The organism is Stenotrophomonas sp. NPDC078853, assembly GCF_044901215.1.
In the GTDB taxonomy this organism is placed as follows: domain Bacteria; phylum Pseudomonadota; class Gammaproteobacteria; order Xanthomonadales; family Xanthomonadaceae; genus Stenotrophomonas; species Stenotrophomonas lacuserhaii.
Map to the genome: position 1 here is coordinate 55027 of NZ_JBJDOQ010000015.1, position 56921 is coordinate 111947.

The 56921-nt window shown below is 65.4% G+C and carries 48 protein-coding genes, 1 tRNA gene and 3 pseudogenes (2 of these 52 only partly in view); 29 read left to right on the forward strand and 23 right to left on the reverse strand.

Annotation, left to right across the window (positions count from 1 at the left end):
* From rlmM to ACI2JH_RS15010, 3 genes are all read right to left on the reverse strand, one after another.
* On the reverse strand, positions 1-1030 hold the 5' portion of the coding sequence (rlmM, locus tag ACI2JH_RS15000; RefSeq protein ID WP_404736594.1) for a 23S rRNA (cytidine(2498)-2'-O)-methyltransferase RlmM. 53 nt of this gene lie to the left of the window's left edge; 1030 of the gene's 1083 nt are visible here — the first part of the coding sequence; its start codon is at positions 1028-1030; its stop codon lies beyond the left edge, outside the window.
* Positions 1014-1574 (reverse strand): nucleoside deaminase, encoded by a 561-nt coding sequence (locus ACI2JH_RS15005; RefSeq protein WP_101098294.1) that lies wholly within the window; start codon positions 1572-1574, stop codon positions 1014-1016. The genes rlmM and ACI2JH_RS15005 overlap by 17 nt, the downstream gene beginning before the upstream one ends.
* Positions 1575-1712: 138 nt before the next feature.
* Positions 1713-3461, reverse strand: a complete 1749-nt coding sequence (locus ACI2JH_RS15010) for a glutamine--tRNA ligase/YqeY domain fusion protein (RefSeq protein ID WP_349999531.1) — start codon at positions 3459-3461, stop codon at positions 1713-1715.
* Positions 3462-3591: 130 nt separating this feature from the next.
* Between ACI2JH_RS15010 and ACI2JH_RS15015 the strand changes: the two genes are divergently transcribed.
* Together ACI2JH_RS15015 and msrA are read left to right on the forward strand one after the other, a co-directional pair.
* On the forward strand, positions 3592-3855 hold the full coding sequence (locus ACI2JH_RS15015) for a DUF2007 domain-containing protein (protein WP_404736595.1): 264 nt from the start codon (positions 3592-3594) through the stop codon (positions 3853-3855).
* Between the two features lie 30 nt (positions 3856-3885).
* Entirely contained in the window at positions 3886-4548 is a 663-nt protein-coding gene (msrA, locus tag ACI2JH_RS15020; RefSeq protein WP_319278953.1) for a peptide-methionine (S)-S-oxide reductase MsrA, read from the forward strand.
* Between the two features lie 379 nt (positions 4549-4927).
* On the opposite strand, the gene ACI2JH_RS15025 is transcribed toward msrA, so the two are convergent.
* The 5 genes from ACI2JH_RS15025 to ahpC form a co-directional block, all read right to left on the reverse strand.
* Complete coding sequence (locus tag ACI2JH_RS15025; RefSeq protein ID WP_349999532.1) at positions 4928-5887, reverse strand: transaldolase; 960 nt, start codon at positions 5885-5887, stop codon at positions 4928-4930.
* Between the two features lie 54 nt (positions 5888-5941).
* A complete protein-coding gene (rnk, locus tag ACI2JH_RS15030; protein WP_182657059.1) occupies positions 5942-6346 on the reverse strand; it encodes a nucleoside diphosphate kinase regulator in 405 nt (134 codons plus the stop codon).
* Between the two features lie 130 nt (positions 6347-6476).
* Positions 6477-7442: a LysR substrate-binding domain-containing protein gene (locus tag ACI2JH_RS15035; RefSeq protein ID WP_223181797.1), complete on the reverse strand. Its 966-nt coding sequence runs from the start codon at positions 7440-7442 to the stop codon at positions 6477-6479.
* Positions 7443-7524: 82 nt separating this feature from the next.
* Positions 7525-9117 (reverse strand): alkyl hydroperoxide reductase subunit F, encoded by a 1593-nt coding sequence (gene ahpF, locus ACI2JH_RS15040; protein WP_404736596.1) that lies wholly within the window; start codon positions 9115-9117, stop codon positions 7525-7527.
* Between the two features lie 184 nt (positions 9118-9301).
* On the reverse strand, positions 9302-9865 hold the full coding sequence (gene ahpC / locus ACI2JH_RS15045; protein ID WP_101099619.1) for an alkyl hydroperoxide reductase subunit C: 564 nt from the start codon (positions 9863-9865) through the stop codon (positions 9302-9304).
* A 357-nt stretch (positions 9866-10222) separates the two neighbouring features.
* Between ahpC and prmC the strand changes: the two genes are divergently transcribed.
* Together prmC and pip are read left to right on the forward strand one after the other, a co-directional pair.
* Positions 10223-11056: a peptide chain release factor N(5)-glutamine methyltransferase gene (gene prmC / locus ACI2JH_RS15050; RefSeq protein WP_404736612.1), complete on the forward strand. Its 834-nt coding sequence runs from the start codon at positions 10223-10225 to the stop codon at positions 11054-11056.
* Positions 11057-11107: 51 nt separating this feature from the next.
* The gene (gene pip, locus ACI2JH_RS15055; protein WP_101099621.1) at positions 11108-12049 is read left to right on the forward strand and encodes a prolyl aminopeptidase; all 942 of its coding nucleotides are present in this window, start codon (positions 11108-11110) and stop codon (positions 12047-12049) included.
* A gap of 129 nt (positions 12050-12178) precedes the next feature.
* Here pip and ACI2JH_RS15060 read toward each other — a convergent pair whose 3' ends face one another.
* The 4 genes from ACI2JH_RS15060 to ACI2JH_RS15075 are packed head-to-tail and all read right to left on the reverse strand — an operon-like array spanning position 12179 to position 15111.
* Positions 12179-12973: an N-formylglutamate amidohydrolase gene (locus tag ACI2JH_RS15060; RefSeq protein ID WP_404736597.1), complete on the reverse strand. Its 795-nt coding sequence runs from the start codon at positions 12971-12973 to the stop codon at positions 12179-12181.
* A complete protein-coding gene (locus ACI2JH_RS15065) occupies positions 12966-13520 on the reverse strand; it encodes an NUDIX hydrolase (protein ID WP_404736598.1) in 555 nt (184 codons plus the stop codon). Before ACI2JH_RS15065 ends, ACI2JH_RS15060 begins: the two co-directional genes overlap by 8 nt.
* Complete coding sequence (locus ACI2JH_RS15070) at positions 13517-14533, reverse strand: 5'-3' exonuclease H3TH domain-containing protein (protein WP_372487469.1); 1017 nt, start codon at positions 14531-14533, stop codon at positions 13517-13519. Before ACI2JH_RS15070 ends, ACI2JH_RS15065 begins: the two co-directional genes overlap by 4 nt.
* The gene (locus ACI2JH_RS15075; protein WP_101099624.1) at positions 14530-15111 is read right to left on the reverse strand and encodes a nitroreductase; all 582 of its coding nucleotides are present in this window, start codon (positions 15109-15111) and stop codon (positions 14530-14532) included. Before ACI2JH_RS15075 ends, ACI2JH_RS15070 begins: the two co-directional genes overlap by 4 nt.
* 445 nt (positions 15112-15556) lie before the next feature.
* Here ACI2JH_RS15075 and ACI2JH_RS15080 point away from each other — a divergent pair, with 445 nt between their 5' ends.
* The 10 genes and pseudogenes from ACI2JH_RS15080 to ACI2JH_RS15125 all read left to right on the forward strand — a co-directional run bounded on the left by ACI2JH_RS15080 (position 15557) and on the right by ACI2JH_RS15125 (position 31681).
* Complete coding sequence (locus ACI2JH_RS15080; protein ID WP_404736599.1) at positions 15557-17872, forward strand: DUF1631 domain-containing protein; 2316 nt, start codon at positions 15557-15559, stop codon at positions 17870-17872.
* Between the two features lie 272 nt (positions 17873-18144).
* Positions 18145-22797, forward strand: a complete 4653-nt coding sequence (locus ACI2JH_RS15085; protein ID WP_404736600.1) for an RHS repeat-associated core domain-containing protein — start codon at positions 18145-18147, stop codon at positions 22795-22797.
* Between the two features lie 709 nt (positions 22798-23506).
* Positions 23507-25051 (forward strand): annotated as a pseudogene (locus tag ACI2JH_RS15090) (RHS repeat-associated core domain-containing protein); the annotation flags it as partial.
* Positions 25052-25171: 120 nt separating this feature from the next.
* Positions 25172-25498 (forward strand): annotated as a pseudogene (locus ACI2JH_RS15095) (hypothetical protein); the annotation flags it as partial.
* 17 nt (positions 25499-25515) lie between these two features.
* Positions 25516-25956 carry a hypothetical protein gene (locus tag ACI2JH_RS15100; protein WP_182657545.1) on the forward strand — a complete coding sequence of 147 codons (441 nt, stop codon included), beginning with the start codon at positions 25516-25518 and terminating at the stop codon, positions 25954-25956.
* 1034 nt (positions 25957-26990) lie between these two features.
* On the forward strand, positions 26991-27425 hold the full coding sequence (locus ACI2JH_RS15105) for a hypothetical protein (RefSeq protein WP_404736601.1): 435 nt from the start codon (positions 26991-26993) through the stop codon (positions 27423-27425).
* A gap of 235 nt (positions 27426-27660) precedes the next feature.
* The gene (locus tag ACI2JH_RS15110; protein WP_372487472.1) at positions 27661-27852 is read left to right on the forward strand and encodes a polymorphic toxin type 37 domain-containing protein; all 192 of its coding nucleotides are present in this window, start codon (positions 27661-27663) and stop codon (positions 27850-27852) included.
* Positions 27853-29146: 1294 nt separating this feature from the next.
* A complete protein-coding gene (locus tag ACI2JH_RS15115; RefSeq protein ID WP_404736602.1) occupies positions 29147-29605 on the forward strand; it encodes a hypothetical protein in 459 nt (152 codons plus the stop codon).
* A 453-nt stretch (positions 29606-30058) separates the two neighbouring features.
* The gene (locus ACI2JH_RS15120) at positions 30059-30505 is read left to right on the forward strand and encodes a hypothetical protein (protein WP_404736603.1); all 447 of its coding nucleotides are present in this window, start codon (positions 30059-30061) and stop codon (positions 30503-30505) included.
* Between the two features lie 90 nt (positions 30506-30595).
* Positions 30596-31681, forward strand: a complete 1086-nt coding sequence (locus ACI2JH_RS15125; protein WP_101099630.1) for an NAD(P) transhydrogenase subunit alpha — start codon at positions 30596-30598, stop codon at positions 31679-31681.
* Between the two features lie 246 nt (positions 31682-31927).
* Here ACI2JH_RS15125 and ACI2JH_RS15130 read toward each other — a convergent pair whose 3' ends face one another.
* The 3 genes from ACI2JH_RS15130 to ACI2JH_RS15140 are packed head-to-tail and all read right to left on the reverse strand — an operon-like array spanning position 31928 to position 33268.
* Positions 31928-32362, reverse strand: coding sequence for a DUF3106 domain-containing protein (locus ACI2JH_RS15130; RefSeq protein ID WP_319274348.1), 435 nt, complete (start codon positions 32360-32362; stop codon positions 31928-31930).
* Between the two features lie 4 nt (positions 32363-32366).
* Entirely contained in the window at positions 32367-32693 is a 327-nt protein-coding gene (locus ACI2JH_RS15135) for a hypothetical protein (RefSeq protein ID WP_346591021.1), read from the reverse strand.
* Positions 32690-33268: an RNA polymerase sigma factor gene (locus ACI2JH_RS15140; protein WP_404736604.1), complete on the reverse strand. Its 579-nt coding sequence runs from the start codon at positions 33266-33268 to the stop codon at positions 32690-32692. The genes ACI2JH_RS15135 and ACI2JH_RS15140 overlap by 4 nt, the downstream gene beginning before the upstream one ends.
* Before the next feature lie 96 nt (positions 33269-33364).
* Here ACI2JH_RS15140 and ACI2JH_RS15145 point away from each other — a divergent pair, with 96 nt between their 5' ends.
* Positions 33365-33685 carry an NAD(P) transhydrogenase subunit alpha gene (locus tag ACI2JH_RS15145; protein WP_042613078.1) on the forward strand — a complete coding sequence of 107 codons (321 nt, stop codon included), beginning with the start codon at positions 33365-33367 and terminating at the stop codon, positions 33683-33685.
* Complete coding sequence (locus ACI2JH_RS15150) at positions 33682-35142, forward strand: NAD(P)(+) transhydrogenase (Re/Si-specific) subunit beta (RefSeq protein ID WP_404736605.1); 1461 nt, start codon at positions 33682-33684, stop codon at positions 35140-35142. The genes ACI2JH_RS15145 and ACI2JH_RS15150 overlap by 4 nt, the downstream gene beginning before the upstream one ends.
* A 220-nt stretch (positions 35143-35362) precedes the next feature.
* On the opposite strand, the gene ACI2JH_RS15155 is transcribed toward ACI2JH_RS15150, so the two are convergent.
* Positions 35363-35794 (reverse strand): hypothetical protein, encoded by a 432-nt coding sequence (locus ACI2JH_RS15155; protein ID WP_404736606.1) that lies wholly within the window; start codon positions 35792-35794, stop codon positions 35363-35365.
* 121 nt (positions 35795-35915) lie between these two features.
* On the opposite strand from ACI2JH_RS15155, the gene sufT reads away from it, so the two are divergent.
* From sufT to ACI2JH_RS15180, 5 genes and pseudogenes are all read left to right on the forward strand, one after another.
* Entirely contained in the window at positions 35916-36467 is a 552-nt protein-coding gene (gene sufT, locus ACI2JH_RS15160) for a putative Fe-S cluster assembly protein SufT (protein ID WP_042613066.1), read from the forward strand.
* Between the two features lie 66 nt (positions 36468-36533).
* Entirely contained in the window at positions 36534-37628 is a 1095-nt protein-coding gene (locus ACI2JH_RS15165) for a branched-chain amino acid aminotransferase (protein WP_101099636.1), read from the forward strand.
* Positions 37629-38074: 446 nt separating this feature from the next.
* Positions 38075-39826 (forward strand): S8 family peptidase, encoded by a 1752-nt coding sequence (locus tag ACI2JH_RS15170; protein ID WP_182657533.1) that lies wholly within the window; start codon positions 38075-38077, stop codon positions 39824-39826.
* Between the two features lie 299 nt (positions 39827-40125).
* Positions 40126-41889, forward strand: a complete 1764-nt coding sequence (locus tag ACI2JH_RS15175; RefSeq protein ID WP_404736607.1) for a S8 family peptidase — start codon at positions 40126-40128, stop codon at positions 41887-41889.
* 167 nt (positions 41890-42056) lie between these two features.
* Positions 42057-43415 (forward strand): annotated as a pseudogene (locus ACI2JH_RS15180) (S8 family peptidase); the annotation flags it as partial.
* Between the two features lie 67 nt (positions 43416-43482).
* Here the strand turns inward: ACI2JH_RS15180 and ACI2JH_RS15185 are convergent.
* The 3 genes from ACI2JH_RS15185 to wrbA form a co-directional block, all read right to left on the reverse strand.
* Positions 43483-43968: an asparaginase domain-containing protein gene (locus ACI2JH_RS15185; protein WP_101099654.1), complete on the reverse strand. Its 486-nt coding sequence runs from the start codon at positions 43966-43968 to the stop codon at positions 43483-43485.
* A gap of 76 nt (positions 43969-44044) precedes the next feature.
* Entirely contained in the window at positions 44045-44383 is a 339-nt protein-coding gene (locus tag ACI2JH_RS15190; RefSeq protein WP_182657530.1) for a DUF2069 domain-containing protein, read from the reverse strand.
* The gene (wrbA, locus tag ACI2JH_RS15195) at positions 44383-44973 is read right to left on the reverse strand and encodes an NAD(P)H:quinone oxidoreductase (protein ID WP_101099655.1); all 591 of its coding nucleotides are present in this window, start codon (positions 44971-44973) and stop codon (positions 44383-44385) included. Before wrbA ends, ACI2JH_RS15190 begins: the two co-directional genes overlap by 1 nt.
* Before the next feature lie 77 nt (positions 44974-45050).
* Here wrbA and ACI2JH_RS15200 point away from each other — a divergent pair, with 77 nt between their 5' ends.
* Together ACI2JH_RS15200 and ACI2JH_RS15205 are read left to right on the forward strand one after the other, a co-directional pair.
* Positions 45051-46325: a YihY family inner membrane protein gene (locus ACI2JH_RS15200; RefSeq protein WP_101099641.1), complete on the forward strand. Its 1275-nt coding sequence runs from the start codon at positions 45051-45053 to the stop codon at positions 46323-46325.
* Complete coding sequence (locus tag ACI2JH_RS15205; RefSeq protein ID WP_182657528.1) at positions 46322-46912, forward strand: TlpA disulfide reductase family protein; 591 nt, start codon at positions 46322-46324, stop codon at positions 46910-46912. The genes ACI2JH_RS15200 and ACI2JH_RS15205 overlap by 4 nt, the downstream gene beginning before the upstream one ends.
* A gap of 72 nt (positions 46913-46984) precedes the next feature.
* Here ACI2JH_RS15205 and ppk2 read toward each other — a convergent pair whose 3' ends face one another.
* From ppk2 to hemA, 4 genes are read right to left on the reverse strand one after another with little or no spacing between them, the layout of a single operon-like run.
* Positions 46985-47764 (reverse strand): polyphosphate kinase 2, encoded by a 780-nt coding sequence (gene ppk2 / locus ACI2JH_RS15210; protein WP_404736608.1) that lies wholly within the window; start codon positions 47762-47764, stop codon positions 46985-46987.
* Between the two features lie 46 nt (positions 47765-47810).
* The gene (locus ACI2JH_RS15215) at positions 47811-49514 is read right to left on the reverse strand and encodes a tetratricopeptide repeat protein (protein WP_404736609.1); all 1704 of its coding nucleotides are present in this window, start codon (positions 49512-49514) and stop codon (positions 47811-47813) included.
* 3 nt (positions 49515-49517) lie between these two features.
* Positions 49518-50603 (reverse strand): peptide chain release factor 1, encoded by a 1086-nt coding sequence (gene prfA / locus ACI2JH_RS15220; protein WP_101099645.1) that lies wholly within the window; start codon positions 50601-50603, stop codon positions 49518-49520.
* Positions 50581-51864, reverse strand: coding sequence for a glutamyl-tRNA reductase (gene hemA / locus ACI2JH_RS15225; protein ID WP_101099646.1), 1284 nt, complete (start codon positions 51862-51864; stop codon positions 50581-50583). Before hemA ends, prfA begins: the two co-directional genes overlap by 23 nt.
* A gap of 63 nt (positions 51865-51927) precedes the next feature.
* On the opposite strand from hemA, the gene ACI2JH_RS15230 reads away from it, so the two are divergent.
* The 6 genes from ACI2JH_RS15230 to ACI2JH_RS15255 all read left to right on the forward strand — a co-directional run.
* Positions 51928-53616: a tetratricopeptide repeat protein gene (locus ACI2JH_RS15230; RefSeq protein WP_182657525.1), complete on the forward strand. Its 1689-nt coding sequence runs from the start codon at positions 51928-51930 to the stop codon at positions 53614-53616.
* Positions 53613-54269 carry a lipoprotein insertase outer membrane protein LolB gene (lolB, locus tag ACI2JH_RS15235; protein ID WP_182657524.1) on the forward strand — a complete coding sequence of 219 codons (657 nt, stop codon included), beginning with the start codon at positions 53613-53615 and terminating at the stop codon, positions 54267-54269. The genes ACI2JH_RS15230 and lolB overlap by 4 nt, the downstream gene beginning before the upstream one ends.
* Entirely contained in the window at positions 54266-55138 is an 873-nt protein-coding gene (gene ispE, locus ACI2JH_RS15240) for a 4-(cytidine 5'-diphospho)-2-C-methyl-D-erythritol kinase (protein ID WP_101099656.1), read from the forward strand. Before lolB ends, ispE begins: the two co-directional genes overlap by 4 nt.
* Positions 55139-55150: 12 nt before the next feature.
* A tRNA-Gln gene (locus ACI2JH_RS15245) sits at positions 55151-55227 on the forward strand.
* 138 nt (positions 55228-55365) lie between these two features.
* Complete coding sequence (locus tag ACI2JH_RS15250) at positions 55366-56325, forward strand: ribose-phosphate diphosphokinase (RefSeq protein ID WP_042614861.1); 960 nt, start codon at positions 55366-55368, stop codon at positions 56323-56325.
* A gap of 110 nt (positions 56326-56435) precedes the next feature.
* Positions 56436-56921, forward strand: partial view of a 50S ribosomal protein L25/general stress protein Ctc gene (locus ACI2JH_RS15255; RefSeq protein WP_042614860.1) — the 5' portion only. The gene runs 138 nt beyond the window's last position; only the first 486 of its 624 coding nucleotides appear in the window; its start codon is at positions 56436-56438; its stop codon lies beyond the right edge, outside the window.

Below are 56921 nucleotides of genomic sequence, written 5' to 3' on the forward strand. Positions count from 1 at the left end.
GCTTGGCGCGTACGGTCAGCGACTTGCCGGCCTGTTCCTCGAACAGTTCCAGGCACAGGCGGGTTTCATCCCAGCGCTTCTTCATCGGCAGTTTCAGGTTGAAGATCGCGTGCTTGCACCAGCCTTCGCGGAACCATGTCGCCATGCGTTCGGCGACCCGGCGCGGCTGCTCCACCATGTCGCAGACCATCCAGTCCAGCGACTGTTCGGGTGACCAGTGGAAGCCATCGGCACGCAGGTGTTCGACCAGGCCGGTGTCCAGCACGTGCTGGCGCAGCGGGCCGTTGTCGATGCTCAGTACCTTCAGGTGCTGGCGGGTCAGCACCCAGGTCCAGCCACCCGGCGCGGCGCCCAGGTCGGCCGCGCGCATGCCCGGCTTCATCAGCGCCTCGCGCTCTTCGGCGGTGAGCAGGGTCAGCAGGGCCTCTTCCAGCTTCAGCGCGGAACGCGAGGGCGCGTCCGGCAGCAGCTTCAGCCGCGGAATGCCCAGCGCCCACGGCGCGCTGTCTGTCGGTGAGGCGGCGCAGACGAAGGCGTGGGTGCCATCGACGAACACTACGTGCAGACGTGGCAGCTTCTCGTTCGGCTTGTCGGTCAGTTTTCCGGCCTTGCGCAGGGCCGGGCGCAGCGCATTGCCGAACGCGCGTGACAGCCCGGACAGCGGCTTGCCGGCATCCGAGTCGGGATGTTCCACCCACAGATCGCCGAGGCGCGGCGCGTCGCCCAGCACCGCCAGCATCGGGGTGATGCGGTCGGCCGGATCCAGCTGCGGCAGTTCGGCCAGCACGACCAGCTTCTGCCGGGCGAAGATCAGCTCGCGCCAGGACAGCATGCGGCTAAGCGCGGCGGCTTCCTCGCACATGAAAAGCACGTAGCCATCATTGCGCTGGGTACGCGCATAGCCGGCGAAACCGAATTCACCCGCGCGCGTGGTCAGTTCGCCGGCCAGTTCCGGTTCGAAGCCCTGGCGGCACAGGCACAGCAGTCCGATCCCTGCCGTGGCAGCAGAGGTCTCAGTAGCGGGCGCCATCGGCTTCTCCATAGGTGCGCAGCACGGCGCGCGCATCATCGCGGTGCAGACCCTGCACCACCTCGATGCCGCGCTTGTTGAGTTCGCCCACCCAGTCCGCCGGCAGCGGACCTTCGTCGAACGGGGTCAGTTCTTCCACGTCGGCCGCACTGGCACCGATCAGCAGCCGATCGATGCCGGCCCAGACGGTGGCACCGTAGCACTGGCAACAGGGCTGGGACGAGGTGGCCAGGGTGATCGGGGACAGCACATCGTTCAGCCGCGGAGTCTGCAGGCGCTGCTGGGCCAGCATGTAGGCCATGTTCTCGGCATGCGCCAGCGAGGTGTTGTGGGGCATCACGCGGTTCACGCCCACCGCGATGACCTGGTCATCCGGGCCGAACACCACCGCGCCGAACGGGCCGCCGCTGGCATGTTCGACGTTCGAGCTGGACAGCGCGATGGCCAGCGCGACCTTGGCTTCGTCGCCGGGATAGCGCTGATCCAGGTCGATCTGGTCATGGATCCAGGCGGGAAGGGTCAGGTGGACTTGCGCATACAGCATCGCGGGGTGCCTCTCATCGGGTTGCGGGGGTGGAACAGAACAACAGCCGCGCGCAGTGTAGCCCGCGTCCGATGAAGCGGGCGGGCAGGGGCAGGCGGCAATGGCGCGCGGGGTGATCCGCGCGCGGGACGGTCGGCGTCAGGCCGACCAGGTATCGCGCAGGGTCACGCTGCGGTTGAAGACCGGCTTGGCCGCGGTGTGGTCACGGCGATCAGCGACGAAGTAGCCGGTGCGTTCGAACTGGAACGACTGTTCCGGCGAGGCGATCGCTGCGGCAGGCTCGACATACCCGGTCACGGCCCGGCGTGATTCCGGATTCAGGTAATCACGGTAGGTCTTGCCTTCCGATTCGTCGTCCGGGTCGGCCACCGAGAACAGGCGGTCGTACAGCCGCACTTCGGCCGGAACCGCATGCGCCGCGCTGACCCAATGGATGGTGCCCTTGACCTTGCGGTTGGCGCCTTCCATGCCCGGACGCGATTCCGGATCCAGCCAGCCACGCAGTTCGGTGATGGTGCCGTCGGCAGCCTTGATCACTTCATCGCAGCGGATGATGCCGGCACCGCGCAGGCGGACTTCGCCGCCCGGCAGCAGGCGCTTGAAGCCCTTCGGCGGTACTTCGGCGAAGTCTTCGCGCTCGATCCACAGCTCACGCGAGAACGGCACCTCGCGGGTTCCGAACGACTCGTCCTTCGGGTGGTTGCTGAAGGTCAGCGATTCTCCGTGGCCTTCCGGCAGGTTGGTGAGCACCAGCTTGACCGGGTCGATCACCGCCATGCGGCGGGCCGCGGCGCTGTCCAGGTCCTCGCGCAGCGCGCCTTCGAGCACGCTGAAATCGATCTGCGAGTTCTGCTTGCTGATGCCTACGCGCTCGGCGAACAGGCGCATCGCCGCCGGCGTGTAACCGCGGCGACGCAGGCCCTGCAGGGTCGGCATGCGCGGGTCGTCCCAGCCATCCACCAGCTGTTCGGTGACCAGAGCCATCAGCTTGCGCTTGCTCATCACCGTGTAGTTGATGTTCAGCCGCGAGAACTCGATCTGGCGCGGCTTGGCCGCTTCACGTGGCAGGCCGGCATCGACCAGCGGCGCGGTCAGCGCGTCGTCGTGGGCGAAGTCCACGTTGTCCACGCACCAGTCGTACAGCGGCCGATGGTCTTCGAACTCCAGCGTGCACAGCGAATGGGTGATGCCTTCCAGCGAATCGCCCAACGCATGCGCGAAGTCGTACATCGGGTAGATCGGCCATTCCGAACCGGTGTTCTGGTGCTCGACATGCTTGATGCGGTACAGCGCCGGATCACGCAGGTTGATGTTGCCGCTGGCCATGTCGATCTTCGCGCGTACGGTGCGGGCACCGTCGGGGAACTCGCCGGCGCGCATGCGCGCGAACAGGTCCAGGTTTTCTTCCACGCTGCGATCACGGTACGGCGAGGGCCGGCCCGGTTCGGTCAAGGTGCCGCGGTAGGCGCGCACTTCTTCAGCCGACAGGTCACACACATAGGCCTTGCCGGCGCCGATCAGTTTCTGCGCGGCCAGGTAATAGGCCTGGAAGTAGTCCGAGGCATGCCGCAGTTCGTTCCACTCAAAGCCCAGCCAGCGCACGTCGTCCTGGATGGCGGCCACGTACTCGGGATCTTCCCGGGCCGGGTTGGTGTCGTCGAAGCGCAGGTTGCAGACGCCGCCGAACTCGCCAGCAAGGCCGAAGTTCAGGCAGATCGACTTGGCATGGCCGATGTGCAGGTAGCCGTTGGGCTCGGGCGGAAAGCGGGTCTTGATTGCCTGGTGCTTGCCGCTGGCCAGGTCCTCGCGCACGATCTGGCGGATGAAATCGCGCTTCTCGGGGCTGTCGACGGGGGTCTCGGGGCTGGCAGGGGTGTGCTCGGACATGATGCGGCAATCAAGGGCAGAAAGACCGCCAGTCTAGCGTGTCGGCGGCTGGCTTGCCCGGCATCGCCGCGGGCAACCGCCCGTGCACCGGGGCGGGCGTATGCTGGCAGCCACCTGCCGAGGAGCTGCCATGCATGTCGTTTACAAGGCGGACAATCTGTTTGACGCCCATCTGGTGAAGCACGCGCTGGAGGATGCTGGCATTCCCGCCTTCGTGTTCGGCGAATCGCTGCTGGGCGGGATGGGCGAGCTGCCGCTGTTCGGCGTGCTGCGGGTGGCCGTGCCGGAGGCGGCGCGGCCGGAAGCTGAAGCGATCGTTGCCGGGCTGGACTTGGGCGCTGCCCCTGGTGACCCCATTTCAGACACAGACGATCTTGCCGGACAGCCGGCCTAGGAGCAGCACATGTTGGGACTTGGTAACGGCATCCTCGGCATCGGGGCCTTCAAGCAGCGCCTGCCGCGACCGGAAGAGGCTCTACCGGGCCGCGACCAGCCGCTGCCGCTGCACAGCAACCAGCACTTCGTGAACAGCCATCCGCTCAAGGACCGGTTTGCCGGGTATGAGCGGATCCGCTTCGCGATGGGCTGCTTCTGGGGCGCAGAGCGCAAGTTCTGGACGCTGCCCGGGGTGTACAGCACGTCGGTCGGTTATGCCGGTGGGGTGACGCCGAACCCGACCTATGAAGAGGTCTGTTCCGGGCTGACCGGTCACACCGAGGTGGTGGAGGTGGTGTTCGACCCGAAGCTGGTCAGCGTGGCGCAGCTGCTGCAGGTGTTCTGGGAAAGCCATGACCCGACCCAGGGCATGCGCCAGGGCAACGACACCGGCACCCAGTACCGTTCGGCGATCCACTGCCTGACCGAGGCCGAGTACGCTGCGGCGGTGGCCAGCCGCGATGCCTATGCGGTACAGCTGGAGGCGGCCGGTTACGGGCCGATCACCACCGAGATCGTGTATCCGGCACCGGAGTATTACTACGCCGAGGATTATCACCAGCAGTACCTGGCGAAGAATCCGAACGGTTACTGCGGGATCGGCGGCACCGGCGTGAGCTGCCCGATCGGGTTGCCGCCTGCGGCGGGCTGACCGTTTTCAGGCAACGTCCAAAGCGACGGCAACGGCAAGGTCAAAAGCTGCACGGGTTCGCGTTGGCGGGGCGGGGTGGGTCGGCGGGGGAAGGCAAAAACTGCGTCCATGCGGGCCTCGTTTCGCGCCATCCATGGCGCCCTACGCCCCCGCCAACCCACCCCGCCCCAGCTTCGACAGGTCCATGGCGGCCTTGGTAGCGCCGACCCATGGTCGGCGGAATGGTCCCGCCAACGGCCCGCTGCGCTCGCCGACCATGGGTCGGCGCTACCGCTCTTCTTCTTTATTACGCGGGTGGCGGCTCCCGGCCCCAAGCACGTGGCCAACTATACGCAGCCACCCTCGAGGGGGTCTCACCCGTTCGACCACCCCGACAAGATCACAGTTCCGCGCGGATCCGCGCCCGCAGGCTTTCCAGATCCTTGGCGAACGCCTCGATCCCGGTCGCCAGCTTCTCCGTCGCCATCGGATCGGCGGCCAGGTCAGCAGCAAAGCGCGCGCCATCGATCGGCGTGCTCACCACGGTTTCAGCCCCACCCGCCACCAGCGCGCGTGGCAGTTCGCCATGCTCGGCGTCCAGCTTTTCCAGCAGGTCCGGCGAAACCGTCAGGCGGTCGCAGCCGGCCAAGGCTTCGATCTGCGCCGTGGAACGGAACGAGGCGCCCATCACCACCGTCGGCGAACCGCGGCGCTTGAACTCGGCATACACGCCGCGCACGAACACCACGCCGGGGTCTTCATCGATGCTGGCAGGCGCCTGGCCGTTGGCCACGTACCAGTCCAGGATGCGACCAACGAAGGGCGAGATCAGGAACGCACCGGCTTCGCTGCAGGCCAGTGCCTGGGTGGAATTGAAGATCAGCGTCAGGTTGCAATCGATGCCTTCGGCCTGCAGCACGCGTGCCGCTTCGATGCCTTCCCAGGTCGCGGCGATCTTGATCAGGATCTTCTCGCGCGGCACGCCGGCGTCGGCATACATCTGCACGAAGCGGCGCGCCTTGGCGACAGTGGCCTCGGTGTCATGTGACTTGTCCGCATCCACCTCGGTGGACACGCGGCCCGGCACCAGCGTGCTCAACAGCGTGCCGACACCGACGGTCAGGCGGTCCGCCACGGCGTTGACCACGCTCTCGCGCTCACCGCCCTGTTCGCGGCCCCAGGCCAGTTCGCGGGCGATCAGGTCGGCATAGACCGGCAGGTCCAGCGCCTTCTTCACCAGGGTCGGGTTGGTGGTGCAATCCACCGGTCGCAACCGCTTGATGGCATCGTAATCACCAGTATCGGCGACCACCACGGAGAGTTCGCGCAGCTGGGCCAGTTTGGACGGGGTAGTGCTCATTGCAGCTCCATCAGTGCGGGCGCGCGTGGGGCGCAGCCGGGTAGCGGGAATTCTTCAGGGTGCGTCGTCGTGAACCGCGGTGACGCGCAGTTTCAGCTTGCGTCCGCCCGGCGCATCCCAATCGATGCTCTGGCCGATGGACAGGCCCAGCAGGGCGGTGCCGACCGGTGCCAGCACCGACACTTTATGTTCGTCGACGTTTGCTTCGCGTGGATAGACCAGGGTCAGCACGTGTTTGTCGCCGGTGGTCGCGTCTTCGCATTCAACCCGCGAATGCATCTTGACGATGCCGGCTGGCATCTCGCCAGGGGCCAGTACGGTGGCACGGGTCAATTCATCGGACAACGCCGCAGCAGCCGGCAAGGCGCTCGCAGCAGGAGAGTCCAGCAACGCCTCCAGGCGGGCCAGGTCATGGGATGAAACGGTGATGGACGGCGGCAGGCCGCTTGCGGTGGTCATGCAACTACTCCTTGAAAGGGACATACAAAAGGCGGCACCAGTTGGCGCCGCCTGATTCATATTGTGGGGACAAACGGGGCAGGAATCGACCCACCCGCGCACGCCGCCCTCTTCATTGTTCGGCTGCGGCTCAGCCCGGCAGGGCGCTGACGTCGTTTGCGGCTTGTCGTGACGGGGGTAACGGCCCACCCGACAACGTGAACAGGGACGCCGGCAAGTGCTTGAACTGGTCGGCCAGCTGCTCCAGGAACCCACTCATCGCCGAGCTGCGTCGCCACGCCATCGCGATCCGGCGGCTGGGCGGGTTGTCACCGACCAGGTCGAGCAGCCGGATGTTCTCCGAACGCGGAACCGGCGGCTTCACCGACAGCGTCGGCATCAAGGTGATGCCCACGTCGGCGGCGACCATCTGGCGCAGCGTCTCCAGGCTGGTAGCACGGAACTCGGATTTCTCGTTGGCGCCGAACAGCCGGCAGACTTCCAGTGCCTGGTCGCGCAGGCAGTGGCCATCTTCCAGCAGCAGCAGGCGCTGCGCGGACAGCTCCTGCACATCCAGCTGGCGGCGGTTGGCCAGCGGATGCTGGGCCGACACGGCAAGCAGGAACGGCTCCTCGAACAGGAACTCGGTGTGCAGCTGGTCATCCAGCACCGGCAGCGCCAGCAGGGCGGCATCCAGCTTGCCTTCGCGCAGCCGGGCCAGCAGCACGTCGCTTTTTTCCTCGACCAGCAGCAGCTCCAGCTGCGGGAAGCGTTCGCGGATGCGTGGAATCACATGCGGCAGCAGGTAGGGCCCCAGCGTCGGGAATATCCCCAGCCGGACCGCCCCTGCCTCCGGATCGCGGCTGCGGCGCGCCGCTTCCTTCATCTGCTCCACTTCGGCCACGATGACCCGGGCGCGCGCGGCCGCGTCCAGGCCAGCGGGGGTCAGCATCACTTTGCGCGGGGCGCGTTCCACCAGCGGCAACCCCAGCTCTTCTTCCAGCTTGCGGATCTGGGTGGAAAGCGTGGGTTGACTGACGAAACACGCGGCGGCGGCCTTGCCGAAATGGCGATGGTCGGCCAAGGCCACCAGGTACTTCAGATCACGTAGGTTCATCCTGAGACCTCATTGGGTAGGGACCGGGACGGCGTGGCTACCCAGCGGACATGCGGTGTCCCCGGTGATCTGGGAACCTGTGTCAGGCAGCTTCGGCGACAGCGCCGCTGCTCTTGGTCACGGACGTACGGATCAGGTGGTCGAAGGCACTCAAGGCGGCCGTCGATCCAGCGCCCATGGCGATGATGATCTGCTTGTACGGTACGGTCGTGCAATCCCCGGCGGCAAACACTCCGGGCAGATTGGTCTGGCCGCGATCATCGATGACGATTTCACCTCGCGGCGAGAGGGAGATGACGTCAGTCAAGAACTCGGTATTGGGCAGCAGTCCTATTTGCACGAAGATGCCTTCCAGTTCCACCCGATGTGAATCGCCGCCGACGCGGTCCTTGTAGACAAGCCCCGTCACTTTCTGCCCGTCGCCCAGGACTTCGGTGGTCTGTGCGCTGGTCAGCACGGTCACGTTGCCCAGGCTGCGCAGTTTGCGCTGCAGCACGTCGTCGGCGCGCAGCTTGTCGTCGAATTCCAGCAGCGTGACGTGGGATACCAGGCCGGCCAGGTCGATCGCCGCTTCCACGCCGGAATTGCCGCCGCCCACCACCGCCACGCGCTTGCCCTTGAACAGCGGGCCATCGCAGTGCGGGCAGTACGCCACGCCCTTGTTGCGGTACTGGTCTTCGCCGGGGACGTTCATCTGCCTCCAGCGCGCGCCGGTGGACAGGATCACCGTGCGCGACTTCAGCACCGCGCCGTTCTCCAGCTGCACCTGCACCAGCCCATCTTCGCCGGCCGGCACCAGGCCGGTGGCGCGCTGCAGGTCCATGATGTCCACGTCGTACTCACGCACGTGCTGTTCCAGCGCCATCGCCATCTTCGGGCCTTCGGTCTCCTTGACGGAAACGAAGTTCTCGATCGCCATGGTGTCCAGCACCTGGCCGCCAAAACGCTCGGCCGCGATGCCGGTCCGGATGCCCTTGCGGGCGGCATAGATCGCTGCGGCCGCGCCGGCCGGACCACCGCCCACCACCAGCACGTCGTAGGCATCCTTGCTCGACAGTTTGGCGGCATCGCGCTTGGCCGCACCGGTATCGAGCTTGGCCACGATCTGCTCGAGCGTCATCCGGCCCTGGTCGAACACTTCACCGTTGAGGTAGACCGTCGGCACCGACATGATCTGGCGCTGTTCCACTTCGTCCTGGAACAGGGCGCCGTCGATCGCCACGTGCTGGATGCGCGGGTTCAACACCGCGGCCAGGTTCAGCGCCTGCACCACGTCCGGGCAGTTCTGGCAGGACAGCGAGAAATAGGTTTCAAACTTGAACTCGCCTTCCAGGTTCTGCACCGCCTCGATCACTTCGGCTGTCGCCTTGGACGGGTGGCCGCCCACCTGCAACAGGGCCAGCACAAGCGAGGTGAACTCATGGCCCATCGGCAGGCCGGCGAAGGTCAGGTGGATGTCCTGGCCCGGGCTGCCCAGGTCGAAGGAGGGCACCCGGCCAGTGCCATCGCGCAGCACGGTCAGGCTGATCTGGTCGGACAGGCTTTCAATCGTGGTCAGCAGCTCCAGCATCTCCTGCGCTTTTGCGCCGTCGTCGGCATGCGCGGTGATCTGGATCGGGCGCGTCACGCGCTCCAGATAGGTCTTCAGCTGCGACTGCAGGTTGGCATCCAACATGGTCTTCTCCTGGCTTCAGGCAAAACGGGGGCGTGGCGCCGCGACTGAGCGTAGCGGACCAGCAGGGGGTAGGGGTGAACCGAAGACAGCAGCGTGGAAGGGGCTGGCGGCTGCTGGCTTGCGCGGCTGGCTTCGGTTCACCCCCACGCCCGCGTGGGGCGGGCATGGGAGCGAGGTGCGGCGTTTAGATCTTGCCGACCAGGTCCAGCGACGGGGTCAGGGTCTTCTCGCCTTCCTTCCACTTGGCCGGGCAGACCTGGTTCGGGTTGGCGGCGGTGAACTGGGCAGCCTTCAGCTTGCGCAGGGTCTCGGACACGTCACGGGCGATCTCGTTGGAATGGATCTCCAGGGTCTTGATCACGCCTTCCGGGTTGATGATGAAGGTGCCGCGCAGGGCCAGGCCTTCTTCTTCGATGTGCACGCCGAAGGCACGGGTCAGCTGGTGGGTCGGATCGCCGACCAGCGGGAACTGCGCCTTGCCCACCGCCGGCGAGGTTTCGTGCCAGACCTTGTGCGAGAAGTGGGTATCGGTGGTGACGATGTAGACCTCGGCACCGGCCTTCTGGAACTCGGCGTAATGGTCGGCCGCGTCCTCGATTTCGGTCGGGCAGTTGAAGGTGAAAGCGGCCGGCATGAAGATCAGGACGGACCACTGGCCCTTCATGGTGCGGTCGGAAACCTTGATGAACTCGCCATTCAGATACGCATTGGCTTCGAACGGCTGGATCTGGGTGTTGATCAGGGACATGGATATTCCTCTTGGGTGAAGGGGAGTGGGTGTTGCGACAGGACCTAGAATAACGGCTCCTATCCGATAAGGACAATCCATTGATTGCATCTATCCAATAGGCTTTGGCTATTGATAATCGGCTGAGTCAGTGAGCGCAGGGACCCAAAGCGCCCGCTGTTTTCGTTATGGTTCAACGACTTGCGGGATTTCTTGGCCAGTGGCGTGATAGCCTCGGCCAATATCACGCGGGGGTGGACCTGAACAACGTGCATCAGCTCCGGTGCCGTGATGTCGCCGCGGCACGGCCTCGTTGCGACGCCTTGGGCTAAGCTGCCGCCCCCATGCAAGGTCCTGACCATGAGCGCGCGCCCCGACATGCTGTTACGCGACCTGCTGGCTGACGCCGCGGCCAAGCTGCGCGGTCCAGAGGCGCGGCACGAGGCCGAACTGCTGCTGTTGCATGCGCTGCAGCGCCCGCGCAGCTGGCTGTTCGCCCACGCCACGGATCCGGTCGACCTGGCCGATCGCGACAGTTTCCATGCGCTGCTGGCGCGTCGCGCGGCAGGCGAACCGGTGGCCTACATCACGGGCCAGTGGGGCTTCTGGACGCTGCAGCTGGAGGTCAGCCCGGCCACCCTGATCCCGCGGCCGGAGACCGAGCTGCTGGTGGAACAGGCGCTGGCGCGGCTGCCTGCCGATCGCCCCTGCACGATTGCCGACCTCGGCACCGGCAGCGGCGCCATTGCACTGGCGCTGGCCAGTGAACGCCCCCTTGTACAGGTGCTGGCGACCGATTTCAGTGGCGAGGCGCTGGCGGTGGCCAAGCGCAATGCGGCGCGCAACGCGGTGTCCAACGTCGCCTTCGCGCAGGGGTCCTGGCATGTGCCGCTGCAGGGGCAACGTTTTGACCTGATCGCCAGCAATCCGCCCTACATCGCCAGCGACGATCCGCACCTTGCACGTGGCGACCTGCGCTTTGAGCCATCCACCGCGCTCGCGTCCGGGCAGGACGGGCTGGACGACATCCGCCTGATCGCCGATGGGGCGCGCGCCCACCTGCTGCCCGGTGGCTGGCTGCTGCTGGAACATGGCTGGGACCAGGGCGCGGCGATCCGCGCGCTGCTGCAACAGGCCGGCCTGGATGAAGTGCAAACGGTACAGGACCTGGAGCAGCGCGACCGGGTCACGCTGGGCCGGCGACCGGCCTAGAATGGGCGCTCTGTCCTGCCGCGCGCGGGGCATCACCACGGAGCTGCAAGCATGCGTACGCTGTACCCCGCCATCACCCCCTACGACGTCGGCACCCTGAAGGTCGACGACCGCCACACGCTGTATTTCGAACAGTGCGGCAACCCGGACGGCAAGCCGGTGGTGATGCTGCATGGCGGGCCGGGCGGCGGCTGCAGCGACAAGATGCGCCAGTTCCACGACCCGGCCAAGTACCGCATCATCCTGTTCGACCAGCGCGGTGCCGGACGTTCCACCCCGCACGCAGACCTGGTGGACAACACCACCTGGGACCTGGTGGCTGATATCGAGAAACTGCGCGAGCATCTTTCCGTTGAACGCTGGCAGGTATTCGGCGGCAGCTGGGGTTCCACGCTGGCGCTGGCCTATGCGCAGACGCACCCCGAGAAGGTGACCGAACTTGTGCTGCGCGGCATCTTCATGCTGCGCCGCTGGGAGCTGGAATGGTTCTACCAGGAAGGCGCCAACCGCCTGTTCCCCGATGCGTGGGAGCATTACCTCAAGCCGATCCCGGCCGTCGAGCGGCACGATCTGATCTCCGCGTTCCATCGTCGCCTGACCAGCGAAGACGAAGCCACCCGGCTGGCTGCGGCCAAGGCCTGGAGCGTGTGGGAAGGGGCGACCAGCTTCCTGCATGTGGACGATGACTTCGTCAACAGCCATGAGGACCCGCAGTTCGCGCTGGCCTTCGCGCGCATCGAAAACCACTACTTCGTCAACGGCGGCTTCTTCGAGGTGGAAGAGCAGCTGCTGCGTGATGCGCACCGCATCGCCGACATCCCCGGCGTGATCGTGCACGGCCGCTACGACGTGGTGTGCCCGCTGGCCAACGCCTGGGAGCTGAGCAAGGCCTGGCCGAAGGCGAAGCTGCAGATCAGCCCCGCATCGGGCCATTCGGCGTTCGAAGCCGAGAACGTGGACGCGCTGGTGCGCGCGACCGATTCGTTCGCCTGAGCCAGCCGCGTGAACCTGCCCGGTGGCTGAACCTGCCCCGGTGGGTGACGACCGTTGGTCGTCACGCTTTCACTGGCAGAAGCGCGTGACGACCAACGGTCGTCACCCACCAAGTGCAGAGGCCAGTGCCTACCGTTGCAGCAGCGCTGCCTGCAGTCCGTTGAACAGTCGCGCCAGCCGATCCGCCCAGGCCTGCTGGCCGGCTTCATCGGCGATCAGGTCCTGACGGATCTCCAGTTCCACATGCACCAGGCCGCGGCCTTCCCCGTGCACCGGCACCGCGTAATCACTGCTCGGGGTAACCGAATACGGCTGGTTGTCACCGACCGCCAGGTCGCCTTCTTCCCCCAGTGCGCGCAGCAGCGGATGCGCGAAGCGCGTGTCCTGGTGGTACAGCACGCCGGCATGCCAAGGGCGTTGCACGCCGTTCATCACCGGGGTGAAGCTGTGCATCATCACCAGCAGGGTAGGGCGCGCGGCATCGCGGCGTGCATCCAGTTCCGCGTTGATGCGTGCGTGGTACGGCGCATGGATGGCTTCGATGCGTTGCTGCCGCTGTGCAACCGTCAGCGCCGCGTTGCCCGGCACCACGGTGCCATCGCTGGTTTCGGGGATCAGCGTGGGCGATGCCAACGGGCGATTGCAGTCGATCAGCAGCCGCGAATACGTCTGTTCGATGGTCCAAGCGTCCAGCCGCTGCGCCAGCGCGCGGGTGGTGCCGGCAATGCCGATATCCCAGCCGATGTGCCGGTCCAGCTGCGCCTGCGGCAACCCGAGCGTGCCCAGCGAGCGCGGTACCTGCTGCCCGGCGTGGTCGGCCAGCAGCAGGAACGGCGATGCGCCCTGCGGCCGATGGATCGTGTACACCGCAGGGTCATCCGATCCCAGCAGCGCCGATGACACGTCTGCTCCGGCATCAGCCACGCGGGGCTCCGTCCAGGTGGTGTTCGATCATCCACAGCCCGGCCCACAGTTTGGCGTCCAGCTCGTAACCGTCGGCGATCTTCTGCACCAGCCATGCCGCTGCCTGCGCACGCGGTACCTCGTGCACGGTGATGTCTTCGCTGTCATCACCACCGCCGGCGCCGACCCGGCTCAGACCGGTGGCGCGCACGAAGGCGATCTTTTCGCTGCTGGCACCGGAAGAGGTGGGGCCGATCATCAGGACCTCGGCCTGTTCGGCGGTCCAGCCGGTTTCTTCTTCCAGTTCGCGCACGGCGGAAATTTCGATGGATTCGCCGGCGTCGATGTCGCCGACCAGTCCGGCCGGCATCTCGATCGTTTTGGCCTGCAGGGGTACGCGGAACTGTTCCACGAACAGCACGTTGTCCTGCGGAGTGACCGCGATGATGATCGCCGCCAGTCCACCGGCATGGGTGCGTTCGCTGTATTCCCAGGTGCCGCGCACGACCATGCGCTGGAACTTGCCTTCGAATACGACACGCGGGGCTTCGTTGTTGCGCTGGCTCATGCGAACTCGCTCGATGGAGGATAAGGAGAAGGTGCTGAGGCGTCGGCCAGGCCGGCGGCGGCGAACAGCCGGCGGCGGGTCAGCGGGCCGAAGCGCAGGGTGCTGCACAGGCCTTCCAGCAGTTCGCCGTCGGCGTGGCCGCGCGGCATGCCGGCAACGGTGCCATCCAGCGGTGCATTCAATGCAATGGTGGTCAGCTCGCGCCACAGCAAGGCGTGCTCGCGCTGTTCGCGCAGCCGCACCGCCATCTGGCTTGCACCGCGCAGGCGCAGGAACGGCACCTCGTCCAGGCGTTCGTACAACGCGTCCAGGCTGCCGAAGTGGGCCAGCAGCACGGCGGCGGACTTGCTGCCCACGCCGGTGATGCCGGGGATGTTGTCCACCGCATCGCCGCACAGCGCGAGGAAATCGGCGACCTGGTGCGCGTGCACGCCGAGCCGGCCCTTCACCCCGTGCATGTCCCAGCGCACGTTGCGGGCGAAATCCCACTGTTCATCATGCTGCAGCAGCAGCTGCGACAGGTCCTTGTCGGCGGAGATGATGATGCCGCGGTGGCTGGCGCGGTGCGCGTGCAGGGCGCTGCCGATCAGGTCATCGGCTTCGTAATCGTGGTGGCCCATGACCGCCAGCCCGAGCGCGGCGCACAGCGCCTTGCAGTGGACGAACTGGCGCCGCAGTTCCTCCGGCGCCGGATCGCGGTTGGCCTTGTAGGCCGGGTACAGGCGGTTGCGATAGCAGCTGTCCAGCGCCTCGTCGAAGGCGATGGCGATGTGCTGCGGGCGCTGGCGCTCCAGCAGCTCCAGCAGGAACCGGGCGAAGCCGTGCACCGCGTTGGTCGGCCAGCCCTGCGCGTCCTGGAACTGGTCGGGCAGCGAGTGCCACGCGCGGAAGATGTAGATGCTGGCATCCACCAAGTACAACGGCGGGCGTGCAGCGGCTTCAGTGGCAAGCGCCTGCGCGATGCCTTCGGCCATCGGATCCAGCGCGTCCAGCGGGTCCACCCTTGCGCTCACGCCGTGCCCGTCCAGTCCTGCAGCAGCGCGGCGGCATCGGGCCGGTCGCGTTCCGGCACGGGAGTCTTCGGGGTGCCGATGTGGATGAAACCGGCGATCTGTTCCCCTTCGGCCAGGCCCAGATGGGCGCGCACTGCCGGGTCGAAGGCCATCCAGGCAGTCAGCCACTGCGCGCCGAAGCCGTACGCCTGGGCGGCCTGCAGCAATGCGAAACAGACGCAGCCGGCGGTCATCAGCTGCTCCTGCTCGGGCACCTTGGCGTCCGGCTTGAGGCTGGCCACCACGGTGATCACCAGCGGCGCGTGCGAGAAGCGCTGGCGATCCTTGTCCAGCTGCGCGGCGGAAATGTCCGGATCGCGCTGCAGGGCGCGCTCGGCCAGGAAGGCGCCGAGGGCATGACGGGCATCCCCGCTGATTTTCAGGAAACGGAACGGCACCCGCTTGCCGTGATCAGGCACACGCACGGCCGATTCCAGCATGCGCAGCAGGGTGGCGGCGTCCGGACCGGGCTCGCCCAGCTGCCGCGAAGGCACGGAACGGCGGGCGTCGAGGGCGAGCAGGGCAGCAGGTTCAGACATGCGGGGGAACCATCCGTTCGGAGCGGAACGCCAGTATAGCGAGCGCCATCTGGCGCCCCGCTGAGTCCCCGTGATGTCCGCCAGCGTGAACCGCCAAAGTGCGAACTGTCTTCACGCTGTAGATGAACGGTTCATCACCCTCGCGGCGGTATAGTTCGAGGCCGGACGGGCCGCCGGCCCGTTTAACTCCCCCCAGCGACAACTGTGATGTCCATCATGCCCCCGCCTTGCGCCGAGCGTGTTGCAGCGCTCGCGCTGCAGGCCCTGCAGCGCTTACGATACGTACCTTGCCGGTCGTCTGGTCATGGGGTGCGGAAGTGAGGACTGTTTCACTGTCCGCAGTGGCGTGGACGGCCTACCATCGATCTGCTGGCGCTGGGGAGGCGCGGGCAGTCATGTCATCGTTGTCGTATCGAGATTCTGCGAAGGTGGGGAGCCTTCTCGCATGGTGACGCCCAGTCCGATGGGAGCGCCGGGACGCGACGCGTCCCAGCTCATGCTGGTCCGTGAGGCGGCATTGCCGGCCATCACGCTTGCGTTCACGACCGTGCTTTCGCGGTTTGACGACGTGCTGTTCGATCGCGCCGCTACCGCAGGCGCCTCCCAGCTGTTGTTCCTGGACGGCATGCGTGAACTGCGTCGCCGCCGCCAGGAGATCAGTGACGGTTTCTCCGCCCACCTGCAGCGCAGCTGGGATGCCTTTGAAAGCGGCGCGCCGCTTTCGGCGGAAGCGACGCTTTCCGGCCACCGCGACGACGGCCTGAGCCTGGTCGGCGAGCACGAACTGGAATCGCGGCTGGCGGTGCGCCAGTTCGCGATGCTGCTGCTGCGTGATTTCAAATCCGTGCTGGGCCGGCTGGACCTGCGCCTGGGCTGGATCGGCGGCGGGCTTGAACTGGACGCCGACACCAACCCGATCAGCCCCGAACAACTGGGCGTGGCCATCCACGAAGCCTTCGCCGGCTGCGAGCTGGCCCCGGAAGTGCGGCTGGTGCTGATCAAGTTGTGCGAGCGCGACCTGCACGCCCCGATCGGCAAGATCTACGAAAAAATCGACGACCACCTGGCCAAGGCCGGGGTGTTGCCGAATGTCTCCGCACCGCGCCGCGCGGCCCCGCAACGGGCCCCCAGCCCGCCGCCGCAGGGCATGCTCGACGATCTGGTGGAACAGCGTCATCCGCCCGGCCCCGACGGTGCCGATGGCAGCCAGGGCGCACCGGCATGGGCACAGCGCTTCACGGATCGCTGGGCCCAGCAGCGCGGCAACCTTCAGGGCCACCCCGGCGATGTCGACGGCGGCCAGGGCGGCCCCGGCGGTGAGCAGGGCATGCTGCTGGACGCGCTGCACGAACTGCTGCGGCAGACCCGCCATGTGCGCGAGGACGCCACGTCCGCCGCGCAGGTCGCGGTGGGTCAGCAGCGTCCGCTCAGCCAGCGCGAGATGATGTCGGTGCTGTCCCTCCTGCAGGCCACGCCAAGTGCGACGCTGCGCGCGGCGATCGGCGAAGACGGTGAATCGTTGGCACAGCGCCTGAAAAGCGAAGTGCTGTCCAATGCCACCCAACTGGGCGTGGATCCCAGCCAGGCCCGGCTCGATCCGCAGGACGAAGATGCCATCGACCTGGTCGGCATGCTGTTCGACGTGATGCTGGACGAGCGTGAACTGGAAGGCCGTTCGCGTGAGTTGATCGGCCGGCTGGTGGTGCCCTTCGTCAAGGTCGCCATGCTGGACCGCCGCATGTTCGTGCAGAAGACCCATCCGGCGCGCAAGCTGCTCAATTCGCTGGCCGAAGCATGCGAAGGCAACACCGGCGAAAGCCAGGCCGAGCGCGTGCTGATGGGCAAGGTCGAAGAAATCATCGAACGGCTGGTGGCCGAGTTCAACGAGAACCTCGCCATCTTCCTGACCCTGGAAGAAGATTTCCGCGATTTCCTGGCCCAGCATCGGCGCCGGATTGAAATCGCCGAGCGGCGTGCCGCGGAAACGCAGCGTGGCCAGGAAAAACTGGAAATGGCCCGCGCCCGCGCCAGTGCCGAACTGGACCGTCGCATTGCCGACGCCACCCTGCCGCAGGCGATTGCCGAGTTCCTGCGCCAACCGTGGCAGCACCACCTCACCCTGGCGCTGCTGCGTGAAGGCGAAGAGGGTGCATCGGTAGCCGAAGCCCTGACCCTGGCCGACGGCCTGCTGGACGAAGTGGCCGAAGCGCGCCGCAAGATCGTCGGCAAGCCGTGGCTGCAGGCCTGGCAGCCGGCTTTGGGGCGCGTGTTCGCCAGCGTCGGCGTGCACGGTGATGGCGCCGCGCGCGCCGTCGATGCGTTGCACGACACCCTGCAGAGCATCGCCGAGTCGCGCCCGGAACTGGAGCGCGCCCTGCCTGAGCTGCCGCAGGTGGTACTGCCCGCCCCGCCGGCTTCGGATACCGCATCGGTGGAAGTCACCGCGTCGGTGGAAGACGACAATTTCGACAATGCGGACGCGGATCGATTCCGCCGCATGGAGATTGGTATCTGGCTGGACTTCATCGACAAGGACGGCAAGGCGCAGGCCGGCAAGCTGTCGTGGATCAGCCCGATCTCGCAGCGCCTGCTGTTCGTCAACCGGCGCGGCGTACGCTTCTGCGTCGCATCGCCGGAAGAACTGGCGGTGATGGTGCGCCTGGGGCGCCTGCGCCCGCACGTGGATGACGGCGCCTTCGACAGTGCCATGCAGGGCGTGATCGATCGCTTGGATCCGCGCGGAAACACCACCGTCCACTGATTGACGGGTAGCGCCGAAGGCGGCGGCAGGAGCCGCTGCCAACGTCGCTTGCGACGGCCCGCAGGGTGCCGGTCAGGACGAGCGGCTTAGCCAGGCTCGGCGGTCGGTGTCGCGTAGAACTCCATAGCCACGCTCTAACGACGAAGCGAGATCAGTTGAACGATCCGAAAGAGCGTGCAGTGCCACAACACTAAGATTGCCTTTACGGTTTCATGACCGCGCGCTTGGTGCTGGTCCGAGTCATTCGGACCTCCGGCGCGAGGAGACACGAGTTGAGCCTTAAGCTGATCAATGTTTTTCGCGCTGTTGCGGCATCCGCCGCACTCCTCTTTCTGATGCAGTCCGCTGATGCGCAGGAAGCAATCAGAACGTGGGAGGGAGGGGCGTCGCCTGGAACGATCTATTGGACAGAGCGTGGCGCGCAGAAGGCCATAGAAGCGCGCTTCGAGAAGCTCGCCGAGTCTGGCCCCCTCCATTGGGAGGTTAACAACCAGGCGATATTTTCCGATAAAACGATATATGACTACCATGTCGTGCCGGAAGTCGGTTCGATGACGGACTGGAAATATCAATTTCCATGGAATGAATACGTGGCAACCGAGGATGAGGCCCGAGAGCAAGCGATCGAAGAGTATCGGAGAGATAATGGATGCCCCGGGCCGACCGCTTCAGAAACATTCTGGGATACAGATGGAGATGGTTGGGGTGTGGATGGCTCCAATATGTTTGAGAGCGGCACCTTCGTCATAAAATTTAACTGGCATGACTACCCTAACGGCTGTATAGAAAGGGTTGCAAGGGGCGTCATCAGGCGCGAGCGATACGTTAAATGTCGCAATCCAAAGATAATGGAGTGGCGCCGGGATCTCAACGTGTGCGCCATGAAGCGTCCTTGGAATATTGCAGAAGATCCTGCAGTCTTTACGTATTGGAGTGAGCCTCTAGGAAACGAGTGCAAAGTTGGCAATCCTTGCGATCCAAGTACGGGGGACAAATATGAGGCCGAAAGCGACATTTCGCTGCATTGGGTTGCATTCGAGCGCTTCTATCATTCGTCTAGCAGCACCGCCGGAGGGGCGTTTGGGCACGGATGGACGCATTCGCACAACGTTCGGCTCAGTGTCGCACTTGATCACTATTCGAGCCCCTCTAGCTATTATCTCGGTCTGACAGAGGCGGATGGCACCCATGTTGCCTTACTTCGCGTGGGAACCGAGTGGGAGGCGAGAAATGGCAGCGGCGACCGGGTGTCGCAGCAGGGCACCGACTGGACGCTCCGGCGCCGCGACGAAGTCATGGTCTTCAATGCAGCCGGCAGACTGCAATGGCGCGAGTTCGAGGACGGCACCTGGCTTCAATACGCTCACGATGCGCGCGGCCGCTTGCTGTCCATTACGCATTCAACAGGGCGACAAGTAACGCTCCAGTACGCGCTGCCGGCGGACGATAATGTCATTTCGTCGCTCTCGATCGGTGGCGTCGTCGTCGTCTCCTATCTCTATAACAGCAACGGCAAGTTGGTTTCGGCAAGCTACCCCGACAGTGGTGCACGCACCTACCATTACGAGGACAGCCGTTTCCCGCAGCACCTCACAGGCATAACGGCGGAGGATGGACAGCGATTCAGCTGGTTCGGCTATGACGAAAAGGGCCGGGTCACCTGCAGCCGGCATTCGGGCGACTGCACGCAGAGCGACGTCGGTGTGGATGGTGTCAAGCTGGCCTATACCGCGACGGGCACCGTCGTGACCGATGCGCTCGGTCGGCAGTCGAACTTTGGGCTGACGGCCCCAGGCACCAGCGGCCTGCCGCGCAAGGTCAATGGCATCACCGATACCCAGGGAAGCATCAGCCGAACGTACCTGCCGGAAAGCACGGATTTCCGCAGACGCGTGCAGAGCGTCACGGACCGTCGCGGCACGACGACCAGCCATCTGTATGCAGACATCAATGATCCCGCCGCGGGTGCGGTGCAGAGCCACACGGTGACCGAAGCGGTCGGACTGCCCGAGCAGCGCGTGTCGACCACCCAGGTAGCGGTCGGCAGCAACCGCGTCGTACTGCAGCGCGAAGCCAACCGCGAAACCCGCATCACGCGCAATGCGAGGATGCAGCCGGTCTCGATCACCGTGGAGGACCTTGTCAGCGGGCAGTCGCGGGTGACCACCCTTGCCTACTGCGAGGCGGTGGGAGCCGATTGCCCGGAGATTGGCCTGCTGCGCAGCGTGGATGGACCGCGCAGTGGCGTGGCCGACACGGTCACCTACGTGTACTACGCCGCCGACGATACCGGCTGCAGCAGCGCCGGCGCGTGCACGTTCCGCAAAGGCGATCTGCGCAGCACCACCAACGGTCTCGGACACAAGGTCGACGTGCTGGCCTATGACGAGGCGGGGCGGGTACTTTCCTCGCGGGACGCGAACAATGTAATCACCGACTATCGTTACCATGCGCGTGGCTGGCCGACGCAGGTCATCGTCCGTGGCGCTACCACGGCGGCCGACCGGATCACTTCGATTGCGTACTGGCCGACCGGCCAGGTCAAGCAGGTGATCCAGCCGGACGGCAGTGCGATCACCTACGAATACGACGCCGCGCAGCGCCTCACCGACGTCGCCGACACGGCAGGGAACACACTGCACTATGTTCTGGATAATGCGGGAAATCGCCTGCAGGAGAAGGCGCTAGACAATGCAGGTACGCTTCGCCGCACATTGGCACGCGCGTACGACACGCTGGGCCAGCTGACCGCGCTCAAGGACGCGGGTAACCACGCTACGACCTATGGCTATGACGCCAGCAGCAATCCAACGCTCGTCACCGATGCCTTGCTCCGCCCCAGCACACAGGCATTCGACGCGCTGAATCGCCTGGCGCGTTCTCTGCAGGACAGCGCGGGTGTCGCGGCCGAGACCCAGATGCAGTACGACGCGCTGGACAACGTTACGCGCGTTACCGATCCAAAGGGCCTGCATACCAACTATCAGTACAACGGCTTCGGTGACCTGCTGGTCCTTTCCAGCCCGGACACGGGGAACGCCACGATGACATTCGATGCCGCAGGTAACAGGGTGACGCGTACCGATGCGCGTGGCGTCACTGCGACCTATGGCTACGATGCGTTGAACCGCGTTACGTCCATCGCCTATCCCGATCCCACTCAAGACGTGGGGGTGCAGTACGACGTCGCACCGGCGGCATGCGCAGCGACAGAGCGCTTCGCCATCGGCCGGGTTGGGCGCGTGGTTCACCCCGGTGGATCTACCCAGTATTGCCACGACCGCTTCGGTCAGGTGACCCGTAAGATCCAGACGATCAACAACGTAGCGACGACCTTGCGGTACACCTACACCAAGGCGGGACGGCTTGCCTCTGTGATCTATCCCGGTGGGGCGGTGGCCGACTACATGCGGGATGCGCAGGGCCGCGTCACCCAGGTAGGAGTGAAGCGTGGAACCCTGGCTCGACAGGTTCTGGTCAAGCAGGTGGGCCATGCGCCGTTCGGTCCCATCACCGGCTGGACCTATGGCAACGAACGTCGCCTGAACCGTCCGCATGATCAGGACTACAGGGTGAGCAGCGTCAGCGATGCGTCGACCGGTGGGCTCAAGCTCGGATTTGGATATGACGCAGTGGGGGCGCTTACCCAGCTGCGTGCCGGTGCATCCGGAAGCGTGCTCGCAACCTACGGTTACGACGGAATGGGGCGCCTGTTGCAGGCGGCGGATGCTGCGGGGATGCCGACGCATACCTATGGCTGGGACGCGACCGGTAACCGGTCGCAGGCCGGCAGCGCTGCCGGAACGCTGGCGTATCACTATCCGGCTACCAGCCATCGCCTGACCAGCGTGGGTGGGCAGGCGCGGAGCTATGACGCAGCGGGCAATACGACGCAGATGAACGGCCTGACCTACGCGTACAACAGTGCTGGCCGACTGGGACAGGTCAAGCAGGGAGCCACTTCGCGGGGAATTTACCGCTATAACCACTGGGGCGAGCGCGTGCTGCGGCAGGCGGGCGGCAAGACCACCTCGACGCTGTACGACGAATCAGGCCAGTGGCTGGGCGAATACAGCGCAAGCGGGGTGCCACAGCAACAGGTGGTGTGGCTGGAGAACTATCCGATTGCGGTGTTCAGTGAGTCCACTGCCGGTGTGCCGACACTGGGCTACGTGCAGCCGGATCACCTGGGGACACCGCGGGTGATCATTGACGCGGCGCGTAATGTGGCTGTGTGGGAGTGGGCGCTGACGGGTGAGGCGTTCGGGGCGGATGCTGCGAATGAGGATCCTGATGGCGATGGCGTCGCGTTTGGATTTGCGTTGCGGTTCCCGGGGCAGCAGGTGACGCCGGAGACGGGGCTGAACTACAACTATCAGCGGGATTATGATGCTGGGGTGGGGCGGTATGTGCAGAGCGATCCGATTGGATTATTGGGCGGGCTTAGCACATATGGGTATGTGGAGGGTGATCCATTGCGATCGGTTGATCCACTCGGACTACAGGTGGTGGGGAGTCCAAACGAGATGAAAATGTGGGGCCAAGGGCACAACATTCGCTCCCCTGATTTTGTCAAGGTTAGTGTGTCATTCTATGTTTTTGGCGCGTCTCGCTCTTTTTCTCGAAGCGGGAACACATTTGTGGCTGGGGGCCTAAGTCGACCTTATCCTTCTCCCAATGGGCGCCTGCAGGCTTCGCTGAGTGTTGGGTGGCTCAATCAATGCGAAGTTCCCACGGGCGCCAAGGTCGATGATCATCTCGGGGGGTTCGGAATTTCGGGTGCAGGCGGCTATCGCGGCGTGGGCGGAGGGTTAAATTATTCTCCAAACGCGGGAACTTCGACTGAGGTGGGCGTCGGAATAGGTGGCGGGTTCTCTCCTGGTGAGGTATCTCGAAGTGACGGAAGCTGGGGAGGTTCGTGGTGAAAGCCAAACTCGTTCTAGTTGCATTGGTGTGTACTTTTATTGTGATAAGTTGGTTGTCAGTTACGCGAAGTCTGGTTCGAGGTGATTGGTCTGGCCGACCAAGCGACGGGGAATTAAAGGCCGCTAACGAGGGTTTGAAATTCCCGCAGAATAGTGATGCCCGAACGCAGAGAGCGTTGTCCCGCGGAACATTTATCGGCATGACGGCTGAAGCCAAGACGGCGTTGACGGTCGAGGTGGCCTCAAGGCACTTCCTTGATTTGGCAAGGCGAAATGAATGGACGTTACGATCTGACCGATTCGTCGCTAGGGGCCGGAGGATGATCTTCTGCGATGGCAGGTTTGCACACGATATTGAGCTGTCTGCACGCGGGGCTGAAGCATTGATATACGCGGGAACGTACTGGGAAACTGACGTAAATAGTCCTCGTTACTGTAAGGCGGAAAGTGCCAAATAAGCCGGTAAGAGTGTGTTTAATGTTGCCAACGAGTGTTACCCGCGCTCAGAGTTGCCATGTGAAAAGGACGGGGCTTGGAGGTGCGGAAGCCTTTCTGGGGTCGGCACTCGGGCGTGAGCTTCGAGACTCTTCTCGCATCTTGAAAGGTTGGGGGCTGACGTGTCGACCGCCGTCGCTTTGATGGAATTCAGCCGCTATGTATCTTCGGCCGTTTCTTCTGCCCTGAGAAAGATCGCATCAAATGAGCGCGTCCAAAGGGCCTGCATACCAACTATCAGTACAACGGCTTCGGTGACCTGCTGGTCCTTTCCAGCCCGGACACGGGGAACGCCACGATGACCGTCGATGCCGCAGGTAACAGGGTGACGCGTACCGATGCGCGTGGCGTCACTGCGACCTATGGCTACGATGCGTTGAACCGCGTTACGTCCATCGCCTATCCCGATCCCACTCAAGACGTGGGGGTGCAGTACGACGTCGCACCGGCGGCATGCGCAGCGACAGAGCGCTTCGCCATCGGCCGGGTTGGGCGCGTGGTTCACCCCGGTGGATCTAGCCAGTATTGCCACGACCGCTTCGGTCAGGTGACCCGTAAGATCCAGACGATCAACAACGTCGCAACGACCCTGCGGTACACGTACGACAAGGCGGGACGGCTTGCCTCTGTGATCTATCCCGGTGGGGCGGTGGCCGACTACATGCGGGATGCGCAGGGCCGCGTCACCCAGGTAGGGCTGAAGCGTGGAACCTTGGCTCGACAGGTTCTGGTCAAGCAGGTGGGTCATGCGCCATTCGGTCCGATCACCGGCTGGACCTATGGAAACGAACGTCGCCTGAACCGTCCGCATGATCAGGACTACAGGGTGAGCAGCGTCAGCGATGCGTCGACCGGTGGACTCAAGCTCGGATTTGGATATGACGCAGTGGGGGCGCTTACCCAGCTGCGTGCCGGTGCATCCGGAAGCGTGCTCGCAACCTACGGTTACGACGGAATGGGGCGCCTGTTGCAGGCGGCGGATGCTGCGGGGATGCCGACGCATACCTATGGCTGGGACGCGACCGGTAACCGGTCGCAGGCCGGCAGCGATGCCGGAACGCTGGCGTATCACTATCCGGCTACCAGCCATCGCCTGACCAGCGTGGGCGGTCTGGCCAGGACCTATGACGCTGCGGGCAACACAACGCAGATGAATGGTCTGACCTACGCCTACAACAGCACTGGCCGGTTGGGACAGGTCAAGCAGGGGAGCACTTCGCTGGGAATTTACCGGTATAACCACCGGGGCGAGCGCGTGCTGCGGCAGGCGGGCGGCAAGACCACCTCGACGCTGTACGACGAATCAGGCCAGTGGCTGGGCGAATACAGTGCAAGCGGGGTGCCACTGCAACAGGTGGTGTGGCTGGAGAACTATCCGATTGCGGTGTTCAGTGAGTCCACTGCCGGTGTGCCGACACTGGGCTACGTGCAGCCGGATCACCTGGGGACACCGCGGGTGATCATCGACGCGGCGCGTAATGTGGCTGTGTGGGAGTGGGCGCTGACGGGTGAGGCGTTCGGGGCGGATGCGGCGAATGAGGATCCTGATGGGGATGGGGTCGCGTTTGGATTTGCGCTGCGGTTCCCGGGGCAGCAGGCGACGCCGGAGAGCGGGCTGAGCTACAACTACCAGCGGGATTATGATGCTGGGGTGGGGCGGTATGTGCAGAGTGATCCGATTGGGTTGGCGGGTGGGGCCGGCACCTACCCCTATGCCGGCGGAGTTCCGATCACCCACGTTGACCCTTTAGGATTGCAGGAATTCCATCCTGGGGTCAGTAAGTCAGAGACTGGTGCCTATACAGTTAACTGGAGATATTACGTTAATAGAAGTTTGGAGGCGCTCGGGTTGCCGGCCGCATTCGCTGCGGGAGCGGGCGATTTCGGTCAACAGTACGCTAACCAGTGGTCAGCCACCCATGCAGTTGGTGGGGCACACAATGGATGGATCGGTCAGGACAAATATTTTCATTGTATGGCGAATTGCCAAGCTGCGCAGAAAGGCATGGGAGGCGTGGCCGCTGCCCAGTGTATAAGCGACGGGCGCGAAAGGTTCGACCAGAGGGTTAAAGGAGATTCTGCTGACGACTCGGCGGCTGATCAATTAGCAAACCTGCTTGGACGATCGTCAGGGCAAATGAATTCTGGAGGGAATTGCTCGCAGATGTGCGGAATCTATCGTCCAGGCGGGAACTTCCCATTTTAATTACGTGGAAACCTACAGTGGGAATCTTCAAGCCTTTCATGGCAATAAATTTGATTATTGCAATTTCAGGATGTGTCGAAGTTGCGAGCAACGAGTATGCCAATCGCGATCAAGCCCAAGCGATGCAGGCAATTGGCGATTCCAAATGGCTGCCGCTGTGGTTGCCTGAAGATGCCATGGATATTCGTGAGACGCACGACATGGATACAAATGAGTCATGGTTGGTTTTTGTTCCCAGTAGCGGAACTTTTATCTTGCCGGAAGAGTGTAGGAAAACGACAGAGCTAGAGATGCCGGACAGCAGCGTGATGCAGCGGTTTCCGCGATTCGCTCGTGCAGCTCGGTCACGCGCATCGGGCAACGCAGGCACGTCCTACTTATGTCTAGAGGGCAATACTAATCGATGGGTGATGCACGATAAGGAATTGAACTTGGTCTACAGTAGGGTGAAGTTCTGAGGCGAGATCTGATCTAGCCCCCGAATCATGGACGGGGTTTGGAAGCGTTGGGTCTGCGAAACTAACCCTGACGTCTGAGTGCTTGGCGGGGCGAGCTGCGACTTTAAGCGTGGTTTTCGCCGGAGCGGGTATAGGGGTCGGTTCGCCTCTAACTCTCACCGTCTCAAACGTTACTCTATCCGGCGGGAACCTGATGCTAGTTGATCCCGGCGACCTAGTTGGTCCAGCGAGCCTACTTTCGATCGGTGCTGCTGTTGGTGGTGGTGCTGCCTTGTACGAAGTGAAACTCGGGGCTGTGAAGTCTGTCGGATGGGGAGGCCAGGGTGGCTGGGACGCATCTGCTAGCTATATCGGGGGATTTTCAAGAGCTAGCGAGGACGGAGTAGTGTGGAGTAAATGCGGGTGCTGACTGTTGATTTGGGGTTTTGGCTGTTCTCCATATCCTTCGTCCTCATGGTGTCGATTATGGTGATACGGGGCATTGCGGTAGCGCGTTTGCGGAGTAGAGATCGGGATGCGTGGGCCAGGCTGAGCTCTCCCCAGCTTCTCGAGCGAGATCACTTTTTTCAGAAATTTCCCTTCAGGGGCTTGGGGGCTGTGTACTCCGCGGAGTGTAGAGCGCATCGGCTCGTACTGATCGCCTTCGTTGTGAATGCCGTTATATTTCTCCTGGCCCTGTCTGGAGCTTTCGCATGCTTGGTTATGCATGAGTGATTTAGGCTGAGTCGACGCTATGTTTGATTGGAGAAGCATGGTTGAGGGTGCATTGGAGGCCTTGGCGTTCCCTGTCTCTGCTCCGGTTGCGGTGGTTGTTCAAGCTGGCGAGTATTAAGACATGTTGCAAGATCGCACGATCGGCAGCGATAAGTGCTTCCACTGTGTCGCCAATTGCCAGCCCAGTCGCGCAGCTGGCAAGTTCGCCGCCTGCGCAGTTGCAAACTCTCGGGAGGACGTTATGGGAAGAAATCTCACTGTTCCTGTGAATGAGCAGAACATCAAAGATATTTTAAAGGCTGAAAACGAGTTGATCCGGCATGGCTGCGGTTGCAACTAAGTTCCTGTTTTTCGCTGCGATGGTCTTGGTTGCTGCCTGCCAGGCTGAGCAGGAGGCAACCGTCCTAAGCGAAAGATTCAACGTTTGCGCGGCACTCCCGCCGGGTGTCACGTTTCAGCCTCAAGCGCCTCGGCCGGACTTTGACTTGGGCAACATCCAAGTGAATGATTCAGTGGCCGAAGTTCAGATAGGTGGGCACCCAAGGTTCTCACATAGAACTGTCAAGGAAGGTATAACCGCAACGGATGGATTCAAATTACTCGGTAAGGAAAGAACCGATAGAAAAGACAAGTTTTTGTTCGCTTACGAGCGTGGTGATGAGGCGGGGCCGGTATACGTAATGGTTATGGCTCCAGATTTGCATGAATTTGAGCTGGTTCTGAATAGGAGGGCTCTTTTGGTGGTTTGCGGATAGTCCAGTCGGCTCGCGACGTAGAGCGGCACGATGTTTGCGGGTGCAAGGCGGTTGGGCAAACCCAAGAGCCTCGGCGATCTCTGATGGAATGATCAACTACTGCCACGACCGCGCGGTCAGGTGACCCACGGAGCGACGACCTTGCGGTACTCCAACACCAAGGAGGAGCGACTGGCTTCTGTCATCTATCCGGGTGGCGCGGCGGCTCCCGCTTTGCCAGGTACGCGAAAGGTTCATGTCCGCCGAAGGACGGGCCGAAGTGGGGTCCGTAGCCCGAAGGGGCACTCTTACACGAGCGGACGCGGATGGTAACGTAGGGGTTCCCAGTGGGTGGGGCGGTTCAGCGCACCGAGGCTCGCACCAGGACGTGCAAGATAAAAGGGTGGGGGCTCGCGACAATGAATGCCCAGGAGGCAGACGACGATGAGTGGCCAAGAGCACCTCGAAATAGAGATGGCTGGTGTCAAGTTCTATTCCTCTCAGGATGAGCTTTACTTTTTCACATGGTTGAAAAGTATTGGATCAGTGTGCGACGTATTTGGTCAGGGGCGAGCCATATACGCCGTTATTGATAGGGGGGGGCTTACGTTTGACGACGCACTTGAATTCATATCACTTTTCCGTCGCTATCTGATTCCGTTTTCTGAGCTAAAGCGTTTGGATGTTCCAGAAATATCAAAGAGATTCAGGGATCCAAGTGGATTTTGGTACACGGAGGTGTTCGGGGATGGGGGCGATTAGAATGACCAGCGCGTCTCGCCAAACTGCTGCGGTTCAATGGTGGCGGCGGGCTTCTATCATTCTCCGCACGCCGACAATTCGACCGAGCTGGCGTCGGACTAGGGAGCGGGCTATCGCCTGCTGAGTCCCTTGAGGTGACGTAAGCTTGGGAGATGGGTGGTGAAGTCCAAATTTACCCTTGTGGCATTGGCCTGTATATTTATCGTGATGAGCTGGCGGTTGGTTACACAAAGTTTGGTTCGAGGCGATTAGTCTGGCCGACCAAACGGCATGGAATTACGGGCGGCTAACGAAGATTTGGAATTGCCGAAAAATAGTGATGTTCGAACGCAGAAGGCGTTATCGCGCGGAACATTTATCGGGAGGACGGCTGAAGCCAAGGCGGACTTGACAGTCGACGTGGCCTCCAGACATTTCATTGATTTAGTAAGGCGCCATGTTAGCAAGGCGCCATGACTGGACGTTACGATCCGACAGATTCGTCGCTATGGGTCGTAGGATGATATTTTGCAATGGAAGGGTTTCAGATGAAATTGAGCTATCAGCGCGAGGGCGTGAAACCCTGATTTATGCGGGAACTTGCTGGGAGACCGATGTGGATAGTCTTCGTTACTGCAACGAGAAAATAGCCAGATGAGCCAGTATGGCTGTGCTAAATGTAATTGGCGGGGCAGGGCGGTCTTAAGAGGGAAGCGCATCGTGAGATCTGATTTCACTGATCTCTTCAGACGGTGCGCACTTGATGTTTTTCAGGGACGGCGAGGTTGCTGTAATTGGGGCAAGCGAGGAGTGAGGGGGCTGAGCATGGACGTGTGCGCTCGACGCCAGGTTCCTGAAGCGATGTATGCTCCGTCTATCATCCCGCAGGATTGCCGGCAGCGCTGCTGAGATGACATGTAAAAGAAGCCTGGTAATGCTAGTGCTCTTGGCTTTTGTGATCTTATCTACTGGGCTTTGGATGGTCCGCCAGTTGGATATAGATGGCTGTCTTGACGCAGGAGGTAGATGGAACTACGTGGTGGATGGATGTGAGCTCAGTTGAATCCGACTTTTATAGCGGCTATGTGACGTCTCTCCGGCCGGGTTTCCTGATGCTTGGCTCAAGCGTGTTGGATAGGAAAAAGTATGCGGAGTCTGAGATGGATAAGGGCGGGGTCGTTCAATTAGCGATAGCTGATTTAACTTTCTTCTCGCCTCGCGACGAAGAAAACCTGTTTGCCTGGCTTGCATCCGTTTCTGCGATTGAAGAGATCAAGGGTTCGGGCGATTCAATATATTTGCGCGTGGCGACATCTCTTGGGGATGATGACCTGATGGAGCTGATCTCAATTTTCAGCCGCTACGGCATCGACATGGCGCAGCTGTCGATTTTCGATGGCGTCAGATTTCCCTGGCTGAGGGAAAAGGGAATGTTCTGGTACCAGCCCATGTTTGGATGACAGTACGCCGTCAAAAGCGTCGGCGGCCAAAGCAGCATGCGTGGTGGAACAGGCCCCTCTTATGCAGGTCAAGCCAGCCGGAGGGCACGCCTTCCCGGCTGGGCACCGGATGGGCTGTCGTCAACATCCTGCATGAGAGGGAGCGACGCTCAAATCACCTCCAGTCTTATCCTTATGCCGAGTGCGCGCAGCCCGCAGTGCACGCTGTCGAAATATAGAGGGCGGGTGCCGCTCATCCGCGCGGCGCACGTGCGAAGCGGTACTCGCGCGTTGGGTCACAAACGTAGCGCCAGCATGTCGGCCACGATGAACGGAGCAAGGCATCACGGGCCGATATACCATCGCGCCTTGGCGGAACCGCATCGCGTCGTATTTGACACTTTCACGGTGGGGTCCGGTGTAGTGACATGGAGCCTATGGCCGGTGTGGCCACCCAGGCAGGAGAAGACAAGGATGATGTCGATATTCTCGCGGCTGTTTGCGCCCAAGGCCGCTTTGAGTCGGTTGGAAGTGCTGATCGTGCACTGCGTGCAGGCGCAGCTGAACCCGGAAATGGCGACCCGCTGGGCCGGTCAGATCCTCTGCATTACGGGTATCGAACGCCTGCCCGGAAGACGCACGATGCGCCTGCACCAGACGTCGCGGGGCAAGCCAGTGGTAGACAACGGCCTTGCCCTGCCGCTCGCTGGGCATGACGTGACGTTGGCCGAGGTGACGGTCAGCGTCGCCGGTGGCTTCACGCCGCTCAGGGCCGTGCTGCATTGCCAGAACGGGCTGCTCTCGGCGATTGAATATCACGATGACAGTACGTGGATGGACGAGGTTGCCAGCAGGCGCGGCGCGCACGACCTCACCCTCCAGTGCATCCTGATGCCGGACGCTGCCCTTGTCGTGGGATAGATGAAACCGCTCGCCGGCGCAGGCCGCCAGGCCAGCAACGGCGCGTGGGGCGCGCTACTATCGGCTTATTACCGATCAGCGGGGAAGCGTATGTCCGTAGCGTTGCTGGGGGTCAAGGAATCCGCATCCGGAGAGCGCCGCGTCGCGCTGACGCCGGAAACCGCGAAGAAACTGGCCGCACGCGGTGCCATGGTCTGGTTCGAGGCCGGTGCGGGCACCGCGGCGGGCTTCACCGATCAGGCCTATCTGGATGCCGGCGCGCTGCTGGTCGATGACACGCGATGGGCCGACATCGATGCGGTGCTTTGTGTGCAGTCCCCCGATCCTGCCCGGCTGGCACGTCTGAAGCCCGGTGCCAGCGTGGTGGGATTGCTGCAGCCAGCCCGTGATGCCGGATTGGCCGCGCTGGCTGGCGACCCGGGCTTGCAGCTGTTCCCGCTGCAGCTACTGCCGCGTACCACCCGCGCGCAGTCGATGGATGTACTGAGTTCGCAGGCGGGCATGGCCGGTTACAAGGCCACGCTGATCGCCGCCCAACGGGCGCCGCGCTTCTTCCCGATGTTGACCACCGCGGCGGGCACGGTGCGTCCGGCCAAGGTGCTGGTGGTGGGCGCGGGCGTGGCGGGGCTGCAGGCTATTGCCACGGCGCGACGGCTCGGCGCGCAGGTGGAAGGCTTCGATGTGCGACCGGAAACGCGTGAGCAGATCCAGTCGCTGGGTGCGCGCTTTCTCGACCTTGGCGTCAGCGCGGCCGGCGAGGGCGGCTATGCGCGTGCGCTGACCGATGAGGAGCGCGCGCTGCAGCAGCAGCGGCTGGCCGACCATCTGCGTGGCGTGGATGTGGTGATCTGTACGGCGGCGGTGCCGGGGCGCACGGCGCCGGTGATCCTGAGCCAGGCGATGGTGGAAGGGATGGCGCCGGGCAGCGTGATCGTGGATCTTGCTGCGGAAAGCGGCGGCAATTGTGCGGTGACCGTGCCGGGTGAGTGCATCGAGCACGCTGGCGTGGTGGTGGATGGCCCGTTGAACCTGGCCAGCCTGGGCGCGGCGCAGGCCAGCGAGATGTATGCCCGCAACGTGTTGAACTTCGTCAGCCTGTTCGTGCATGACGGGGAAGTGCGGTTTGATTGGGAGGATGAGTTGTTGGCGAAGACGCGCTGGGTGGCCGGTGGCTGAGCGGTAATCTCAACTGCAACAGCGTGACGACCAACGGTGGTCACCTACCGGGGCGAGAGCGTGACGACCAACGGTCGTCACCCACCGGGGCAACAGCAGGACGGCCAGCGGCCATCACTATCGGGGCGAGAGCGGGACGACCAACGGTCGTCACCCACCGAGGCAACAGCGGGACGACCAGCGGCCGTCACTACCGAGGCGAGAGCGGGACGGCCAGCGGCCGTCGCTACCGGAGCGTCGGCGCGGTCAGTCGCGGTTGCGCGGGCGCGGCGGGTTGTCGCGTACCCATTGGCGGCGCTGGTCGTTGCTCATCGTGCCCCAGCGGGCGCGCAGTTCAGTGCGCTGCTCCGGGGTCATGCCGCGCATCTTGGCGAACAGCGCGCGCGCCTGTTCGCGCTGCTCGGGGGTCATGCCATCGAAACGGCGCATGCCCTTGCGGGCCTGGTCGCGCTGCTCCGGTGTCATCGATTGCCAGCGCTGGCCGTGCTGCAGCATGCGCTGGCGTTGTTCGGGTGGGGCGCTGTTCCAGCGGTCACGCAGCGGCGCGACCAGTGCGTCGCGCTGGGCCGGGGTCAGCTGTTCCCAGGCCGGCGGCGCGGCTTCCTGCGCGAACGCCGCGCCGCTGGCGCTCAGCAACACCAGCAGTACAGGCAACAGGCGGGAAGGGAGATAGGCGTTCATCAGGTCACTCCATCGCCAGGTCGGTGCTGGCCAGCCACAGGTAAAGATCGGGGTTTTCATCCAGCGCGGCGCCATCGCTTTCCAGCGCGGCCACCATCGGCGCCACCGCCGGCAGCGGTGAAGGCGGCGAGCGCATCTGCAGGCTCAGCCCGACGCCCAGCGCGGCCACCCCGGCAAAGGCGGTAGCCATCCACCAGGCAGGTCGCCGCCGCGATGCCGCCGTGGCATGTCGCGCGTTGCGCAGGCGCGCCAGGGTGGCGGGCGACAGCGCCTGCACGGCCTGCTGGTGCAGGGCCTGCAACTGGTCGTCGGGGGGCAGGGTGCGGCTCACGTCGGATTCTCCATCAGGGTTCTCAGCGCGTCGCGGGCACGCGCCAGGTGGGTCTTTACCGCGCCTTCGCTGCAGCCCATGGCGCGTGCGGTGGTGGCGCCGTCCAGGTCCTGCAGCACGCGCAGGGTGAAGGCTTCGCGCTGTCGCGGTGGCAGCGTGCGCAGGGCCTGCACCAGCGCATCGTACTGTTCGCGCCCGGCATGGACGTCGGCCGGGCCCGGACCCTCGTCGGCCCAGTCCACCGGCTCACCGTCGCTGTCCACGTTGTCGCGCCAGAACGGCAGGCGGAAGCGGCGACGGCGCTGCAGGTCGATCACCCGCCGGCGCAGGATGCTCCAGAACAGCGGCGGCCACTCGGCGGCCGGCTTTTCCCGGTAGTCCAGCATGCGGATCAGGCTGTCCTGCACCGCGTCCAGCGCATCCTCGCGATGGCGCAGGCCGGCCTCGGCGAAGCGGAACGCGCGCGGTCCCACCCCGGCCAGGAACTGATCCAGTGATGCGGGCGGTGCGTCGGCGGTCGGGGCCAGGGGGCTGCTCACCAGCACAGGGTACGGGTCCTTCGTCGGGCTCACCATGGACAACGCGTGCAGGCAGCCCGCGTTGACAGCAAAGCGCGCGCGGTTCAGCGCATGGTTATGATGGGGCCTACATCCAGAGCGGGAGTCGTGCCGGTGAGTGACGGATTCGTGGCGCTGTACATCTTCATGCTGGCGGCCATCGCCGGCCATGTGATCATCTCGCGGGTGCCGGTGATCCTGCATACCCCGCTGATGTCCGGTTCGAACTTCATCCACGGCATCGTGCTGATCGGCGCGATGGTGGTGCTGGGCCACGCGCAGACGCCGCTGGAGAAGATCCTCGGTTTCGTCGCGGTGGTGCTGGGCGCAGGCAATGCCGCCGGCGGTTACGTGGTCACCGCGCGCATGCTGGAAATGTTCAAGCCCAGCGTCAAGCCGGCGCCCACCGACGCCGACAAGGAGCCGCAACCTTGAACGTCAGCACGCCTGAACTGCTGGATTGGCTGGTCAAGACCAGCTACCTCGTCGCTGCCACGCTGTTCCTGCTCGGCCTGCAGCGCATGGCCTCGCCGCTTACCGCCCGCAGCGGCATCCGCTGGGCCGGGCTGGGCATGCTGGTGGCCACCGTTGCCACCTTCTTCCTGCCCCAACTGCACAACATCCCGCTTATCCTGGTCGCGCTGGCGTTGGGCGGCGGATTGGCGTGGTGGTCAGCCGGCAAGGTCGCCATCACCGACATGCCGCAGATGGTGGCGCTGTACAACGGCATGGGGGGCGGTTCGGCCGCGGCCATCGGTGCGGTGGAGCTGCTGCGCTGGTCGGCGCTGGCCAACCGCGATACCAGCCACTGGAGCGCGCAGGCGTTGGCCGACCTGGCCGCGCGCCAGCCTTCGGCGATGGTGCTGACACTGGCAGTGACCGGTGCGGCCATCGGCGCGGTCTCGCTGTCCGGTTCGGTGGTCGCCTGGGCGAAGCTGGACGGTCGCCTGGACCGGCGCATCACCTGGCCCGGCCAGCAGGCGCTGAACATGATCGTGGCGCTGGCCGTGGTGGTGCTGGGCATCATCGCCGCCAGCACGCTGGCACCCTGGGCGATCATCGCCTTCTTCGTGCTGGCCCTGGCGCTGGGCGTATTGATGACCCTGCCGATCGGCGGGGCGGACATGCCGGTGGTGATCTCGCTGTACAACGCGTTCACCGGCCTGGCGGTGTCCTTCGAAGGCTACGTGCTGGGCAACGAGGCGCTGATCATCGCCGGCATGATGGTCGGTGCGGCCGGCATCCTGCTGACCCGGCTGATGGCCAAGGCGATGAACCGGCCGATCAGCAACGTGCTGTTCTCCAATTTCGGCGGTGGTGCGGGCGGCGAGGCGCAGGAAATCACCGGTGCGCAGAAGCCGATCGATGCCTCCGACGTGGCGGCGATGATGGCCTTTGCCGAACGCGTGGTGATCGTGCCGGGCTACGGCATGGCCGTGGCCCAGGCGCAGCACAAGATCTGGGAGTTGGCGCAGCGGCTGATCGCGCGCGGGGTGAAGGTGAAGTTCGCCATCCATCCGGTGGCCGGCCGCATGCCCGGGCACATGAACGTGCTGCTGGCCGAAGCCGGCGTGCCGTACGACCTGATCGCCGACATGGACGACATCAATCCGGAGTTCCCGAGCACGGACGTGGTGCTGGTGATCGGTGCCAACGACGTGGTCAATCCGGTGGCACGCACCGATCCGGCCAGCGTGATCTACGGCATGCCGATCCTGGATGTGGTCAATGCGCGCAACGTGGTCGTGATCAAGCGCGGGCGCGGTACCGGTTTTGCCGGGATCGAGAATGCGCTGTTCTATGCGGACAACACCCGCATGCTGTACGGCGATGGGGCGGCGGCGGCGGGTTCGCTGGTGAGTGAGCTGAAGGGGCTGGATGGGGGGCACTGAGCCCCATCCGCCGCAAGGGAATGACGGCCAGCGGCCGTCACTACTGCGCGTGGTAGCGCCGAGCCAAGCCCGGCGAGCGCAGCGGAAAGCAACAGCGTGACGACCAACGGTCGTCACCCACCAAAGCCGGTCGTCACCCACCAAAGCCGGTCATCACCCACCAAGGCCGCCCGTCACCCACCAGAGCCGGTCGTCACCCACCGAACCTGCTGGCGCTGCGTCAGACGCGCTTCTGCCAGCCCAGCCATGCCGCGAACACCACCGCTACCGGCAGCCACAGCCAGTCGGCGGTGACGTTGGCCAGCCCCACCAGCGTCCACGCCAGGTGCGGGCCCATGCGCAGTGCGGACTCCCAGGGAGTCAGCCCCATCGATCCGCCCAGCCACGCGCTGGCGATGCTCCACCAGGCCAGCGCGGTCACCAGCAGTGTGCCGCCGGCCACCAGCAGGGCGCGCAGCACGCCGCCGCGCAGGGTGCCCAGGCGCAGCATGAACAGCAGTTCCAGCGCCACCACGACCGCCATCCAACCCAGCTGGCGGCCGGTCATCAATGCGAAGAACACCCAGGCCAGCAGGGCCGTGCCGGCGCCGATCAGGTACATCACGGGCCAGAGCCAGGACACGGTCCTGGTGCGTACAGCAGGAGAGGGCATGCGGATTTCCCTTTGGATGCCAACAGGATACTGGGTTTGCCGCAGTGCACGGGCGGGCGCCGGGCCGCTGGGCTAAAATGTCGCCTTGCGCGGCGCGTCCGCAGCCCCCAGATCGAGCCTCATGTATTCCCGTAGCAGTGAACCAGTCCACTTCGAACGCGACTGCGAGGCCGTCATGGTCCCGCAGGGCGAAACGGTGACCCTGCCCGCCGGCAGCTATGGCTATATCACCCAGGCCTTGGGTGGCAGCTATACGGTGTTCGTCGAAGGCAACCTGTTCCGCATCGCGGGACGGGATGGCGATGCCATCGGCAAGGAGGCCCCGGCACCGCTGGAGCTGCCTGACGACGCCAGCGATGAACAGGTCGAACAACTGGTGTGGCAGCAGCTGCGCACCTGCTTCGACCCGGAGATCCCGTTCAACATCGTCGACCTCGGTCTGGTCTACGAAGTGGAGCTCAAGCACCTGGACGATGGCCGCCGCGAGGTCGACGTCAAGATGACCCTGACCGCGCCCGGCTGCGGCATGGGCGACATCCTGGTCGACGACGTGCGCAGCAAACTGGAAATCATCCCCACCGTGGCCGAGGCCGACGTGGAACTGGTGTTCGATCCACCATGGGGCCGCCACATGATGTCCGAGTCGGCGCGCCTGGAAACCGGCATGCTCTGACCCGACCGTACGCCGCCCGCGTGGTGGAATCCCGGTAACAACCGCAACCAGAACAGGAAACATCCGGTGTCCCAGTCCAACATCAGCTTCGACGTCACCCGCTCGGCCCATCCGCGCAGCGCCGATGAGCGCGCCGCCATCCTGGAAAAGCCGGGCTTCGGCCTGCATTTCACCGACCACATGGTGGAAGTGCGCTGGGACAAGGACACCGGCTGGCACAACGCCAACGTGCGCCCGTACGGCCCGCTGCTGCTGGATCCGGCTGCCGCGGTGCTGCATTACGGCCAGGAAATCTTCGAAGGCATCAAGGCGTACCGGCATGCCGACGGCTCGGTGTGGACTTTCCGCCCCGATGCCAACGGCCGTCGCCTGCAGCGTTCGGCGCAGCGCCTGGCGCTGCCGGAACTGCCGGTGGACATCTTCGTTGAATCGTTGAAGCAGCTGGTCGCACTGGACAAGGACTGGGTGCCGTCGGCCGACGAATCCAGCCTGTACTTCCGTCCGTTCATGATCGGCGATGAAGCCTTCCTCGGCGTGCGCGGCGCGCACAAGGCCGGTTACTACGTGATCGCCAGCCCGGCCGGCCCGTACTTCGCCAAGGGCGTGGCGCCGGTGTCGATCTGGCTGTCCACCGAGTACGCGCGTGCGGCCAAGGGCGGCACCGGCGCAGCCAAGTGCGGCGGCAACTATGCCGCCTCGCTGCTGCCGCAGCAGAAGGCGCAGGCGCAGGGCTGCTCGCAGGTGCTGTTCCTGGACCCCACCGAAGGCAAGTACCTGGAAGAACTGGGCGGCATGAACGTCTTCCTGGTCTACAAGGACGGCACCCTGGTGACCCCGCAGTTGTCGGGCAGCATCCTGGAAGGCATCACCCGCGAAAGCATCCTGCAGCTGGCCCGCGACCGTGGCATGAAGGTGGAAGAGCGCAAGGTCAGCATCGATGAGTGGAAGCAGGGCGTGGCGTCGGGCGAGATCACCGAAGTGTTCGCCTGCGGCACCGCGGCGGTGGTGACCCCGATCGGCCAGCTGAAGGGCGAAGGCTTCGAAGTCGGCGACATCAACGCGCCGGCCGGTGAAGTCACCTTGTCGCTGCGCAAGGAACTGACCGACATCCAGTACGGCCGCCTGCCGGACCGCCACGGCTGGCTGGTCAAGCTCGCCTGACCGGCTGACGGTGCCCCGCCGAGCATGGCTCGGCGCTACAGCACCGCGCGGGCCCAGGTGTGTAGCCGGTAGCGCCGAGCCATGCTCGGCGGAATCCCCCTGTAAGCCCGTCCCTGTGACGGGCTTTTTATTGCCTGGTGGATGTCGGCACAGTCAATCCAGGACAGGCCAGGGACAGCCGAGGACCGTTAACCGCGGGTGAAAGTTCCTTCACCTTTACAAATTTTAGACACCAAAAGTCTCACTTCCGACATTTCATGTCACTGAAGTGGGGCTGAAACATTGTCGCGAATGGCTCGAACCGACTAGCTTCGGCTTTGTGGACAGCGCACGGGGGACTGTCCGCCCCGGTACCGATTCCCGCCAGTGCAGCGCAGCCTGCGAATCGCGACCGGCGCCCTCAGCCGAATCCGGCATCCATGCCAGAACCCAGAAAAGGAAATCCGATGTCCCAGGTTTCGCAACCGCGTCTGCGTCAGCGTGCAGTGGTCGTCATGGGGGCCTCCGTGCTCACCTCGTTGCTGCTGGTCGCCCCGGCGTTCGCCGGCGACGTCCACCTCAGTGGCCTGTCGTCCGCGCCGACCCACAAGCAGTTCATCGTCAAGTTCCGCGACAACAGCGCGCCACTGGCCACGCCGTCAGCCCTGGCGAGCTCGCTCAAGACCGCGGCATCGGGCCTGTCGGCTGCGCAGGGACGCGCGCTGGGCCTGCAGCAGGTGCGCCGGCTGGCGGTGGGCCCGAGCGTGGTCCGGGCAGATCAGCCGCTGGATGCCGCGCAGGCCGAAATGCTGATGCGCAGGCTCGCCGCCGATCCCAACGTGGAGTACGTGGAGGTCGACCAGATCATGCGGCCGACCCTGGTGCCGAACGACGCCCGCCTCGGCGAACAGTGGGGCTTCGGTACGTCCAACGCGTCCATCAACGTGCGTCCGGCATGGGACAAGTCCACCGGCACCGGCGTAGTGGTGGCGGTGATCGACACCGGCATCACCAGCCATCCGGATCTGAATGCCAACATCCTGCCCGGCTATGATTTCATCAGCGACGCGGCGATGGCACGCGACGGTGGTGGACGGGACAACAACGCCAACGACCAGGGCGACTGGTACGCCGCCAATGAATGTGGCGCGGGCTATCCGGCGTCCAACTCCAGCTGGCATGGCACCCACGTGGCCGGCACCATCGCCGCGGTGACCAACAACAGCACCGGCGTGGCCGGTACGGCCTACAACGCCAAGGTGGTTCCGGTGCGCGTGCTCGGCAAGTGCGGCGGCTATACCTCCGATATCGCCGATGCCATCGTCTGGGCCTCCGGCGGCACGGTCAGCGGCGTACCGGCCAATGCCAATCCGGCCGAAGTGATCAACATGTCCCTCGGCGGGGGTGGCAGCTGCTCGGCCACTTACCAGAACGCGATCAACGGCGCGGTGGGACGTGGCACCACCGTGGTGGTGGCCGCCGGCAACGAAGCCAGCAACGTCTCCACGTCGGTCCCGGCCAACTGCGCCAACGTGATCGCGGTGGCAGCCACCACCAACACCGGCGCCAAGGCCAGCTTCTCCAACTACGGTGCCGGCATCGACATCTCCGCGCCGGGCCAGGCCATCCTGTCCACCCTCAACACCGGTACCACGGTGCCGGCCTCGGCGACCTACGCCTCCTACAACGGCACCTCGATGGCGGCCCCGCACGTGGCCGGCGTGGTGGCGTTGATGCAGTCGGTGGCACCGAGCGCGCTCACCCCGGCGCAGGTGGAAACCATCATCAAGAACACCGCGCGCGCCCTGCCGGGTGCCTGCTCCGGTGGCTGCGGTGCGGGCATCGTCAACGCCGATGCGGCGGTGGTGGCGGCGCAGGGCGGCGGTGGTGGCAACCCGGATCCGGGCACCGGCACGGTGCTGCAGAACAACGTAGCGGTGGGGGGGCTGGGTGCCGCTTCCGGTGCGGCGCTGAGCTACACAGTTACCGTTCCCAGTGGTGCCACCCAGCTGCGCGTGGCGATCAGCGGCGGCAGTGGTGATGCCGACCTGTACCTGCGCCAAGGCAGCGCGCCGACCGACAGCACGTACGCCTGCCGTCCCTACCTGAGCGGCAACAACGAGACCTGCACCATCAGCAACCCGGCCGCAGGTACCTGGCACGTGCGGATCAAGGCCTACAGCACGTTCTCCGGTTTGACCGTGCGCGCGCAGTACTGACCGAAGCCGTTCCAGCGTGTCTCCCGACGCCCCGGCCCTGCCGGGGCGTCGTCGTATCAGCCTGACCTTCGCGGTGCCCTGCAGTCGGGCATTACGGCGACTCCATTAACGGAGACCCCCTCGGCGCGGCTACGGCTTTTCCCGATGATGGGCGGCGTTTCAGGCGCGCAGCATGAGCGTGCCGGTTACGCCGTGACGGTGTTGAATGCCGATCATCGCGTCGCCAGTGACAGTGCCTGCTGCGGCTTTTTTCCTCTGCGCAGTGACAGGTGCCGTCCCACTGCGAGGAGTCAGCAACCATGTCCACCCATTGCCGTGTGCTTACCCGGTACCATCCCGTCGCTGCAGCCGTTGCCCTCGTGGTGGCGGGTCTTTGCGCGAGCCCGCTCTCCCAAGCCGGTAACGTCGATCTGCAAGGGCTGGCCGGCAACACCGCGCATCAGCAGTTCATTGTCGCCTATCGGTCTGGCAGTGCGTCGGCATCTTCTTTGGCAGGCGCGGCGCGAAGCCTGCAACGGGCCGCCGATGCGCTTCCCCGCAAAGGCGGCAGGGCGGTGCAGGTCCACGCACTGCGGCGCATGGCGACCGGCAGCACGGTCGTGCGTACCAGCGTTCCCCTGGATGCCGCCGAGGCCGAACAGCTGCTCCGCGCGCTGGCACAGCAGGAAGAGGTGGATGCCGTGCAGCTGGACGCCATCCTGCGGCCTTCATGGAATCCCGATGATCCCCGGCTGGGCGAGCAATGGAGCTTCGGCGCCAGCAACGCCGCGCTGGGTATCCGCCCTGCCTGGGACATCGCCAGTGGCAAGGGCGTGGTAGTGGCGGTCATCGACACGGGCATCACCCGCCATCCCGACCTCGACGCCAACATGCTTCCCGGCTACGACTTCATCAGCGATCCGGCGATGTCCCGCGATGGCGATGGGCGCGATGGCGATGCCACCGATGCAGGCGATTGGTATCCTCCCGGTGAATGCAGCTCCGCTGGCGGTTCGCGTTCGAGCTGGCACGGTACGCATGTGGCCGGCACCGTTGCAGCATCCACCCACAACGGCATCGGCGTGGCCGGCACCGCGTTCAATGCCAAGGTGGTGCCGGTGCGCGTGCTGGGGCGCTGTGGCGGTTTCCAGTCGGACATCGCCGATGGCATCGTCTGGGCCGCAGGCGGGCGGGTGCCCGGGGTGGCGGACAATCCGCATCCAGCGCAGGTGGTCAATCTGTCACTGGGTGGCTTCGGCACCTGCGACCGGGCCAGCCAGGCCGCGGTGGATACGGCCATTGCCCATGGTGCGTCGGTGATCGTGGCGGCGGGCAATTCCAATGACGATGTAGCGCGTTACCGGCCGGCGAACTGCCGCGGCGTGGTCGCCGTGGCGGCCACCAACGCCGCAGGCAGCCGCGCATCCTTCTCCAACTACGGTGCGCGCATCACGGTGGCCGCGCCGGGCGAAAGCATCCTGTCCACCTTGAATGATGGGCAGCAGGGCCCGGCACAACCCAGCTATGCCGCTTACAGCGGCACCTCGATGGCGGCCCCGCACGTGGCGGGCGTGGTCGCGCTGATGCAATCGGTAGCGCCCAAGCCGTTGCTGCCCGCGCAGGTGGACGCCTTGCTGCGAAGTGCCGCACGGCCGTTGCCCGGTACCTGCACCGGCGGCTGCGGCGCCGGGCTGGTCGACGCTGCCGTCGTCGTGGCCAGGGCGGCCGCCGGCGATACCGGTCCGGATCCAGACCCCGATCCGGACCCGGATCCGTCGGATCTGGAAAACGACGTACCGGTCAGGGGATTGAGCGGCACTGCCGGGAGCGAGCGCTGGTACACCTTCAACGTGCCGGCCGGCAGCAACATGCTGGTGGTGCAGATCGGCGAAGGATCCGGCGATGTTGATCTGTACACCCGCCACGCGGTCAGGCCCACCGATACCGAATACAACTGCCGTCCCCAGGGCACCGGCAACAGCAAGACCTGCGTGCGCGTCTGGCCAGGCTCTGGAACCTGGCACATACGGATCAAGGCAATCAGCGACTACAGCGGGCTCATGGTAAAGGCCAAGGCCGAATAGCGCGCCGCTTCATCACACGCACGGGTGGAGCCCGCCGGCGAACCGGACAGGGAGAAAGTTTCACCTTTCCCGTGTCATGTGCCGGGAGCCAGGCGGGTGGATGCCCGATACCCGCCGCAGGTGCACAAGCACACGATCGACTGGCCACAAACCAAAGGAGGCTCCAGATGAAAATACCCTGTCAGAAAACGTTCCTGTCACCTGCCATTGCCTGTGTGCTGATGGCGATGTCCAGCGCATCGGCCCATGCCGGCGACGTAGATCTTTCCGGCCTCGTGCAGTCGGACACCCACCAGCAGTTCATCGTGCACCTGCGTGACGGGAGTGCACTGCGCGAGAATGAAGGCGCGATGCAGGCCGCGCTGGGCCGTGCCGGATCCAGTCTGCGCATGGCGACCGGCGGCATGCAGGTGCTGCGCCGGATGGCCACCGGGCCGATGGTGGTGCGCGCCGGAAAAGCGCTGGACCGCGCGCAGGCCGGTGCCTGGATGGCGGCCATGGCGAGCGATCCGGACGTGGACCACGTGCAGGTGGATCGCATCCTGAAGCCCGCGCTGGATCCCGACGATCCGCGCTTGAACGAACAGTGGGGCTTCTCCAACAGTGCCGCATCACTCAACGTGCGGCCGGCGTGGGACAAGGCCACCGGCGCCGGGCAGGTGGTGGCGATCATCGACACCGGCCGCACCCGCCATCCGGAACTGGACGCCAATACGCTTCCGGGTTACGACTTCATCAGCAACGGCGGCATGGCCGGCGACGGCAACGGTCGGGATGACAACCCGGAAGACACCGGCGACAGCCAGTGGGGTCGACCCTCCAGCTGGCATGGCACCCACGTCGCCGGCACCGTTGCTGCAGCCACGAACAACGGGCAGGGGGTCGCCGGAACGGCCTTCGACGCCAAACTGGTGCATGTCCGTGTCCTCGGCAAGGGCGGCGGTTACACCTCGGACATCGCCGACGGCATGGTGTGGGCTGCGGGCGGCACCGTCAGAGGCATTCCGCGCAATGCAAATCCCGCCAAAGTGCTGAACCTGTCGCTGGGCGGCCAGGGTGCCTGCGATCGCGCATCGCAGGCCGCCGTGGACAGCGCGATCCAGGCCGGTGCAACGGTGGTTGTCGCAGCAGGAAACAGCAACGCGGATGTGTCGCGGTTCACGCCGGCCAACTGCCGTGGCGTGGTGGCGGTGGCGGCCACGACCTCACGCGGTGCGCGTGCGGGTTTTTCAAATTACGGCAGGGGAATCACCCTGGCGGCGCCTGGTGAGAACATCCTTTCCACCTTGAACAGTGGGCGCACCTCGCCGGGCGCGCCTGCCTATGCCGCCTATAACGGTACCTCGATGGCGGCCCCGCACGTCGCCGGCGTAGTGGCGCTGATGCAGTCGGCCGTGGATGGCCGTCTTACGCCTGCGCAGGTCGCCGATATCCTGAAAGAGACCGCGCGACCGTTGCTGATCGCTTGCCCGCAGGGCTGCGGGGCAGGCATGGCAGACGCCGACTCCGCCGTGGACCGGTCCATCGAAGTGGTGGCATCGCAGTGAGGTGATGCAGCGCAGGAGCCGCCCGGGAGGGGCGGCTCCTGAGCGGTCAGGCCGCTTCGAAACGGTTCTCGGCCACGTTCTTGCGGACGCTCTGCGGATCCCAGATGCGCCCGTTCATCGCGATGTACACGCCGGCGGCCAGCGATTGCACCGCGCCGATGGCGCAGCCGATGTTGAACTCGGCATCGGAGCCGCGGAAGCGCGCCGGACTCAACGCGCCGGTCATCACGATGGTCTTGTCCGGGATGGTCGACAGCACCTTTCCGGTAGCCACCATCGAATCGGTGCCGTGGGTGACCAGCACATGGCGGGTAGGCTGTGCGGCGATGGTGGCGCGGATCAGCTCGCGGTCGTCATCGCTGATGTGCAGCGAATCCTTGCGCAGGATCGGGATGACGTTGAAGCGGAAAGTCACGCCCAGCTCGCGCAGGATCATGCCGATCTGTGGATCGCCGATCTGGTAATCCGATTTGTCGTCGAAGTAGATCTTGTCGATCGTGCCACCGGTGGTGACGATCAGGAGGTCTTCCATCATGGGCATGTCTTCGGAGCCTGGAACGGCGCTGCAGGAACAGGAACGCAGATGATACCGGCCCCGGTGGGGGCCGTCAGCGTTGCTTTCGGCTGAAACGTGCGCGCAGGCCGGGCAGGCTGCCGGCGAAGATCACCAGCAGCGACAGGCAGATCGCCAGCCACGCCAGCGCGCGCGTTTCGGCATGGCTCCAGGCACTCATCACGCCATGGCTGAACCAGCCCAGCGCCAGCACGCTGGCCCAGAAGCCGGCCTTGCGCCAGCCCATCCGCAGCGCAATCGCCAGCACCAGCGGCGGGGCGGTGAACACCAGCTGGGTCGCCAGCCAGTGGCGGTCGTTGATGAACCAGCCGGCGTACAGCGCCGCCAGGCCCATCAGGGCGAGCAGCAGCACGGTGCGCGCGGTGGTGGCCATCAGGCCAGCCGCCGTGCGATATCGGCGACCCGTCGGCCAAGCGCGCGGGCCAGGGTGGCTTCGTCCTCGCTGGGCTGCGGATCATCATTGGCGCCCGCCACGTGGCTGGCACCGTAGGGCGTGCCGCCGCTGGTGGTGTGGCTCAACGCAGCTTCAGTGAACGGAATGCCGACGATCAGGCAACCGTGGTGGAGCAACGGCAGCTGCATGGACAGCAGGGTGGATTCCTGGCCCCCATGCATCGAGGCGGTGGAGGTGAACACCGCCGCTGGCTTTCCGGCCAGCGTGCCATTGACCCACTCCGCGCCCAGGCCATCCAGGAAGTGCTTCATCGGGGCGGCCATGTTGCCAAACCGGGTGGGACTGCCGAGCAGCAACCCATCGCACTCGGCGAGGTCTTCGACGCTGACATACGGCGCGCCTTCATCGGGTACCGGCGGACGCGCGGTCTGGGTCACGGCGGCCACGGCCGGCACGCTGCGCACGCGCGCGGCCATGCCCGGAACCTCGCCGATGCCCCGCGCGATCTGCCGCGCCAGCCGTGCCACCGAACCGCCTCGGCTGTAGTAGAGCACCAGGATCTCGCCCATCATCGACCCGCTTTCTCGTCCAGGAGACGCCAGTATGGCTATCCTGCGGCGATCCTGCATCGGGTACCCTTGCGCCGATGGAACCGTTGAACACGATCAATCTATGGATGGAGCGCGCGCGCGACCGTCCTCGCGCAGCCAGCTTCGGCCGTTTCCTGTGGCGGCGCTTCCTTGATGACCGCCTGTTCCAGGCCGCTGCCGCGCTGGCCTACACCACCGTGTTCGCCCTGGTGCCGCTGGCCATCGTGGTGTTCGGCGTGCTGTCCGCCTTCCCGGTGTTCGATCGCTGGAGCGACCAGCTCAGCGATTACGTGTTCTCCAACTTCGTGCCCAGCGCGGCGCGTGCGGCAGAAGGCTACCTGCGACAGTTCAGCGCCAGCGCCGGCCAACTCACCGCCGCCGGCTTCATCGCGCTGGTGATCTCGCTGCTGATCACGCTCAACAGCGTGGAAGAAACCTTCAACCAGATCTGGCGGGTGGGATCGTCGCGGCCCAAGCTGACCCGCTTCCTGGTTTACTGGACCGTGTTGACCCTTGGTGCGATGTTGGCGGCGGCCTCGCTGGCCGTCTCGGCGCGGGTGTTCGCGCTGCCGCTGTTCGGTACCCAGGAAGGACGGTGGCTGGCTGATTTCTCGCTGCGGCTGGCCCCGGTGCTGATCGAGTTCGTGTGCATCACGCTGGTGTACCGCGTGGTGCCGCACCACACGGTCAAATGGAAGCATGCGGTGCCCGGTGCGATCCTGGCGGCGATCCTGCTGGAACTGGTGAAGTGGGGCATCGGCGCCTACCTGGGCAGCTTCCAGTCCTACCAGAAGCTGTACGGCACCGTCGCCTTCGTGCCTATCCTGCTGCTGTGGATCTACCTGTGCTGGGTGGCGGTGTTGCTGGGCGCTTCCCTGGCCTCTTCGATGGCCGCCTTCCGCTACCAGCCGGCGGAACTGCGCCTGCCGCAAGGGTATGAGTTCTACGCCCTGCTGCGCCTGCTCGGACGCTTCCAGCAGGCGCGCGCGTTGGGCAAGGGACTGGAGGACGACGAAATCCTGCAGCACGAGCCGATGATGACCGACTCGCTGCTGCAGCAGTTGCTGTGCGACATGGAGCGGATCGCGCTGCTGCGCCGCGTCGAGAACGGTGAGTGGATGCTGGCGCGTGACCTGGAGCAGTTGACCTTGGCCGACCTGTACGAGTCCACCCAGCTGCGCATCCCGGTGGCCGAAGCGCACCTGCCCTATCGCCAGGACAGCCTGGGCCAGGCTGCGCTGGCGGCGCTGGACGAACTGCGCCTGCCACTGCGTGAGAAACTCAAGCGTCGCGTCAGCGACATCTATCCCCCCGGAGATACGCCCCGATGAGATGCACGTTGTTGGTCGTCACCCTGTCCGTTCTCTTGGCCGCCTGCAAGCCGGCCGCCGAACCTGCTGCCACCGCACCGGCCGCCGCGCCGCCTGCTGCCGACGCAGCCACGCCAGCGCCTGCCGCCGACCCGGATGCGGCACTGGGCGCAGCCGATGGTGCAGCGCCTGCAGAGCGGGTCACGGCCGAGTTCCCGGCCCTGAAGGTCAAGACCGTGGACGGCGCCGAGTATGATCTGGCCGCGCACCGCGGCAAGTGGGTGGTGGTGAACTTCTGGGCCACCTGGTGCGCTCCCTGCCGCAAGGAGATGCCGGAGCTGTCCGCGCTGCACGCGATGCGCAGCGAGATCGAAGTGGTCGGGCTGGCGTATGAGGAAATCGAACCGGCGGACATGCAGGCCTTCCTGAAGGAACGGCCGGTGACCTATCCGATCGCCATCGTCGACCCGTACGATCCGCCGGCCGACTTCGCTACCCCGCGTGGCCTGCCGCTGACCCACCTGGTGGACCCGCAGGGCAAGGTGGTGCATTCGTTCGTGGGTCCGGTCACGGCGGCGGATATCGAAGCGCGCATTGCCGGCAAGTAAGCCCGGGGAGTGAGGGGGGGCGTGACGACCAACGGTCGTCACCCACCGTCAGCTACCGGGCCCCCGCTGTACTCAGTCGATCGGGAAAACATCGATCGGCGCCAGCAGCGCGTAGTGCTCGCGGTGCAGCTTGCCTTTCAGCTTCGGCAGCTCGGGCAGCGCTTCGTCGACATGGGTATCGGGCAGGCGGTCCAGCAGGTCGCGGACCAGGGTCAGCCGACCCGTGCGCTGGTCGTTGAAATCCACCAGCGTCCACGGCGCATGGGTACGGTGGGTCGCCTGCAGCATGGCCTCGCGGGCCTGGGTGTAAGCCTCGTACTTGTCGCGCGACTGCAGGTCCACCGGTGACAGCTTCCAGCCCTTCAGCGGATTGGCATGGCGCTCGGCGAAACGTTCCTCCTGCTGCGCCTGGTCCACCGCCAGCCAGTACTTGAACAGCAGGATGCCGTCGTCCACCAGCAGTTGTTCGAACACCGGCGCCTGCTGCAGGAACTGCCGGTACTGCGCGTCGCTGCAGTAGCCCATCACCCGTTCCACGCCGGCGCGGTTGTACCAGCTGCGGTCCATCAGCACGATCTCGCCGGCCGCTGGCAGATGGCTGGCATAGCGCTGGAAGTACCACTGGGTGGCTTCGCGGTCGGTCGGCCTGGGCAGTGCGACCACCCGGCACTGGCGGGGGTTGAGGTGCTGGCTGATGGCCTGGATGGCGCCGCCTTTGCCCGCGGTGTCGCGCCCCTCGAACAGCACCAGCACGCGCTGGCCGGTCAGCTGCACCCAGCGCGCCATGGTGGCCAGTTCCAACTGCATCGGTTCCAGCAGGGCCTCGTAGGCCTTGCGCTTCAGCTTTGCCATCGAAGGCTCCCGTTGGGTGGAAGGCCCAGTGTGCCGCGTGCGCGGTTCAGGCGGTGTGCGCGCCCTGCCAGCCCCGTTCGCTGGCCAGCTGTTGCAGCATCCGGGACAGGTCCGCAGCGAAGCCGGCCATGTCGAACAGGCCACTGCCGGCACGTGCCTGGGCCAACTGCATGCGCAGCTGCGCCAGCGCGGCGGGGTCATTGCCCAACGCCGTGGCGCGGGTGATGAAGGCGGCATCGTCGGCCACGTTCATCGCATGCAGGCCGAGGTGGTGGTTCAAGCTGCCGGCCACGCGCGCGGCGAAGGTATCGCCGGGGCAGGTCAGCACCGGGCAGCCGGCCCAGAGCGCATCCGAGGCGGTGGTGTGCGCGTTGTACGGATGGGTATCCAGGAACAGGTCGGCCAGCGCGTAGCGGGCGAGGTACTGCGCATGCGGCAGCTTGGCCATGAACACCAGCCGCACCGGATCCACCCCGGCCGCGCGCGCTGCATCACGCAGGCGGGCATCGGCGCGGCCCGGCCCGGACAGCAGCCACAGCAAGCTGCCGGGCACGCCCTGCAGGACCTGGAAGGCCCGCGCCATGCTGCGCGGATTCAATTTGTAGCTGTTGTTGAAACAGCAGAACACCACGCCGTGTTCCGGCAGGCCGCACGCGGCACGCGACGGTGCTGGCTGCAGCGCGCGGGTGTTGTCCGATGGCTGGAAGGCTCGCGGCAGGCGCACGACGCGCTCGCTGAAGTACGCCTCCAGCGTGGCCGGCAGCACGAAGTCGTCGGCCAGCACCACGTCCATCCACGGTGCACCGGAGGTGCCCGGATACGCGAGCCAGTTGACCTGCACCGGGGCCGGACGCAGGGCCAGCACTTCCGGTACGCCGCCACCGCCCCAGCCGCGCAGGTCGAACAGCACGTCGATGCCTTCGGCACGGATCCGTGCGGCCACGTCGGCATGCCGCAGGCCCGCCACGTCGTGCAGGCGGGTGGCCGCGCGCAGACGCTGGCGGATCGGGCTGCCAGCGTCGCGGTCGAGCGCGAACAGATGGATGTCCAGTGCCGTGTCCTGCCGCAGTTGTTCGAACACCGCCACGGTCAGCAGGCCGGTGGGATGCGCGCCGAAGCCGTTGGACAGCAGGCCGATCCGCAGCGGGCCGCGTGGCCGCACCGAGGCCGGCGGCAACGGCCGCACGCCGCTGAACTGCGCCGCGCGCAGCCGCGCACAGGCCAGCTGCTCGGCGGCGCTGGCATCCTCGCTGAGGAAGGCGAACGGTTCCACCGCGCCACGGCCGCCGGCCACGGCATCGCGGACCTGCCGTGACAGCGCATCAACGTCCTGCCAGTCGCACAGGCGGCGCTGCCAGGCCAGCCGCTGCGCGGCGATGTAGGGCTCATCGGGCAGCAGCGCGTGGGCACGCCGGTAGGCATCGGCAGCGCCCTCGGCATCGCCGGCATCTTCCAGTGCGTGGCCGAGCCACAACGCAATGCCGGGGTGCTGCGGCGCACTGGCCGCGGCCTCGCCGAGCAGCTGCGCGGCATCGCCGTGCGCGCCGGCCATCCACGCCACCCGGCCCAGCCGGGCCAGCGCCTCGGGATGCCGCGGGCGCAGCTGCAGGGCACGCCGCGCGGCCTGTTCGCCCGCTGCCAGGTCACCGGCTTCCAGTTCGGCATCGGCCAGCATCACCCAGGCGATGAAGTCCGTCGGCTGGCGGCGTACCGCCTGCTGCAACTGCTGGCGCTGGCTGGCGGGCTGCATCGATCAGGCCGACGCGGCCAGCTGGGCCAGCGCATCGGCCTGGTGTTCCTGCGACAGCCGCTGCAGCAGTGCATCCATGTCGCCGGCCATCACGTTGGGCAGGTCGTACAGAGTCAGCCCTTCCACGCGGTGGTCGGTGATGCGGCCCTGCGGGAAGCTGTAGGTGCGGATGCGCTGGCTGCGGTCGCCGCTGCCGACCTGCAGGCGCCGCGACGCCGCCTGCGCTGCGTCCTGGCGCGAACGTTCGGCATCCAGCAGCTGCGCCTTCAGGCGCTTCATCGCCTTGTCGCGGTTGGCGTGCTGGCTGCGTTCGGTCTGGCATTCCACCACTACCCCGGTCGGGACGTGGGTGATGCGGATGGCCGATTCGGTCTTGTTGACGTGCTGGCCACCGGCGCCGGAGGAACGGAACGTATCCACCCGCAGGTCGGCCGGATTGATCTGCACCTCGTCGATTTCATCGGCTTCAGGGATGATCGCCACCGTGGCCGCCGAGGTATGGATGCGGCCCTGCGATTCGGTGGCGGGCACCCGCTGCACCCGATGCGTGCCGGATTCGAATTTCAGTCGCGAGAACGCGCCGCGCCCGACCACCCGGGCCACCACTTCCTTGTAGCCGCCGTGCTCGCCCGGGCTGTCCGATTCGATCTCGACTTTCCAGCCCTGGCGCTCGGCGTAGCGCGCGTACATGCGGAACAGATCGCCGGCGAAGATCGCCGCTTCGTCGCCGCCGGTGCCGGCGCGCACTTCCAGGAACAGGTTGCCTTCGTCGCGCAGGTCGCGCGGCACCAGCAGCAGGGCCAGGTCCTGGTCCAGCTGCGCCAGGCGGGCCTGCGCGGCCTCGACTTCTTCCTCGGCCAGCTCACGCAGGTCCGGGTCGGCGCGCATCGCCTCGGCGGCGGCCAGGTCGTCCTTGGCGCGGCGCTCTTCGGCCAGCGCGGTGGCAACCGGTTCCAGCTGGGCGAACTCGCGCGAAAGATCGCGGAAGCGCTTGTTGTCGGCCACCACGCTGGGGTCGGAAAGCAGGCGTTCGAGTTCTTCGCGGCGCTCGGCCAGCGCTTCAAGCTTACGGCGCAGGGTCGGCGTCATCGGGTCTCACGGCAGGATGGTGGTATCCCGGCTGCGCCGGGAACAGGCGCTCGGCGGCGCGGGTCAGGTCGGCATCTCCGCTCAGCGCGGCGGCGCGCAGGGCAGCGGTGGGCGGGTGCAGCAAGCGGTTGGTCAGGCCATGGGCGAGCAGTTCCAGCACTTCATCGGCCGGCTTGCCGTTGGCCAGCTGTGCCCGCGCGCGCTCGAGCATTTCCGCGCGGGTGGTCTCGCCGAACGCGCGCAGCTGCCTGAGCGGGGCGTGGTGGGTGCCGGCCTGCTGGGTTTCCACGAAGCGCGCGACCTGCAGTTCGATGATCGCTTCGGCTTCGGCGGCGGCTTCGCGGCGGCTGCGGCGGTTGTCTTCCACCGCCCGCTCCAGGTCGTCCACCGTATACAGGAAGGCGTCGTCCAGGCTGGCCACGCTGGCTTCGATGTCGCGCGGCACGGCCAGGTCGAACAGCAGCATCGGCTTGTGCCGACGGGTGCGCAGCGCGGTGGCGACGGCCTCGCGGTGGATCACCGGCTCACGTGCGGCCGTGGCGGAAAACACGATGTCCGCTTCGGCAAGATGACGGTCCAGCTCGGCCAGCGGCAAGGCCACGCCACCATGCCGGCTGGCCAGGTCCTGGGCGTGGGCCAAAGTACGGTTTGCGATCAGCAGGCGGCGCACCTTGCCATCGCTGAGGTGGCGCGCGGCCAGCTCGATGGTTTCCCCGGCGCCGACCAGCAACACGGTGGAATCGTCCAGCCGCGCAAAGGAATTCTGCGCCAGCCGCACCGCGGCAGAAGCTACCGAGACCGGGTTGGCGCCGACCTGGGTATCGGTCCGCGCGCGCTTGGCCACCGAGAAGGTCTGCTGGAACAGCCGGTCCAGGCGCTGGCCGAGCAGGCCATGTTCGCGGGCCACCGACCAGGCGTCCTTCACCTGGCCCAGGATCTGCGGTTCACCCAGCACCATCGAATCCAGCCCGGTGGCGACCCGGAACAGGTGGCGCACCGCATCGGCGTCGGCGTGCTGGTACAGATAGCCCTGCAGGTCGCCGGCCTGGCCCTGCAGCCACTGGTTCAGAGCGGTCTCGGAGTCGGCCACCGCATACAGTTCGGTGCGGTTGCAGGTGGACAGCAGCACCGCCTCGGCGATCTGCGGGGTATTGCGCAACGAACCGAGCGCGCGCGGCAGGGCGTCACCGGCGAAGGCTGCGCGTTCGCGCAGGTCCACCGGTGCGGTCTGGTGATTCAGTCCGAGCACCCACAGGGTCATTGTTCAGTTGCTTGCGATAAGCTGCTGGCCATAGGCACACATTTTAAGGCCCCAATGCCGTCGATGCCCGCATTGATTCGCATCTCCAGTGTTCTGCTGCTCAGCCTGATGGCTGGCGACGCGCTGGCAGCCCCTTCCGTCGCCCGCGTGCTGGACCAGGCCGAACGGGGCCAGGAGCCGTCGCTGGAGCCCGCGCTGGTAGGCGAATTCGCTCTGCAGGCGGGCAAACTGCCCGACTCGGCCGCGCAGTACCTGCTCGCCGCGCAGGCCAGTGACGGTGACGCCGGACTGGCCGAACGGGCCACCCGGATCGCCATGCTGGCCAATGATGACGCCCGTGCCGCGCAGGCGCTGGCGCTGTGGCAGCAGCGCGCACCGCGCTCGCTGTCGATGCGCAGCGCCGCTGCGGCGCTGGCCATGCGCCAGGGCAAGCCGGAGCGTGCGACCACTGAACTGAAGGCGTTGCTGGCCGCGCCCGGCGAGGAAGGCTGGCGCTTCACCCTGGCCGCGCTGGTCGGTGGCGGGCGCGATCCGGGGGTGCCGGCGCAGGTACTCGAGGCGCTGGTCCAGGCCGATGCGATCCCCAACCGGATCGAGATCTGGCAGGAATTCGGCCGCTTGGCGATGCGCATGGACAAGCCCGAGCTGGCCCAGCGCATGGTCGACGAAGTGGTGCGCCGGTTCCCGCAGGATCCGCGCGTGGCCTTGCTGCGCGCCAGCCAGTTGCAGCAGACCGGGCGCAAGGCGGAGGCTGTGGTAGTGCTGCAGGCGCTGGAGCCGCAGACCCGCACCAGCGTGGACCTGCGCAATGCCGTGGCCATCGCCTACGACGGCATGAACGAGACGGTGGCCGCCGAGCGCGTACTGTCCAGCGGCCCGCAGGACACCCAGACCTACGGCATGCGCGCCTCGCTGCTGGCCAAGCAGGACGACGCCACTGCGTTGACCGCGCTGTACGCCGAGCTGTCGCGTGCGGCCAGCAAGCCCGATCCGGCGCAGCGCCTGCTGCTGGGCAAGATCGCCGAATACCTCAAGCGCTACCAGGAGGCGGTGGACTGGTACCACAGCGTGCCCGGCGGCGATGAGCTGAGCGAAGCACGCCTGCGCGCGGCCAATGCGCAGGGCCTGCTGGGCAACCAGGCCAAGGCACTGGAAGAAGTCCGTGCGGTGCAGTCCGATGCGGTGCTGGCCGAAGAAGCGCGCCGCGACGCCTATCTGCTGGAAGCCGAGCTGCGCCTGCGCGCAGGCGACGAGGCCGGCGAGCTGGACGCGCTGGCGCGCGGGCTGGCCGCCTATCCCGACGAGAACGCGCTGTTGTATGCGCGCGCCCTGGCCTGGGAGCGTCGTGATGACATCCCGCGTGCGGAAGCCGACCTGCGCAAAGTGCTGGTCACCGAACCGGAAAATGTCGCCGCATTGAATGCCCTGGGCTACACCCTGGCCGACCGCACCCACCGCTACCAGGAGGCGTTGGAGCTGATCGACCGCGCCCGCGTGGCTGAGCCGGACAACCCGGCCATCATCGACAGCCACGGTTGGGTGCTGTATCGGCTGGGCCGCAACGAGGAGGCGCTGGTGCAGCTGCGCCGCGCCTATGGGCTGGCAAAGGATGCCGAGATCGCCGTGCACCTGGGCGAAGTGCTGTGGGTGATGGGCCGCCAGGACGAGGCGCGGCGCTACTTCGACGAAGCCGCCAAGCTGGATCCCGACAACCGCGCGCTGCAGCGCGTCCGTGAGACCTTCAAGCCATGATCCATTCGATGACCCGGCCGTTGCTGCTGGCAACGGTCACCCTGGCGCTGGCCGCCTGTACCTCGGTCGGCTCGCAGAAGACCCCGGTGCCGGACGTGGCCTACAGCGTGTCCCCCGCTGCCGAACGTGCCGAAGCAGCACGCGTGCAGGCGCTGCGGGCCCAGCCGGACTGGGCGTTCCAGGGCCGGGTGGCGGTCAGCAAGGGAAAGAACGGCGGCAGTGGCCGCATTGAATGGGACCAGCAGGGCAGTGCCTACCAGGTCCAACTCAGTGCCCCGGTGACCCGGCAGAGCTGGCGCCTTCAGGGTGACGCCACGCAGGGCGGCGGCCGGCTGGAAGGACTGGACGGTGGCCCGCGCGAGGGCGCCGATGCGCAGGCTGTCCTGCTCGAGGCGACCGGCTGGGACATCCCGGTCAACCAATTGCCGGACTGGACCCGTGGACTGGTGCTGGAAGGCAGCGGCGAAGCCGCTCTGCAGCGCGACGCCGAAGGGCGACCGCGCCAGCTGCGCCAGGCCGGATGGCAGGTGGATTACCTGGACTGGTACCCGGCGCAGGATGGCCGACAGTCGCTGCCGCGGCGTATCGAAGCCAGCAAGGGCGACGCCAAGGTACGCCTGGTGGTCGACCAGTGGGGCGCGGCCGGCCCATGAATCCGTCGCATGATGACGCCGATGGCTGGTCCTGGTGGCCGGCTCCGGCAAAGCTGAATCTGTTCCTCAACATCACCGGCCGTCGCGCCGATGGCTACCACCAGCTGCAGACCGTGTTCCGGCTGCTGGACTGGGGTGACCGGATCGGACTTCGCCTGCGCCAGGACGGGCAGGTGCGTCGCCAAGGCGCCTCACTGCCCGGCGTGGCGGAGGCCGATGACCTCGCCGTGCGCGCGGCGCTGTTGCTGCAGGCGTCGTGCAAAATCGTCGAAGGTGTTGACATCATCGTTGAAAAGCACGTTCCGGCGGGCGGCGGCTTCGGCGGCGGGTCGTCCGATGCGGCGACCGTCCTGGTGGCATTGAACCAGCTGTGGCACACCGGGCTGGGCCCGGATGCGCTGGCCGCACTGGGCCTGCAGCTGGGTGCGGATGTGCCGGTTTTCGTGCGCGGGCACAACGCCTGGGCCGAGGGCATAGGGGAGCAGTTGACCCCCATCGAGCTGCCGCCGGCGTGGTATGTGATCGCAGATCCCGGGGTCCACGTGCCCACTCCGGCGCTGTTTGCGGATCCGGATTTGACGCGCGACAGTCCAATGGCGAAAATAGAGGACTTCGTTTCCGGATACCTGTCCGGCAATGCGTTCGAGCCGGTGCTGCGCCGCCGCGAGCCTGCCGTAGAGGCCGTGCTTGCTGCGTTGAGCAACATCGGCACGGCGCGGCTGACAGGGTCGGGAAGTGGGTGCTTCGTCGAGTTCCCTTCGCAGCAGGCTGCGCAGGCGGGCAGGGCGGGGTTGTCCAAGGAGTTGCGGGCGTGGGTGGTGGCAGGCGTTGGCCGGTCACCACTGCTGGATGCACTCGAGCGTAACTGATTCATTTGATGCAGGGGCGTCGCCAAGAGGCCCAAGGCACCAGGTTTTGATCCTGGCATTCGGAGGTTCGAATCCTCCCGCCCCTGCCACTTGCGGCTTGGTCCGCGCCAACCAGCGCAGCTGTCTGCGCGGGACGTGGAAATGCCGTGGTGCAATCAGCCGCAGGGGCCTTCGGGCGCCTGGGGTAACCCGATCTCCGCCACTCGCCCCCGCCCGAGACAATCATGATGCAAGATTCGCCCAACCTGCTGGTCTTTTCCGGCAACGCCAACAAACGCCTCGCACAGAACATCTGCAAGGAACTGGGCGTGCGTCCGGGCAAGGCGTTGGTGTCGCACTTCTCCGATGGTGAAGTGCAGGTCGAAATCGAAGAGAACGTCCGCAAGCAGGACGTCTTCGTGATCCAGCCGACCAGTGCGCCCAGCGCAGAGAATCTGATGGAGCTGCTGGTGCTGATCGACGCGCTCAAGCGCGCATCGGTGGCCAGCGTCACCGCGGTAGTGCCGTACTTCGGCTACTCGCGCCAGGATCGCCGCATGCGGTCTTCGCGCGTGCCGATCACCGCCAAGCTGGCGGCGAAGATGTTCAGCACCGCCGGTGCCGATCGGGTGTTGACCGTGGACCTGCATGCCGACCAGATCCAGGGCTTCTTCGATATCCCGGTGGACAATGTGTACGCCTCGCCGCTGCTGCTTGCCGATATCTGGCGCGCCTACGGCACCGAAAACCTGATCGTGGTGTCCCCGGACGTAGGTGGCGTGGTGCGTGCGCGCGCCGTCGCCAAGCGCCTGGACGATGCCGATCTGGCGATCATCGACAAGCGCCGTCCGCGCGCCAACGTGTCCACCGTGATGAACATCATCGGTGACGTCGAAGGCAAGACCTGCGTGATGGTCGATGACATCGTCGATACCGCCGGCACGCTGTGCGCTGCTGCTGCTGCCCTGAAGGCGCGCGGCGCGCTCAAGGTCGCGGCGTACTGCACCCACGCGGTGCTGTCCGGCCCGGCGGTGGACAACATCACCAATTCCCAGCTCGATGAGCTGGTGGTGACCGACACCATCCCGCTGAAGGACGCCGCGCGGGTCTGCAGCAAGATCCGCCAGCTCAGCGTGGCGGAAATGCTGGCCGAAACGATGCGCCGCATCGCCTTCGGTGAATCGGTCAGCTCGTTGTACGTGGATTGATTTTTTTTCGTTCCGGCCGGTAACGGCAGGGAACTCCAAGGGCACTTCTGGTCGCGGAAGTGCCTTCATCCGCCCCGCCACACGGCAGGGCACCCAACAGGTAGTAGAAAATGTCCAAGACCCATGAAATCAAGGTCACCAAGCGTGAACTGCAGCGCAAGGGTGCGAGCCGCCGCCTGCGTCACGCTGGCGTGATCCCGGCGATCGTCTACGGCGGCAACGCCGAGCCGGTCGCCATCAGCCTTGACCACAATGAAATCTGGCTGGCCCAGTACAACGATTGGTTCTACTCGTCCATCCTGGACCTGAACCTCGATGGCAAGGTCGAGCGCGTGCTGCTGCGTGACATGCAGCGCCACCCGTTCAAGCAGCTGATCCTGCACCTGGATTTCCTGCGCGTGAACGAGAACGAAGTCCTGACCGCTTCGGTGCCGCTGCACTTCATCAACGAAGAAACCTCGCCGGCTGGCAAGGCTTCGGACATCGTGGTCACCCACGAAGTGAAGGAAGTGACCGTGTCCTGCCTGCCGAAGGATCTGCCGGAGTCGATTGAAGTCGACCTGGGCGCCCTGGAAGCCGGTGGCGTGATCCATCTG

What these genes read in the sequence shown, in the direction of transcription:
- ACI2JH_RS15005 (WP_101098294.1), bottom strand. Translation starts at nt 1,574, where the DNA reads ATGCTGTATGCGCAAGTCCACCTGACCCTTCCCGCCTGGATCCATGAC.
- ACI2JH_RS15010 (WP_349999531.1), bottom strand. Translation starts at nt 3,461, where the DNA reads ATGTCCGAGCACACCCCTGCCAGCCCCGAGACCCCCGTCGACAGCCCC.
- ACI2JH_RS15015 (WP_404736595.1), top strand. Translation starts at nt 3,592, where the DNA reads ATGCATGTCGTTTACAAGGCGGACAATCTGTTTGACGCCCATCTGGTG.
- ACI2JH_RS15025 (WP_349999532.1), bottom strand. Translation starts at nt 5,887, where the DNA reads ATGAGCACTACCCCGTCCAAACTGGCCCAGCTGCGCGAACTCTCCGTG.
- rnk (WP_182657059.1), bottom strand. Translation starts at nt 6,346, where the DNA reads ATGACCACCGCAAGCGGCCTGCCGCCGTCCATCACCGTTTCATCCCAT.
- ACI2JH_RS15035 (WP_223181797.1), bottom strand. Translation starts at nt 7,442, where the DNA reads ATGAACCTACGTGATCTGAAGTACCTGGTGGCCTTGGCCGACCATCGC.
- ahpF (WP_404736596.1), bottom strand. Translation starts at nt 9,117, where the DNA reads ATGTTGGATGCCAACCTGCAGTCGCAGCTGAAGACCTATCTGGAGCGC.
- ahpC (WP_101099619.1), bottom strand. Translation starts at nt 9,865, where the DNA reads ATGTCCCTGATCAACACCCAGATCCAGCCGTTCGAAGCCAATGCGTAT.
- prmC (WP_404736612.1), top strand. Translation starts at nt 10,223, where the DNA reads ATGCTGTTACGCGACCTGCTGGCTGACGCCGCGGCCAAGCTGCGCGGT.
- pip (WP_101099621.1), top strand. Translation starts at nt 11,108, where the DNA reads ATGCGTACGCTGTACCCCGCCATCACCCCCTACGACGTCGGCACCCTG.
- ACI2JH_RS15065 (WP_404736598.1), bottom strand. Translation starts at nt 13,520, where the DNA reads ATGAGCCAGCGCAACAACGAAGCCCCGCGTGTCGTATTCGAAGGCAAG.
- ACI2JH_RS15075 (WP_101099624.1), bottom strand. Translation starts at nt 15,111, where the DNA reads ATGTCTGAACCTGCTGCCCTGCTCGCCCTCGACGCCCGCCGTTCCGTG.
- ACI2JH_RS15080 (WP_404736599.1), top strand. Translation starts at nt 15,557, where the DNA reads ATGGTGACGCCCAGTCCGATGGGAGCGCCGGGACGCGACGCGTCCCAG.
- ACI2JH_RS15105 (WP_404736601.1), top strand. Translation starts at nt 26,991, where the DNA reads ATGGCTGCGGTTGCAACTAAGTTCCTGTTTTTCGCTGCGATGGTCTTG.
- ACI2JH_RS15110 (WP_372487472.1), top strand. Translation starts at nt 27,661, where the DNA reads ATGTCCGCCGAAGGACGGGCCGAAGTGGGGTCCGTAGCCCGAAGGGGC.
- ACI2JH_RS15115 (WP_404736602.1), top strand. Translation starts at nt 29,147, where the DNA reads ATGGCTGTCTTGACGCAGGAGGTAGATGGAACTACGTGGTGGATGGAT.
- ACI2JH_RS15120 (WP_404736603.1), top strand. Translation starts at nt 30,059, where the DNA reads ATGATGTCGATATTCTCGCGGCTGTTTGCGCCCAAGGCCGCTTTGAGT.
- ACI2JH_RS15125 (WP_101099630.1), top strand. Translation starts at nt 30,596, where the DNA reads ATGTCCGTAGCGTTGCTGGGGGTCAAGGAATCCGCATCCGGAGAGCGC.
- ACI2JH_RS15130 (WP_319274348.1), bottom strand. Translation starts at nt 32,362, where the DNA reads ATGAACGCCTATCTCCCTTCCCGCCTGTTGCCTGTACTGCTGGTGTTG.
- ACI2JH_RS15140 (WP_404736604.1), bottom strand. Translation starts at nt 33,268, where the DNA reads ATGGTGAGCCCGACGAAGGACCCGTACCCTGTGCTGGTGAGCAGCCCC.
- ACI2JH_RS15155 (WP_404736606.1), bottom strand. Translation starts at nt 35,794, where the DNA reads ATGCCCTCTCCTGCTGTACGCACCAGGACCGTGTCCTGGCTCTGGCCC.
- sufT (WP_042613066.1), top strand. Translation starts at nt 35,916, where the DNA reads ATGTATTCCCGTAGCAGTGAACCAGTCCACTTCGAACGCGACTGCGAG.
- ACI2JH_RS15170 (WP_182657533.1), top strand. Translation starts at nt 38,075, where the DNA reads ATGTCCCAGGTTTCGCAACCGCGTCTGCGTCAGCGTGCAGTGGTCGTC.
- ACI2JH_RS15175 (WP_404736607.1), top strand. Translation starts at nt 40,126, where the DNA reads ATGTCCACCCATTGCCGTGTGCTTACCCGGTACCATCCCGTCGCTGCA.
- ACI2JH_RS15185 (WP_101099654.1), bottom strand. Translation starts at nt 43,968, where the DNA reads ATGGAAGACCTCCTGATCGTCACCACCGGTGGCACGATCGACAAGATC.
- ACI2JH_RS15190 (WP_182657530.1), bottom strand. Translation starts at nt 44,383, where the DNA reads ATGGCCACCACCGCGCGCACCGTGCTGCTGCTCGCCCTGATGGGCCTG.
- wrbA (WP_101099655.1), bottom strand. Translation starts at nt 44,973, where the DNA reads ATGGGCGAGATCCTGGTGCTCTACTACAGCCGAGGCGGTTCGGTGGCA.
- ACI2JH_RS15200 (WP_101099641.1), top strand. Translation starts at nt 45,051, where the DNA reads ATGGAACCGTTGAACACGATCAATCTATGGATGGAGCGCGCGCGCGAC.
- ACI2JH_RS15205 (WP_182657528.1), top strand. Translation starts at nt 46,322, where the DNA reads ATGAGATGCACGTTGTTGGTCGTCACCCTGTCCGTTCTCTTGGCCGCC.
- ppk2 (WP_404736608.1), bottom strand. Translation starts at nt 47,764, where the DNA reads ATGGCAAAGCTGAAGCGCAAGGCCTACGAGGCCCTGCTGGAACCGATG.
- ACI2JH_RS15215 (WP_404736609.1), bottom strand. Translation starts at nt 49,514, where the DNA reads ATGCAGCCCGCCAGCCAGCGCCAGCAGTTGCAGCAGGCGGTACGCCGC.
- prfA (WP_101099645.1), bottom strand. Translation starts at nt 50,603, where the DNA reads ATGACGCCGACCCTGCGCCGTAAGCTTGAAGCGCTGGCCGAGCGCCGC.
- hemA (WP_101099646.1), bottom strand. Translation starts at nt 51,864, where the DNA reads ATGACCCTGTGGGTGCTCGGACTGAATCACCAGACCGCACCGGTGGAC.
- ACI2JH_RS15230 (WP_182657525.1), top strand. Translation starts at nt 51,928, where the DNA reads ATGCCCGCATTGATTCGCATCTCCAGTGTTCTGCTGCTCAGCCTGATG.
- lolB (WP_182657524.1), top strand. Translation starts at nt 53,613, where the DNA reads ATGATCCATTCGATGACCCGGCCGTTGCTGCTGGCAACGGTCACCCTG.
- ispE (WP_101099656.1), top strand. Translation starts at nt 54,266, where the DNA reads ATGAATCCGTCGCATGATGACGCCGATGGCTGGTCCTGGTGGCCGGCT.
- ACI2JH_RS15250 (WP_042614861.1), top strand. Translation starts at nt 55,366, where the DNA reads ATGCAAGATTCGCCCAACCTGCTGGTCTTTTCCGGCAACGCCAACAAA.